This window comes from Pseudodesulfovibrio sp. 5S69 (assembly GCF_037094465.1).
Classification (GTDB): Bacteria; Desulfobacterota; Desulfovibrionia; order Desulfovibrionales; family Desulfovibrionaceae; genus Pseudodesulfovibrio; species Pseudodesulfovibrio methanolicus.
Genome location: NZ_CP146609.1, coordinates 3,762,049 through 3,819,719 on the forward strand (window position 1 = coordinate 3,762,049; position 57,671 = coordinate 3,819,719).

Here is a 57,671-nt window from a genome sequence, read left to right on the forward strand (position 1 = left end):
GGTTCAAGAAGCCCGAGCTGCGCAAGGCCTTCAAGGCCAAGTACGGCTACGAGCTCGGCGTGCCGGTCAACTGGTCCGCCTACGAGGACATCGCCGACTTCTTCACCAACGACGTGCGTGAGATCGACGGCGTGGCCATCTACGGGCACATGGACTACGGCAAGAAGGCCCCGGACCTCGGCTGGCGCTTCACCGACGCCTGGCTGTCCATGGCCGGAGCCGGCGACAAGGGGCTGCCCAACGGCAAGCCCGTGGACGAATGGGGCATCCGCGTGGAAGACTGCCATCCGGTGGGCTCCTCCGTGTCCCGCGGCGGTGCCACCAACGGCCCGGCCGCCAAGTACGCCCTGCGCAAGTACATGGATTGGCTGCGCAAGTACGCCCCTCCGGGCGCGCTGGGCATGGACTTCTACCAGTCCCTGCCGTACCTGGCCAAGGGCAACGTGGCCCAGCAGATCTTCTGGTACACGGCCTTCACCGCCTCCATGGTCGAGAAGGGCACCCCGGTGGTCAACGCCGACGGCACGCCCAAGTGGCGCATGGCTCCGTCCCCGCATGGCCCGTACTGGGAAAAGGGCCAGAAGCTCGGCTACCAGGACTGCGGTTCCTGGACCCTGCTGAAGTCCACCCCGGTCGACCGTCGCCAGGCCGCCTGGCTGTTCGCCCAGTTCTGCGTCTGCAAGACCGTCTCCCTGAAGAAGGCCCACGTCGGCCTGACCCCCATCCGGGATTCGGACATCCGCGACGAGTCCTTCACCAAGCGCGCCCCCATGCTCGGCGGCCTGGTGGAATTCTACCGCTCCCCGGCCCGCGTAGCCTGGACCCCCACCGGCACCAACGTTCCCGACTACCCCAAGCTGGCCCAGCTGTGGTGGCAGAACATCGGTGAGGCCGTGGCCGGCGAGGTCACCGTGGACACCGCCATGGACAACCTGGCGGCCGAGCAGGACAAGATCATGATGCGCCTGGAACGCGCCAACGTGCTCAAGATCTGCGGTCCCAAGCTGAACAAGCCCAGGGAAGAGTCCTACTGGCTGAACCAGCCCGGCGCCCCCAAGGCCAAGCTGGCCAACGAGAAGCCCCAGGGCGAAACCGTGGACTACGACGAGCTGATCAAGGCCTGGAAGCAAGGCAAGGCCATGTAACCCGCATTGAACGCGAAAGAACAGGGGGCGTCCCGGCCGGGACGCCCCCCTTTTCCGTTTCAGGCCGGGAAACGCCGCAACGGACCGAAGGCATCCCGACGCTACAGGTTGTTGATCTTGCAGGCGGCACAGGCCGCGCCGAAGCCGTTGTCTATGTTGACCACGGTCACGCCGCTGGCGCAGGAGGTGAGCATGCCGAGCAGGGCCGAGAGGCCGGAGAAGGACGCGCCGTAGCCGACCGAGGTGGGCACGGCGATGATGGGCTGGGAGACCAGGCCCCCGATGACGCTGGACAGGGCTCCTTCCATGCCCGCGATGACGATGATGACCCGCGCCTTGCGGATGTCGTCGAGGCGGTCCAGCAGCCGGTGGATGCCCGCCACGCCCACGTCCGAGGTGATCCGGGCGCGGCTGCCGAGCATCTCGCAGGTGACGCGGGCCTCCTCGGCTACGCTCAGGTCCGAGGTCCCGGCCGTGACGATGGCGATTTCCCCTTCCCGGTAGACGATGGGCTGCCGGGCCAGGGTCAGGGTCCGGCCCATGGCGTTGTACCCCGCGTCCGGGCAGACGGACAGGACGTGGTCGGCCATCTCCCGCGACACGCGGGTGGCCAGGATGTTGGCCTGATCACCCATGCGCGTGAATATCTCGCCCACCTGTTCCGGGGTCTTCCCCTCGCCGTAGACCACCTCGGGGAAGCCGTTGCGCAGGGAACGGTGCAGGTCGAATTTGGTGTGTCCCAGATCCAGGTACGGGAGGTCGCGCAGCCGCTCGATCCCGTTCTCGACCGAAATCCTGCCGTCGCGAATTTCGGACAGCAGTTCGGTCAAGGCGTCGTTGGTCATATCGTTACTCCTTGCTGCCGGTCGCTTCCGGCTCGTTGAGGCTGCCCATGCGGTAGCCCGCCAGGTCCACGGACACGTAGCGGTAGCCCAGCGCCTTCAGGCGGTCGTCGATCCGCTTCCTGACGCCGCTCTCCAGGCAGGCCGCGATGTCTTCGGGCCGCAGTTCGATGCGGGCCACCTCGCCGTGGCTGCGCAGCCTGACCGCGGCAAAACCGAGGCCTCTCAAAAACGTCTCCCCTTGGTCGATGCGCTCGAATTCCGCCTCTTCCACGGCCACGCCATGGGGCAGACGCGTGAGCAGGCAGGCCCCGGCGGGCTTGTCCCAGGTGGGCAGGTCGTACTCCCTGGAGAGGTCGCGGATGTCCTGCTTGGTCAGTCCGGCGTTGAGCAGCGGGCTGCGCACGCCCAGCTCCCTGGCGGCCCGGATGCCGGGACGATGGTCGCCCAGGTCGTCGAGGTTGCCGCCGTCGAGTATGTGCCGGATGCCCTCCTCCGCGGCGATGCGGACGAGCTCGCCGAACAGGGTGCGCTTGCACAGGTAGCATCGCTCCGGCGGATTGCCGCGGATGTCGTCGGGGACGGGCAACTCGATCAGCTTGTGCCGGACGCCGAGGGCCTCGGCGAACTGTGCGGCGCAGGCCGTCTCCGCCTTGGGGGAATAAGGCATGACAAAGGTCACCGCAAGGACGGACTCGCCCACGGCGCGCTTGGCGGCATGCAGCAACAGGGTGCTGTCCACGCCGCCGGAAAAGGCCACCAGCACGCGCTTCATGCCGTATATCTCGGCCAGCAGCACGGCATATTGTTTTTTCTGCCGTTGGGTGAGGGCCATGGCGCTACGCCTTTTCCAGCCCGGCAATGAGGGCGTAGACCTCGGCCAGGGGAATGTCGTTTCGCCGGGCCATCTCCCGGCATTCCTCGTATTCCGGCTTGGAACGCAGGACCTCGCCGTCGAGCAGCGCCCGCTTCATGGTCACCGGCCCGAGCGGGGTTTCGAGGGTGTCGAACCGCCGCTCCAGTTCCGTCTTTTCCAGCGGGAAGCTCTTCACCCCGAGGGTCGAGGTGTGCCGGAAGAGCAGGTCCTTGAAACGCGCTTCGTCCGCCTCGGCGCAAAGCAGGGAGAGCATGGTCGCCGGGCGGTTCTTCTTCATGATGATGGGCGTGAAGTGCACGTCCATGGCCCCCCGCTCCAGGAGCAGGTCCATGGCGTGGCCGAGCATCTCCCCGGTCATGTCGTCGATGTTGCATTGCAACAGCCGCGCCCGGCTGGTCCGGGAAAGGGAGGACCGGCCCACCTCGGCCAGGTGGACGCGCAGCAGGTTCGGCCGCTGCGACGACTCCCGGTGGCCCACGCCGTAGCCGGTTCTGGTCACGGTCATGGCCGGGGCCGGGGTGAATTCATCGGCCAGCTCGGCGACGATGGCCGCACCCGTGGGCGTGGTGGCCTCCATGTCCGTGCCGCCGCTGACGGTCGGGATGCCGTGGAGGATCTCCACCGTGGCCGGAGCGGGCACCGGGATGACGCCGTGGGCGCAACGGACGAAGCCGCTGCCCAGCTCCACCGGCGAGACCCAAACCGCGTCCACGCCGAGCCGGTGATGGCAGATGGCCGCGCCGACGATGTCCACGATGGAGTCGGTGGCCCCGACCTCGTGGAAATGGACCTCGTCCACGGGCTTGCCGTGCACCCTGGCCTCGGCCTCGGCCACCCGGCGAAAGATGCCCAGGCTGGTCTCCTTGACCTCGTCCGCCAGGGAGCTTCCCATGATGATCTCGCGGATGTCCGCGAAAGTGCGGTGCGGGCCGTGGGCATGCCCCGTACCGGCCGCATCCCCGTGCGCATGAGCATGGCCTTCATGCCCGTCATGAGGGTGCGCGTGGTCGTGGCCATGGTCGTGGTCATGGGCCTCGGCGTCCAGGCGGACGTCAACGCGCGTGCCGCGGATGCCGTTGCGGGCAGCCTCGGTGACGTCCAGCCGGAACTCGTCGCCCAGGCCGAGCTTGTCCAGCTCGGTGCGCAGGTACTCCGGATCCACGCCGAGGTCGATCAGGGCGGCCAGGTTCATGTCGCCGCTGATCCCGGCGAAGCAGTCGTAATAAATTATGTTCATTGCTATTCCATATAATACGTCAGAAGGGAGAACAGGGCGGACGGCACCATTGCGCCGCCCGCCACCTTTCATTCGTACCCGCGGGCGGGAACTTCGGCCCTAACCTTCCAGTTCGGCCGCGACCCGCTTGAGCACCTCGGGAATTTCGATGGACTGGGGACACTTCTCCAGACACTCGCCGCACTCCACGCATTGGGAGGCGAAACCGGGCCGGCGTTGCAGGACCGTGCCTTCGGCAAAGGCGTTGTACATGTGCTTGGCCTCGGCCAGGTTGCCGAACATGTGCAGCTTGTTGAACATGTCGAAGCAAGTCGGAATCTGGACACCCGTCGGGCACGGCATGCAATAGCCGCAGCCCGTGCAACCGACCTGCATGAGCTCGCGGTAGGTATCGGCCGCGCGCTTGACCAGGTCCAACTCGCCGCGGCTCAGGGAACCGGCCTCGGCCACTTCGGCCACGGCCAGATTCTGGCTGATGTGCTCCTCAACGTTCATGCCGGACAAGACCACCGTGACCTCCGGATGGTCCCAGACCCAACGCAGGGCCCACTCCGCCGGAGTCCGGCCGGTCTCGGCCAGGCCCCAGATGTCGGCGATGGCCGGAGGCGGCGTGGGCAACGCCAGGTTGCCGCCGCGCAGGGGTTCCATGATGACCACCCCCAGGCCTTTGGAGGCCGCGTATTCGAGCCCCTTGGTACCGGCCTGGAAATCCGTGTCGAGGTAGTTGTACTGGATCTGGCAGAAGACCCACGGGTAGGCGTCGACGATGGGCTGAAAGTCCTCGGACAGTCCGTGGAAGGAGAACCCCGGATTGACGATGCGCCCGTCCTTGACGGCCTTGTTCAGGAAATCCTTGATCCCCAGGGACTCGATGGTCTCCCAGGACGGCCCGGACAGCGCGTGGATCAGGTAGTAGTCGATATGGTCGATGTCGAGCCTTTCCAACTGGGCGTTCAGGAAGGTGTCCATATCCTCGCGGTTCTTGATCAGCCAGGTCGGCAGCTTGGTGGCGACCTTGACCTTTTCGCGGTAGCCGTCCTTCAGGGCCTTTCCGAGCAGAGGCTCGCTTTTTCCGTCATGGTAGGGCCAGGCGGTGTCCACGTAATTGACCCCGTTGTCGATGGCCGCACGGATCTGGGCGATCGCCCGTTTCTCGTCGATTTCGCCGTCGAGCATCGGCAGCCGCATGCAGCCGAATCCGAGAGCCGAGAGCTTGTCGCCGTTCTTCGGCATGGTTCTGTAATGCACTATAGTCTCCTTTTGCAATCTGTTGGCTGCGTCGCAGACAGCCTGTCATCAAAACTATAGCCGTCCCTCCGGCAAGGCGCATACCCATTCATGGCACATTATTGCCTGATCCTACAAAATATTGAAATATCGGATAGCACGGACAGCGGGGAAGCGGCACACGGCCCCCTCCTCCGCGTCACAGCGAGGGCCGCCCCGGATCAACCGGTCCGCTTCGATCCCCACCTGGCCGTATGCAGGAGGCCGATCCGAGCGCCTCGCCGTGTCCGGGGTCCGGGTGGCGAACTCTTCCATGCGATGCCCACGCGGCGGCCCCGCCTTTCCGGGCGCCTCAGGCCTGCCATGCGGCCGCGCACCGGCTTGCCGCCGACACGGAGGCGTTCATTTTCCGTCCCTGGCCTTCCGAGCCTCGGCTTCCGCGTTGCCGACAGGCCGGAGAGTGCCGTTTATCACCAATTCTTTCATCTGTCCTCTCCTTGGATGCCGCTTCCATCGCGCAATTCGTGCCGGGCCGGAGAACGGGGGGAACGGCTCGACGAGATACGAGTTATCGCCTCCTTTGAGGATCGGGTAGTATGATCCTCTCTCATTATTGCCTTTTTATCGCGATTATGGCGGAAGACGGTTGTGCGCCCCTTCCCGCTCCGGTGGTAGCCCAGGTCGAGCAAGGCCGGAAGCCCCATGTCGGCGGGATGACAACCCGCGGCGATCTCAACTCGCCGACAGGCCCGGCGATTTCTTCACGATTCGCCATGGAATACAGGCAGCTATTTGGCACACTGTCCTGCGAAGCAGCCAGGTTCTGCGTTTGCCGAAATGCCGTCCGCCGTCTGTTGACAGCGTCGGCCGTTCCAATTATTGACCTGTCAACAATTGACACATCAACGAATTGAGGCGGCATGCATCCCGACACCATCACGGCGTTCGACCAGGACTCTCCGGGTCGACGGTTCTCCATTATCCAGCGGCTGAGCCTGATCTACCTGTCCGGGCCGATGTCCGAGACCGGCATCAGCAAGAGCAAGATTCCCTATTTGATGAAGATATTGAGCACTCCGGGGATTGTCCAGGAAGACCTGACAAACTACCTCTGCCTTGACCGGGCCGCGACGGCACGGGCCCTCCAGTCGTTGGAGAACAACGGCTTCGTCTACAGGGAGGAGGATCCGCAGGACCGCCGCCGGAAGAACGTATACCCGACCCCGAAGGCGGAAGGCCTGCAGGGGGAAATGGTCGACATCCTCAAGGCGCACAACGACGTCCTCCTTTCCGGCTTCACCGGGGAGGAGCAAGGCCTGCTCGTGTCGCTGCTCGACAGGGTGGCGGACAACCTGCGCCGCAACCTGGACAAGCCCGATCGCGACGCCGGCATGTAACCCGGCCCAGGCACCTTTTTCCAAACGATTTCAGCAAAGGCCGTATCTTGAAAAAAACATTCAAAAGAGTCCTTGTCGCCATTATCGGACTCGGCTTTATGGCATTCGGCGTGGCATTCTCCGTGAAAGCCAATCTGGGAGTCTCTCCCATTTCGTGCATCCCGTACATCTACAGTCTGAAGTACGATATGACCATCGGCGAACTGACCATCCTGATGAACACCCTGTTCGTCGTGGCCCAGTTCCTCATCCTGCGGAAGAAATACACCCTGCTCCACCTTTCGCAACTGGTCGCGGTGACCGTGTTCGGCTTCTGCATCGACCTGGCCCTGTACGTCATCGGCAACCTCAACGTCTCCGCCTACGTGTGGCAGGTGCTCCTGTGCCTGCTGAGCTGCCTGTTCATCGCTTTCGGCGTCTTCCTCCTGGTCAAGGCCAACCTCACCTACCTCCCCGGCGATGGTTTCGCCGTAGTCGTCTCCGATACCTTCAACAAGCCATTCGGCAAGCTGAAGGTCTCGCTGGACAGCTCGATGGTCGTCATCGGCCTGGTCAGCTCCCTCCTGTTCTTCCACAGGCTGGACGGCATCCGCGAAGGGACCGTCATCGCGGCCCTGCTGGTCGGCTCCCTCGTCAGGTTCTACAACGGCAGGATCTCCTGGCTCGACGCCTGGCTGGGCTACGAAGCGGCCGGACAGGCGGATTCCGGCCTCCTGCCCGAAGGTCCCGGCAGGCATCTCGTGGTCACGATCTCCCGCGAATACGGCAGCGGCGGGCACGGCATCGGCCAGGCTATCGCCAGAAAACTGGGCATCGATTTCTACGACAAGGAACTGATCAACATCACCGCCGAGAAGAGCGGCTTCACCGAGGACTATATCCGGGAGAACGAGCAGAAGCTGGCCGGCACGCTGCTCGACGAACTCTACATGCAGAACTACGCCTACGTGAAAGACGAGCTGCCGCCGTCCGACGTGCTCTTCCTGGTGCAGAGCAAGATCATCCGCGACGTCAGCAGCAGGGGCCCCTGCGTCATCGTGGGACGTTGCGCCAACTTCATCCTCAAGCAGAATCCCCACTGCTTCAACGTCTTCGTCCACGCCAACGATGCGTACCGCCGGTCCAAGATCATCCGCGAGTACGGCGTGGAGTCGCTGATCTCGGGCAAGGAACTCGACAAGCTGGACCGCGAACGGGCCAACTACTGCCTGGAATACACGGGCGAGGACTGGCGGGATTCGGCCAACTACCACATCACCATAGACAGCTCGTTGTACGCCAGCGACGACGAGATCGCCGACAAGATCATCGAGATGATCCCGGAGGACGTGCTGCACCCCCAGCCCGCCCCGGACGCACTCCCCACCGCCGCCTAGAAGCGCCCCGCTTCCGGGCGGCGAAGACGGGAAGTGGGCGGCGCGGACGCCCCTGCGCGGGGCGCAAGCCGTCGACGCCGAGCGTCATCGTGGCGACGAAGCCGTCCTGTTCGGCGGGCACACGCAGCAGCCTTCATGGCGCACGATATCGGCACTACGGCCCGACGGAATTTGCGGATTCGGCTTGACGCCGGTGCATTCGGCAAAATCGCCCCTTGCGGCCTTGTCGCTTTCGATTGCACGATCGGATGAGCCCCGCTGATCATCTCTACCGCCGCCTGTAACGATCGGGACCTTTATCCCAGACCCGGCGACCGGTTTGCCGGGCCGGGAGAGGGGCCGGCGCCGACAACCGGACGGCTGGAGCAGCAGAAACAACATTCATGACTATTCCCTTCCCGGATGCATACGCCCCCCTTCACTCGGTCAGACCGCAGCAGGCACCCCAGGCGGTCAATCCCGACTCCCGCCACGGCATGGGACCGACACTCGGCCAGGATAGAACGATCCTCTTTCATTTTTGCACGATCTTCCAAAAAATGCGCACGACTTCTTGTCCCCATTGTTCATAAGCTGGTAAGGATTGCTCGAAAGGAGGCTTTCAATGAGCAAAAATGAGACGGCCGAAATCAGCGCGGCCCGTAGCGCCCTGGCCAAGCGGATTTACCGCTGGACGGAGGACAGCGACAATCTGGTACCAACGGTGCCCGGCCTGAGGCTGGTCCGGTACGAGGCCCCCACCGAGCCCATGAGCGCCATGTATGAACCGTGCATCTGCCTGGTCGCCCAAGGGGCCAAGCGCGTCCGGCTCGGCGACGAGGAGTACGTGTACGACGAGAACCACATGTTGATCACCTCCGTCGGCCTGCCGGTGATGGCCAACATCGTCCGTGCGAGCAAGGAGACCCCGCTCCTCAGTCTGGTCCTGAAGATCGACCTGCGCATGGCCACCCAGCTCATGGTCGACAGCAACCTGCCGTTGCCCCGCAACCGGCAGCCGGGCCGGGGCATGGCGGTATGCGAGGTCTCCGAGCAACTGATCGACAGTTTCCTGCGCCTGATCGACCTGATGGACACCCCGGAGGATATTCCCATTCTCTCGCCGTTGATCCTCAAGGAAATCCTCTATCGCCTGCTCATGAGCGACCTGGGCCCGCGCCTGCGCCAGATCGCCACGGCAGGCAGCCATGGACAACAGATCGCCCGGGCCGTGAACTGGCTGAAGGGGAACTACACCAAGCAGCTCAAGGTGGAGAGGTTGGCCAGGGAGACCGGGATGAGCATCTCCACCTTCCACCACCATTTCCGGGCCCTGACGGCCATGAGCCCCCTGCAATTCCAAAAGTGGCTCAGGCTGCACGAGGCCAGGCGCCTGATGCTGGTGGAAAGCCAGGACGCCACCACGGCCGCCCTCCAGGTCGGGTATGAGAGCCCGTCGCAATTCAGCCGCGAGTACAAACGCCAGTTCGGCGCCCCGCCGCTACGCGACATCAAGAACCTGCACCAGATGGGACAGACCGAGGTCGTTTCCGGGGTGGCGTAACATACGGCCGCCCCGCCGCGGGCCTTGCGCCGACAAGCGAAAGCGCGTCTGCTCGCGGTGCGCACGGCGTCGTGGGGAAAGCGGACATCGTGCGGACAAGAGAGGGCAAGAGCAAACAGCGCCCTGCCCAACCTCAACGGGCAGCGGACGGCTTCTTTTCCCCAAGCTCCCACCACGGGGAAAACTGCTGCGATTGATCGCCGAGATCGACCACTTCGCCGATCTTAGGGGTCACCAGCCGATACGATTTGCCGCTTCCCGCCGCAACGAAGCGCCTGAAAGGCTCGTCCCAGGAGTGGAAGGCGATATTGAACCTCCCCGCATGGGAAGGCATCGCCGCCCGGGTCCGCAGGTCCTCGGCCGCTTGGGCCGCCTGTTCGGGCATCATGTGGACGTACGGCCATTGCGCGTCGTACTGACCGCTGTCGACCATGACGAAGTCGAACTCCCCGAATCGCTCCCCAATCTCCTTGAAGTGAGAACCGTACCCGCTGTCGCCGCTGTAGAAGACCCGGCGGTCCGGGGTCTCCAATGCGAACGAAGCCCACAGGGTGCGATTGCGATCGAAGAGCCGCCCGGAAAAATGGCGTGCCGTCAGGACATAAACGGTCAGGCCGTCTCCCGCCGGTACCGCCTCGCCCCAGTCCGCTTCCTGAACCATCTCGTCAGGGAACTCCCAGCGGGCGAAATGCGCGCCGACCCCAAGCCCTGTGACCACGTGACGTATCTTGGGCCTGAGGGCCGTGACCGTATCGTAATCAAGATGATCCCAGTGATCATGGGAGATGAGCAGGTAATCGATGACCGGCATATCCTCGGGAGTATAGATGGTGGTTCCATCGAATGCCCGGGTTGAAAAAGAGACAGGGGAGGCATGGTCACTGAGCACCGGGTCGATCAAGATTGCCTTGCCGCCCAAACGGATGAAATAGGAAGAGTGGCCGAGCCAGACGACGGCGTCGGCATTCGGATCCAATGTCTTGAGGTCGGTCTTGACCACCGGCAAAGCCTCCGGGGGCGTCAGGCCTTCCCCGTCGCGCAGGAGAAATTTCAGCCACAACCCGAACCCCCCGCCGCCCTCGACGATCTGCGGGATGGGCTCGCGATTATGGAATATCCCGTCCCGGTAGTTGAGGGATTGGGAAATCCGGTCGAGCCGCTCCCCCTGGGGGAGTCTGCCGAACCTGGCCCGGCCCATGTAGAAACAGCCGGAGACGACGAGCAACGCGATAAGCACGCAAAACAGGATCATGGCCTTTTCAGTGTCCTCATGATTGGTTGTTCCCCTCAGCAGCATTCCCCGCCGTTTCGCGGCGCCTTGCGGCTGTCCCCGCGTTGGCGGGAGGCTACCAACCGGACCGCTCCCCACAGCACGACGAACAAAAAAATGGAGTTTACGGTCACGGAACAAAGCAGTTCCGGCGAAAATACTCCGCCCATGGTCACCGCACAACTCCACGCTGCCCGGGACGACTCCAGTACAGTTTGTAATATATCCACGTTCATGGCTTGCTCCTTGAATTGCCCGCAAGGTGAAATCCTCACCGCATCATAAAGACCACTCTACGTCCTTTCGTCCCGATTGAATTGGCAAGTTCTCCAAAAAAGTTGCCTGATCGTCCAAAATACGGCACGTGTGAGTGAATATCCCCCGCCATTTTTTGGGTTCATCCGGTTCAAGCGTACTTTTGACAAAATGAAAGGACATGGCGTCCACCCGATAATCATACCACTGAGCATCGGGAGGAGTAATCACGGTAATCCCCCCGAAACGGCGACGCAAAGCCGCCCATGAGAAAAAAGCTCCCCAAAAGGAAGCCTTGGTTTCTCGCTGCTTGGCGGCGCAAGCGTCGGCTGATTGTGTCGCCCTCCCCCGCCGGAAGGGTTCGGAAGTACATCTCTTCGGAATTTACGGACGTCGGTCCCACGCCCGGCAGGATGCCTGCCGGGCGTGGCCGGTCTCCTAGGATTTGATCCGATCGGCCATATCCGTAAGGACGATGCGGACTTCCTTCTTGTGGATATCCGTTTGGAACTTGGCCGTTTCCTCAAACTTGCTCTGAAACTTCACGAAGCTCCCCTCATGGACTTCGATGTCCCGGGTCTCGTTCGTGCGGAAGGTTTTCTCGTACACGGTCTTCCCGTCGACCAGTCTGACAACCCTGATATCGCGGTCCCAAGTGTAGGTGTGGGTATCCGTATCGGAAGCGGCCAGGGCGTCGAGTCCCAGAGTCAGGATGCCGCGGATGGCCTCGCTTCCGTTGTGCCCGTCGATTTCCAGGATGGACTTGGCGCCGGGCAGTTTCCGGCGGTTGGAAGTTACGACATAGTAGTCGTACCCGTCCGCGGCGAGCTGTCGTTGAATAACTCCTTCCATGCGCCTCATTTCGGCGTTTATCTGATCCATGTCCGTCATCCCGTTGAACGCATTCCGGTTGACCACGACCAGATCGCCCGCAACCCCCGCGTCTTCGATAGCGTCGGCCAGCATGTACTGAAACTGGTTTTCGAGTTGCGTCGCGGCGAGGACGGACTTGCCGCCTTCACTTTCATTCAGCTTGGAGCCGCTGTTGTTCGTCCGCCCGAGGACGTCCTGGCGGCCGGTGACGATGTAGGGATTGGTCCCGGCCGGTTCCGAGGGTATCTCGGGCGACCAGCGGGCCAGTACGGCGACCCGTTTCCCTTCGAAGCAGGGGACGCTCCCCTGAAAACCCGAATCGGTGGTGTACGTTCGGGCCGTATTCTTCACTCCGCAACCGCAGGCGAGAACGGACATGAGCATCAGGCAGACAAGGGTGACGATCTTTTTCATTGCAGTCTCCTCATTATGTTGGTTTCCGGCCGTCATCACGGCCCTCTGCATGAGAAGTCGGGGCATCACCAAAAAGGTGACACGCACAAAGAAAAATCACGTCAACCGGCTGCTCCCGATCAATCCGTACCGTAATGGACAAAACCGGCCCAATAGAACGGATTGCCTGCTCTCCCCCCAGCTCTTTCAGCGTGCAACCGATCCAGCAAAGCCCCCTGAAACGCCTCACCGACGGAACGTCCATCCTTCAGAAGGCGGCCATACATATCAACCATCATCAACTCCGTTTCCTCATCCGGGACACTCCACATGCTGACCACGAGGTTCCGCGCCCCGGCCTGCCGAAACGAACGCCGCAAGCCATACACGCCATCGGCATCCGCAATAGCCCCCAAACCGGAATCGCACGCCGACAACGTCACGAGTTCCGTCCCGGCCAGGTCCATATCAAGCACTTCCTCCGCAGTCAGGATCCCGGTACCCGACAGCCGACAGCCGCGCCTGGATTCATTCGCTCCGGCCAGCACGAGTCCGGACCGCAGAAGAGGGCCGGCTCCCGGCGACAGCCACGCATCCGCGGACACCGTCGGCCCTTCCTCCATGACGAGGGTCCGGCGTCCCGCCGCCTGCCGTTTGTCTTCGCCGGAAAAGAAGAAACCATGGGTGGCCAGATGCAATACCTTGGGATGCTTCATTCCGAACAGGGCCGACTTGCTCGCCTCTGCGCCGGTGAGCAGGACCCCCTCTTCTCCAACGAGAGATTGAATGGCCCGGCCTTCACGTTCCGTTCCGGGCAGCGGCTTCAGGGAAAGGGAAAGACGCTCTCCGCCGCCATCCCCCGGGGACGTCATGCGGGACTCGACTTGGACGGCTTCTCCGGCTTGCGCGCCGAAGTCGGGGTTGGCAACAATCACGATCTTGCCCGACGAGGCCTCCCGCCTCTCTTTCCCGGCCAATTCCCTGGCCGTCGTAAGATAGGAAACGCGATGCCGCTCCACGAGGTAGGTGCCATCCTCGTTCCGGAGCACTTCGAGAGGCACGGTCTGGACCCGACCGTCAGGAACCACAAGTAGATGGCGGCTGTCACCGACGACCTTTGCCAAGGGATCATAGAGCCAGGAGCGCAACGTCCGGGAAAGGCGGCCCAAAACGGCTACGTCCGCTTCATTCCCTTTGACGATCTCGTCGCGCCAGGCCGCCACGGCCTTATCGATTTTCAACGCGTCGCCAAGGGCGATCAAATGGACGCCGCTTTTCGGGGTCACCACAAAAGCCCGGTAGCTGCCGGGACGCCCCCCCTCAGGCTCGATGTAAACGTAATCCACCAACGCGCTGTGCGCGGGGAGAGAGATGTCCTTCACGGACACGACCGGCTTGTCGCCCCCTCCGGCCAGCCGGTTCAGATCGGCCTTCAGGGAATCGCGCTCGGCCAGCAGTTCTTCCATGATTTGACGACCTGAGGTATTTTCGTCAGGCAGGCTGTAAGCCGCATACGCCAACTGCCGCCGCACGGATGACAACGCGTGGACAAGCCCTTCAACCCGTTCCGATTCCTTGCCTCGAAGCGCCCGCCTGTACCGGACCTGAGAATCGAAGAACGCCCCCTTGCGATTGAGCCAGATACCGTAGAGGACCTCGGCCGACGCTCCCCCTTCATCCCGGCCTAACAACAAACGGATATTCCGCATGGAAGACGCGTAGTAGGCTTTGCGTTGCGCCTCGGAAGGGAGCGACTGGATCATATCGGCCTGCTCCAGCCCGACGCGTTCGGCTTTCAGGAGCGTTGCATCCCCCTTCCGGACCTGTCCCTGCGCTATCTGTGCCTGTCCCAAACAGGACAGGGCGCGGACCGTCAGCAGATTTCCCTCTCCTCCCATATCCTTGCATGCTTGAATGACTTGCCTTGCGCTGTCGGCAGCTTCATCAGGATGCCCGAATGCCAAGACGTCTTCCGCATAGACCATTTCGGCGACCATCTTTTCAGGGTGTCCGGCAGGGATAACCCGATCGGCAATCTCCTTCGATTGCCTCCGCAACATGTACGCCCTATCAAAATCATTATTCGCTGCGGCAATCCGGGCGAGCACCGAATAGGCCTTGGACACGTCGTAAGAGGGTTGCCCTTGGCTTTTGCCTACTCCATCGATAACGGTTCCGGCGAGCTGTTCTGCTCCAGTCACGTCCCCCAACACCGCCAGAACTTTGGCAAGGCGGACCTGAAGGCCCGTCACGCGCATGTCGGTTGGCGGGAAATGCCGACCGGCCATGCCCAGCCCTTTTTCGTACTCGGCTTGCGCGGCCCCGTAGTCGCCCAACTCAAAATAGAAATCACCCAGCAGCGCATGGTATTGATACAGTTTAACGTGCTCCTTGCCATACACGCTCTCCCAGATCGAACGTACCCTTTCCAGGTGCTTCTCCATCCTCGGGAGGTCGCCGCGAATGCGGTACTGGATGGAGAGCAGCAGCCTGATCTCACTCTCGAATCTCAGGTCAATCTGATCCGGCTTTGCCAACAGCCAGGACTCCATCACGGCCACGCGTTTATCCGACAACACCTGCCGTATCCGATAGGCGTTGAAGACCTGACCGAGGAACATCCGGTCTACCTTCCAAAAAACTTGAGACGGCAGGGTGGTCTTCAACTCCTGGAACAACGGTCCCTGGAGAGCCTCCCCGGCCGCCAGATCGCCCGCGAGGAATCTGTCCCGGCAGACATAGATCAAGGCGAAGGAAACCGTCCGCCGTCCCTGGTTGTCGAGTTTTTGCAACAGCCCGACGCTTTGCATTGCCGCCTTGAGGCCTTCATCCGGATCCCCCATGGAAAAGAGCAACTGGCCATATTCAGCCAAGAGAAGGGCCCGAATCTTGGGCGGCATCGTCTTCTCCGCCAACTCGACGCGCTCCTTCATGATCGGAATCGCTTTCTCCCCATCCCAATCGTGGAGCGCCTGGTAATATTGCGCGTACAGCTCGGCATCCCTGGCGGGCAGCCCTTCGGGGGCGATCATGGGAATCTTGGCTTTGACGGCAAAAAAACTCTGGGGGAGCTTTGCCGCGCGGACAGGACAAGAGGCAAGCACCAAGAAGATGCCGAGCAGACAAGCGATCGAATGTCGATATGTATATGGGCCACCAAGCTGCAGCACGACTTCTCCGTTTTTTCTAATAGCTATTCACATTAACACGAGATATTCATTGCATTCTTGACTGACAAACAAGAGTCAAATACCGTTTCGACGCAGTACTATCAAGGCATCTGCCATTGGAAATAATGAGTCGCAGCCTTCGGCAATGCATGACATTAACGCGCGACTTTTGAGACTCGGCATCTCCTGTTGAGGCTCATACGGAAAATGGATTCGACCTGTGGCTCACTTTTGCACTGACTGCCTGACCCGCAGCCCCGGCTGTAGAGACTGCCCCATCGCGCCAAGCGGCCTCACCGAAGCTTTCGGCAAGGCCGTGCGCACCATTGAAATCGACATTACCCGCAAGTATCCCCGTTTCGATTCGCAGGTCCGTGAAGACGTCATCGCCGACGCCGTGGCGGGCGCCATCAAAAATTTCCCTCAATACGAAGGCCGTCGTGGGGCCAAGCTCATTTCCTGGGTCAAATGCATCTACAACAACAAGATGACCGACCTCCTGCGTAAGAACTACGACATCACGCTCGTGGAATATGACGCCGGTGCCGACAACCGAATCGCACAGGACCACGAGGAGGACGACTCCCTGGACGGTCTGGTCGACATACTCAAAGAGATGGCCAACGGGACGAAGAAGAGCTGCGCCAAGCTGTTTCTCTCCCTCCACGAGTATTTTCAGCAAGGCCGGACACAAAAGGAAATGGCAAACGACATGGGTATGAAAGCCAACTCGTTAAACCAAAAGATCAAGCGATGCAGGGAGTGGATAAAGGAACGCGTGGGCAAGGAAGATTTTTAAGTAACCTTGTCACCTTTTTTGAAGCAGCCCGACTCCTGGGTTGAACGCTGCCTTGAAACCAGAAAACGGAGAAATGAATGACAGCCTCCTTTGACATACATAAAGCGGAAGCCGCCCTCATGAAGGAACATGCCTTCTCTTCCGCCTTGTGCCGTTTTCTGGAATTCGGCAGGAGCTGCCTGCTCAACGCCCCCTGCGAGGCGCCGCCCCTGCCGGAAGCAGCGGATTTCGAACCGCTGGCGAAAATGCTGGCGAAAGCAAAAAACGCATACGACAGCGACCTCACCCTCGGCCTGGATGCCGACGACATGGGTCTCATCGCCCCCCTGCTGGCGGCGTTCAATCTCGGCAACTATGCCAGTGAGGCCGCGGACCGCCTCATTGCCCCGGCGGACCATGCTCAAGACATCGCCATGGAAGCCGTCTTCGACCTGTCCGAGGACATAGACAATCTTCCCTTTTGCCGGTTGATCCCCCTCAATGAATTTCGCCGGGAACTGCGGACCCGACTCCCGGAAAAGAACCACTTCCTTTTCCCCTGGCTGAGCGAAGGGCTCGATTTCGACAGCGACAGCCTCGAACGCATTATCCAGGTCTGGGATGAACTCTGGAACAAGACGGCTCCCAAGGAAGAAACCGAAGCACTCGTCCCGGTCCAGACGGCCATCCAGTCCGATACCGCGCTCATGGACCACCTGATGAAAGAAGCCGAATTCCACGCTTCCGTCATGAAAGCCGCAGGCGAGGTGTCACGACAGCAGCACATGGAACGCGCCCGCCGCTCCGCCGAGGAAGGCCCCGGCATCATGGACCGCATCATTTCATGGTTCCGAATGCCCGCCGTGTCCGGTGCGGTCGCTCTGGCGCTTATGGTCGGCATCTACTTCTCCACCCAGATCGGCAAGGACGGCCACCCCATGCCCATCGGCGTGACCATGGAAATGCTGGTTTACCAGGATGGCCTGACGGTCCGGGGCGGCGAGGAAGCCAAGCCGGATGTCCGCAGGCCGGGAGATGCGCCGCCGAAAGCGGGCGACGCCGTTCAACTCCGGTTCATGCTGAAGGAACCTGCCTACATCCATATTTATCACCAGGAATCGTCGGACAGGCGCGAACTGCTCTTCTCCGGCAGGCTGGACAAGGGAATCCACCTCTTCCCGAATGAAGGGAAGCGCATGCGGATCGTGAGAGCGGAAGAGGATGAGGTCATCATTCTGGTTGCTTCGAAAAGGGTGCTGTCGGCATCCGAACTGGATGACGCCATCCGAAATGGAACGTCAGATGGTTCTCAGGATACAGTAACTATATTTTTTCAACTATAACAGGTCCTAAAAGGTATCTCCATGTACAGTCCAACTGCAATCGTCCTGACCGTCGGCGTCATCGGCTACCTTATCTGGGCCAACACGGGTTTCTACTCCTGGTGGGTGAACAAGAAGAAGTTTGAAGACTTCAAGACGAACAACCCCGGTTCCTTCGATGGAAACAAGTTCATCTCCTGCCCGGCATGTGGCGGCGATTACATCTTCGTCCGGAACAAGGGCAAGGTCAGCTCCCATCTCTGCAAGCAGTGCGGCAAGGAACTCTGGCGCTCCAGGACATAGCCGCCGCAAAAAACGGGGATCGATCTCTGCGGTGCGGTTGCGCCTCGAAGGATAACCGTCCTTCCGGGCAGCGCCGGCCAAAAGCCCCTCGGCATGGAAAACCATGGACGGATACGGCTTGGGGAGCTGGTTGTGCGGACGGTACAGGGAAAAGCCGGGCGTTCAAAATTGCAACAGCAAAAGAGAGAGGACAATGCGTAAGGCTCTATTGATATGTATACTCTTCGCCTTCTTCGGCTGCAACACGGCCGGGGGAAAATTGGCGGCAAACAACTCGCCCGAGCAGATGAACGACAAGAATTACCGAATTGTCTTCAAGGCGGAAAGCTCAAAGGATTCCACCAACAGAGGTTTCGAGCCGAAGTTTTATGCCCTTATCGAAAAGAAACAAACATGGAAAGTCGTCGAGATCAGCGCCAACCGCCTATTCCCCCAAAACGAGAATCAGGAAGTGCTCGGCTTTAACGATTCGCTCACGGCGGTCATGCCGGTGTACACCAGCTACGCCAGGAGTCACTCTGAAAAAGGCGTCGTCTGGGCCGCTTGCCGGGAAGACGACGACAGGATTCAGAACCGCTACCATCCCTGCAACAGTGAGTTTTACGAACTGGATATGGCGGGTTCGGCCATCACATCAGCATTCATGCTGCCGTTACAGGTCATGCTGCTCGGATCCAAAGGCATCGGTTCCAAGAGTGTCAGATCGAATGAAGACGCGGTCGTCGAAGCATGCAGGGAATCAAGGCTCATCGAGAAGATAAACGCTTTCGCCAACCAGGCCGATGCAACGGGAAATGCCCTTGCAGCGGTGCGAATCACCCCGGACTTTCAAGACCGCACCGGCCTGTTCAAAGGGGAGTGGGGCCAGTTGGTCTACCCGGAAATGGTCGCCGCCAGCCAGGACGCCCGGTCAGACTACATGGGGACCATATCCCTCAAGGACGTCAAAAACTGCCGTTACGATATCGAAGTCTCCCCCCGCTCGTTCGCCATCGCCCCGGACACCCGGTCCGTCAGGCCCGTTATCACCGTCCTGGCGTATCACCCGAAGCGTTGGCACATTAACCGAACCTTCGCCAATGCGGACATCGCCCTGGATGTCAAAAAGGTTTCGGCCGGGGAGTCCTGGGTGCGTTTCGCCTATGACATCCGAAACGTGTCCAATGATTCCGTCAATGTCCTCTCCAAACGCTTCTACATTGATGACGACGTCGCCAATCACGACTTCCCGATTCAACTGGCGCCCCAAACCCGGTCGGAAGAAGACAGCCTGTGCCGTCAGTCCAACATGCAGTCCGTCATCAATGCACCGGTGGACATAACGAACAAGGACAGGCGATTCCGCATCGCAGTAGCCATAAACTACACGGTGAACGGACAGCAGAAAACCATGTTCGCCGAACAATACCTTCGGTTGGAAGACATGATCTAGCGTAACCCGGCATTTCGGCAACGGTCCGGAATCAATCAACCAGGCACATCGGATGAAAATGAACGCGAACACGGAAAGAAAGCCAGACGCTCCCCTCCTCAAGGGAAAGGTCAAATGGTTCAGCAATGAGAAGGGCTACGGATTCATAACCTGCAACAACGACGACTACTATTTCAACGTAAAGGCCATCCGCGGAGCGGAACTCCCGCCCAACGGAAGCGCCGTATCGTTCACGCCGACCCGGAACAACGCCGGGAAATTGCGCGCGAACAACGTCTCGATTCTCTCGGTTCCCAAGAGCCCGAGAGAGCGGAACGACGACAGGGTCACCTGCACCGGCTGCGGCCGGAAAATGGTGCCGAGGATTGTCTTCCGCAGGAGCTATCTGAAATACGGCAACAGCCAGCCCCACTATTCGATGTGCCCTTTTTGCGGCACAAGATACCAGGACCTGAGCAAATGCTTCATCGCCACCGCCGTCTACGGCGCGGACGCGGATTCCACCAACACGTTGCGCGCCTGGCGGGACAACTACCTCCAGCCGAATCCGGCAGGCGACATCCTGGTGCGAGTCTACTACCGGGTCTCTCCGCCCATAGCCGATTATCTGCGCGATCATCCGGCGTGGGCCCGGCGGATTCGGAAGGTTCTGGACGCGCTCGTCAGCCACTGCGACAAGAAGATCAACAGGGATTACCGCTGAGCCGCGAGCGGCCCGGAAAGGTGCACGGGAAAGGCCTCGCAACGAAAAGACGGAACAAAATGCCGGGAATCGTATAGGACGACGAGTTGCGATTCTCTTCCTGATCGCATTACAGATTGTTCTCAAGAATCTTTTCTTCGGCCGCACCACGGATCAACGGAGGAGGCACTCAGTCAACTCTTTGAGAAATAAAACGTAGTTGTAGACGCCAACCCCGAGGTCAGATATCTCAAATTTTAACAAACCGATGCAAGAAACGGAAATTTCAACCAGTAATCCTGAGGAGGACATATGAAATTTTGCTACACAATACTTCTTATTTGCCTGCTTTGTGCACCGGCATATGCGGAAGATGCGGCCTGTCAACAACTGAAAGAGCAAGGATCGGTCACCAACCTGAAAACCATGCGTGAAATTTCTGAATTCGTAGTAGATGGGGAGCACTCGGCGAATACAATTTGGAATAAGCATGCAATCGACGACCACCCGGTATATTCCGTCATCGTCAATAATTACTCGGACGGGGACCAGATCAATTTTGCGACCGCCGCACCGAACCGGGGCAACAAAGAGGGCTCCAACTATGCATACCTGCGGATCTGGTTCACCAACCAAAGCCCGATGGAACTGAAAAACACCGTATTCAAAGATTGGAAGTACGCGGGATCGCTTGGACGGACCTCTATGCTGAAAACCAACAGCCTGACGGTCTACCTCGTGCCGCAGACATCCGGGACCATCATCGTCAAAACAGAGATGGGCGGCAGCTAGGCCGTTTTCCGCTCGACGCAAACCCGAAACCAGACACCCCTCTAAAAAGGCGCTCGATCAAGCGCCTTTTTTGGGTTCATCCGAATAGAGCGTACTTCGATTCATGGATGCCCATGATCCTGAGTTTGAAGAATTCCGTATCCCGGCAGCCGTAGACCTGTCTGCCGTATTTTGATCTTGTTGTTCGTGCCTTCTGATGGGGCCTGATGAGATGGGGGGATCGTAATAAGCAAGGATGCCGAAGCGATGTGCTGCAAGCGTCCTCGCCATGACCTGCAAGGGTCGGATTTTCAAGGCTTCGGCCCTGGCTATCCAGTCAGCGATAACCTTCTTCCCTGTTGCCTTGTCCGGCTGTGACCAGAGTTTCGGGCAGACTTTCCACGACCGCGCTGATGTAGCCAGCGTTCATATCTGTTGCCACAGCCGCGATCTTGGCTTTGGTTTTCTTGAGACGTTTCCAGAATGGAAAAAGTGTTTCGCGGCTTCGGCCTTCTCCGACAAAGACGGCCGCGCCATTTTCGAGATCCATGACCAGCGTCAGGTATTTCTGTCCTTTGCGGGCGCTGATTCCGTCGATGGCGATGTACTTGAGCTAGTTCAGGTTGGGCTTGGAAAAACGTCGAGAGAGATACCGGTTAAAGATCGATTTGATTGTGTCCCATCCAACACCAAACAAGTCAGCCACATCCTGGATCGTCGTTTTCCTTGCCAAGGCGAGAGCATACCGTTCAAAAGCTTTCGTATACCAGCGCCTCGGTTCGGCGATCTGTATGTCGATCAAACGGACAATGCCGCAATTGCGACATCCTACCCGCCGTACGGGAATGACCAACCAGACTGGCTTAAAGCCGATAGGAACAGTCTGGACCCACCGTTCAGCAAAGCCGTGTCGAATGATGTCTCTGGAACGGCAACAAGGACAACAGATCAGGTCATCCTCGGGCTGCACTTTCATGATGATGTTGCCTGCGATAAAATCCTGTCGACCGTAGTCGTAGCCTCGCAGGCCGAACGCGTGGTAGATGAAACTCGTGGACATGGCGATTACTCCTCCCGATGCTCAGTGGTATGATTATCGGGTGGACGCCATGTCCTTTCATTTTGTCAAAAGTACGCTTGAACCGGATGAACCCGTTTTCCCAAAACGGCAACCAATCCAATGATGACGCCGACAAGCATGGTGACCAGAAGCATTATCGAACGTGATGTTGAAATCGTCCAAAACAAAAATGATATCTGGGTCTGTTCAATGTTTTGCAGAATAAACAACAAGGATAATAATACGAGCGCAATGGAAACGGCCAGGTGGGCCTTTTCCCGAAACGCTGTGAACTTGCTTCCTATCAACGATCTCCTTGGTTGATACGGAGTGGATGCTAAGATTCTTTCTTTATTTTTGGAGAGAATTGGCCACACCAATCAGTTCTTGCCACTCTTGGCCAGATGGCCATGGCCGACTCCGAGACCATAGAGACAGTTGGAGGGGAGAATCTGCATGTTCCATCTTCTTTATAGCCAGTTTGAACCGAGAGATAGTAACGACAGTTTTCACATGTTTTTTCCATCGGATATCTCCTGGTAAAGATGTCGAATTCGGTTACCAACGGTTTCAATCTTGAATTTTCAAATTTCGCCGTCGCGTTATCACGTAACTGCCTACACTGAATATACAAGTCATAATGCTCAGCGCCCTCTCCATATGAGAGTCGCATCCGATGGCATGAAGGAGGCGTCCGGCCCAGCTCCCCTGCTGCCTCACACACCCATGATGCGCTGGGACACCCGGGCAAAATGCAAGCCCTGAATCGCCATTTCAACCACGGCGGAAAGAGCTTTGGGCTTGGTCAACAGTGTTTTTAGCACCAGCTTCCAGTAGAGGATGCGGGCAGGTGAGGCGAACCCGACAGCCCACATGCTTTTCAAGAAAGCCTGAACATCCGTCCGCACCATTTTCCCCCGTGCCGTGGGCGCGTAGGAAGAGAGAAACGTGCTGATCCGCTCATAATATTTCCTTGGAGAGTAAAGCTCACCCACGAGTTTCTTGTATCCATCCAGCAGGGTTTCGCATCCCATGCGGGGATCGAAGTTCAGGCAGGCGTCGGTATTCTCTCCGCTCAATTCGCCAAGCAGTCTCCCTTCGGATTTGAGCCGAGCCCATAATCTCGTATGCGGCATCGCGTTAAGAACCCCGATCATGGCCGTCACGACCCCGATCTCCTGAATGAATCTGAATTGCTGCCCGAAAATCGACGAGGTGTCGTTGTCGAAACCCACGATGAAACCACCCATCACCTGCATGCCGTGTTGGTGAATATTCCTGATCGCCGAGCTGAAATCGGCGGTTACGTTCTGTTTTTTCCCGCACTCAACCAGGCTCTCCGTGGAAGGCGTTTCAATGCCGATGAACACCTTGTGGAAGTTCGCCGCGCTCATCATCTCCAGGAGTTCATTGTCCTGTGCCAGATTCACGCTGGCCTCGGTCATGAGCTTGAAGGGGTAATGGTGCAGCCTCTGCCATTCGGCGAGCCGGGGCAAGAACTCCTTCACCCGGACGATGTTCCCGATGAAGTTGTCGTCCACGATAAAGACGGACTCCCTCCATCCGGCATCATACAGACTTTGAATCTCCCGCATCATTTGATCGGGATTTTTGACGCGAGGGCGGCGTCCGTTCATGGCCACAATGTCGCAAAACTCGCAATCAAAGGGGCAGCCTCTGGAATACTGCACCGACATGGAGATATAATCCTTCATTCTCAACAGGTTCCACGCGGGGATGGGCGTGAGGGCCAAATCGGGGTGTTCGGAGGACGTGTAGTGTTTCTTTGCCATCCCTTGTTGGAAGTCATGCAGGAATTCGGGCATGACGGTTTCCGATTCGCCGATGATGAAATGATCCACTTCAGGAAACTGCTCCAGATGCGACCTGAAGGCCGGGCCTCCCGCGATCACGGTTTTTCCGGCCTCCCTGGCGCGTTTCATGATTTTCCTCGCGCTGGGAAGCTGCACCAACATGGCGCTGACCATGACAACGTCCGCCCATTCAAGGTCGGCGTTTTCCAGAGGGGCGACATTCGTATCAACCAGATGTTTTTCCCATTCCACGGGAAGCATGGCGGCCACAGTGAGCAAACCGAGCGGGGGGAAAGCCGCCTTTTTTGATACAAAGGACAGTATGCTTTTGAAACTCCAGAATGTATCGGGATAGGCAGGGTAGACCAAAAGAGCGTTCATACTTTTCACCTCATATGCATAGTACTCCGATCATGGGAATCCACAATTCAAATCGTGTTTTTTTTTGGCAAACAGAAATGGGTCCACCTTGCTTCTCACCACATGGTAAAGCGTGATAGCTTATAATCCCTTGAACCCGAGTCGATCCCGCCATCCCTCTCGCCGTTGCCTGCGCGGACGACGACGCAAGTAAAGCCGGCGGGGCCAGATCACCCGGTGAAGCCGAGCACCAGAAAAGCTTGGTCTTGTTTTTTGGGCAACGTCGCACGTACGAAATATATCGTCATGATATTCGGTTGACTGGGGATATGGTGGGGCTTTGCCCCCTGGTTTACATTGAAATCCAAGATAACTAAAAACCGCCCCTCATACAGAGGAGCGGTTTATATGGCCTGTTATAGTGGTAGAAAAACTACCAGCGCGGACGTTCCACGCGAGGCTTGGCTTCGTTGACCTTGATGTTTCTGCCACCAAAATCTTTGCCATCCAAATCGCCAATTGCAGCCAATGCATCAGAGTCATTGCTCATCTCGACAAACCCAAACCCTCTGGGACGACCGGTCTCACGGTCTTCAATCAGTTTGACGGAAGTGACTTCTCCGTGGGCTGCGAATGCATCGCGAATTTCAGTTTCAGAGGTGGACCATGCGAGGTTACCGACATAAATGTTCTTGGACATAATAAACTCCTGTGTGTTGTTTGAATTGTGACGTTCGCCTTTGTTTTCTTGGCGCGTCATTATCTGGTTTAAATGATTGATATAGACAACAGTTTCACTCTTCTCCAGCAACTGGATGGGGAGCGTCTTCTTTAATCGTTAGGCCGCAGAAGCCATTGCCCGCCTAGGCTTTCGCCTCCGTCGCCGACCATCTGCCTTCCTGAGGGGATCAACAGCATTTTCAGTCAACTTTCCACGGCTGTTTTCTGGTGCCTCGAAACCGCAAATGGAATTTTGCTCAATTGAGACATCCATAATTCTTTCAATGGCGCGCAACTGCGGGATTTCATCTTGAGTAACCAAACTGATGGCGTTGCCGGATCGCCCGGCCCTGCCAGTTCGGCCTATTCTGTGTGTGTAGGTTTCAACCGTATTGGGCATATCGTAGTTGATGACATGAGTAATGCGGTCGCAATCAATCCCGCGTGCAACAATGTCTGTTGCCACCATGATGGAATATCGTCCTTCGCGAAACCCGGTTAGCGCTTTTTCGCGCTCGCCTTGGCTCATATTGCCTTGCAAAGACGTAGTGTCGTGGCCGCTGTTGGCTAGTTGGCGCGACAAACTCTTGGCCTTGTGCTTCGTGCGAGTGAAAATCAGCATGCTCTGATGCTCTGAGCGGGAAAGGATGTCATCCAACAAGAGGCTCTTCTGACTACTCTGAGTCTTATAGAAGAGATGCTTCACGCTTGAGACCGGTGACGTGGCATTAATCCGAACCATCTGGGGATTGACCAGAATCCGTTTTGCAAATGCGAGAATGGAGTTGGGCATGGTGGCGGAAAAAAGAAGATTCTGGCGCTTGGCGGGGAGCTTGGCGATAATTCGCTTGATGTCCGGCATGAAGCCCATATCAAGCATCCTGTCCGCCTCATCGAGAACCAATGTATCAACGGTTTTCAAGTTGACGGATCCTTTCGCGAGGAGCCGAACAAGTCGCCCCGGGCATGCGACGATGACCTGTGATGAATCAAACGCTTTTATCTGCGGCCCCATCCCGACGCCGCCAATAACAACGTTTGTGCGAATATCGGCATGTCCTGCCAAAGATTCAAAACTGTCATTGATCTGAATTGCCAATTCTCGCGTGGGAGCCAATACGAGCACACGTGGACCTCGTTGTGAGGAATGATCGGAAAGAAGCTTTTGAAGAATGGGCAGAGCAAAAGCGGCAGTCTTGCCAGTGCCCGTCTGTGCCAACCCCATAACGTCATGCCCCTGTAGAATTAACGGGATGGTTTTGTGTTGGATTGGCGTTGGGGTCTCATAGCCACAGGATTTGATGCCAGCGTTAATACGCCGATCAAAAGAAAAATCTGCAAAGGACATAAAAGCCTTGGGAAAAAAGAGAAGATGACGACGGCGCGTAACAGCGGTCGATCCCGGAACACCGGGTGATAATTGGTAGGCTCTGGTACGGAAGAATAAATCTAAAGCTTACGTGGAACGTGAGTTGCCCAAGTGGGGCCAAGAAGTAATCGTGCGTCCAGTCACGCTGAGTTGACTACTTATGAATCATCCTCGATTGAAAGTAAAGACATTTGATATAAAAAAATTATATAAATTTAGTTAACGATTTCGGGCAAATGCCTGCAAGTCGCATTCGGATGTACTTATATTTGAAAGGTAACTCCCCATCTCGAAAAGCATTCCGGCTCATTGACCTGCCTGCTTCATGCAGTTTCCGTTTCTCAGCACCAGGCAAAAAAACCACATCCTCCGAGATGAAGGACAGACGGCAGGCGGTACGGATCTGGATGCGCATCCAGATCCGTTTTCATCTCCGATAAAGACTCTTCTCCCAGAAGCTCGAAAATCCCTTGAGTCGGGGCAGTCCCCACTATCCCTCTAATTGAAGTGGCCTCTGTTTTTCGAACCATTAACTGGTTCGTGAAAGTCGCCCTTGGATTGTCCCAAATCTATTGTGAGGGGGCGATCATTCTACATCCCTTGAGCCGGAGTCGAAACCGCCGTCCCTCTCGCCCTCGCCTGCGTAGATGACGACGCAAGCGAAGTCGTCGGGGCCAGGCCGGACTGCGAAGCGTCCGCCCGAAGGGCTTGGCCTTGCCCTGGCGGCTACCTTCGCATATCCGAACCGGGGATGTCGGCCAATGACTGGGCACACCGGGTCAATGAATACAAGCGGCTCGGCCTGATCCCCGGTTCTGACAATGAAAAAATGGTCGTTTTTGATCAAAAACGACCAGTTCCACGAAATGGGCACGTTTGCCGGAACCGGACCGAAAGCCATGTTTCGGTCCGGTTTGGCCAAATTCGACCGATTTGCGGGGACGGAATGCCCAATGGCCCCAAATGCCCCGGAGTTCGCGACTCCGGGGCATTGCTTCGACATGCTTTTCCCTGATGGGTCAGGGCGTCTCTTAGGGAACAAGAAATCCTGACGGTTGCGAGAACCGATGAACGACCTGGTTCTTCCGAACCATCATCACATCAAAGGCATCCGCACCATTTGTCATATATCCGGACTCAAGACTCATCGTTTTCCCCGATTCAAGAGTAACCAGAACCTCGTAATGCGAATCTCCGGGGATTTCATAGCGGGCTGCACAAAAATCCCCATCAGGAATTTTCGGAAAAACGAGTTCGATTTCCCGAATCCGTATAGTTGCTTCAACAATGTCCTGCCCACTGTCGTTCTCAAGGATGACCACCCCGATATCCGGCGGGAGAAACGAATGAAGCCAAGAGCCAAAAACGATGGCACACATCAAGAGGACTGAACAAGGAATCCATTTTTTCATTATCGGGGTCCGTGCCTTTAGGAGCCAGGTACTCTCCTATCCCGAGAAAACAATTTCCCGGCGAACAAAGCCACAAGAAGTACCGCAACATACAAAATTACATATACAGCGGACCGGAGGAATACGGTCCAATCGTCAAAAGCCATCTTCGGATAGTATGGGTCAAAATAATCAACGATACTGAGCAGCACCGCACCGTAACAACTCAACTTGATCAGCGACAGAAATGAAGACACCGTCAGCCTCCGTTTTCGCAAAAGCCATATCAATGGCAAGAAGGAGAAGACGAGAACGATCCAGTTAACAACACGCGAATCCGCATTGTAGACAGAAACAAGGTAAGCGAAATGGACAACGGTTGGATATAAAACGATAAGTGTGTTCATGACTTCCAAAAAGGGATGCCCTTTTCAGGGCACGCCTAAACAAGACAAGAAATCAAATATAAAACAGGTTACCTTTTAGTGCCCTTCGCTGGATTCAGCACTAGCCTTCACGACAAAGCAAGAAGCTATCCTATTGATAATCAGGCATACAAAAAGCGTTACGAAATACAATCCAGCGAATATGGGAATTGTATGCAAAAGGCTGCTTGCCGGGAACTGACCTATGGAATGATAAGGATCAATGCGCCATGTCAGAAGCATCATTCCTGCCGCCAAGAATGAGATCAGTCCGATTTTGACGAGAACCATTTTCCCTTTGATGCTTTTAACGAAGAGACACAGTGGGATCGTTGCGACAATACAGGCTCCGAACTTGATAACGTCGTTGCTCGTTGCCGCGCTCACATAGAAAAACAATTGAGATACCAATGCAGGCCATAAAACGATGAGGGCAATACTTGTTTTGTTCATATCTCATTTTGGGGAGGCTTCGTTGCAACGAAGCCTCCCCAACCTCGCTATTTTACTTTGATTTTTACAGGCCTTCTTTGTTTTCGCAACAAGGGGAACAAATCCTCATCGCCGCACCCGACATCCACACATCCTGCCGATCCAGGCCGCTTCCCTCCGTGAAGGAAGAATCCAGATCTACCATGCGTGTCTGTCTTGCCGTCAGGGTACATCGGGGCACGATATTTTCCCCAGTCACGCCAATCCAGATGCTCTCTCATCCAACCGACCTTGCTCAGCCTGCGATGGTCCGATATCGACCTTAAAGAGAGCTGCATCACCTTCCACAGAAGCAAAAACGATGTAACCAGGACGCATCGAATCATGCCCCGCACCCGAGATGCCCTTGCCGCCCGATTAAAGCATGTTACCCGGTATAGAGAAAAAAGGGGCGTAAAGGTCAAGGGAAACTTCGTGGTCGGCAACATGAACGGAACGCCGTTCAAGTCGCTCAAGACGGCCTGGAAGGGGCTGTGCAGCGACCACGACTCCGACGACCTGCACTTCCACGACCATCGACACACCTACTGCCCCAACATGCTGAAGGCGGGCTGCACGCTCAAGGAAACCAACGTCATGATCGGGCACAAGACCCTGCGCATGACGGACCGGTTCAGCCACCTTGAAGGCGTGATGGACGATGGCCCGCAAGATCGTCTGGCCACACGCTACACCATGACCGGCACGGACCTGTCGGAAGCGGCGGACACATAGCGGACATATTCCTGAAATCCGCCATCAGGTACGAAAAAAGGACTTCAAGCAATAACTTGAAGTCCTTATTTTTCTTGTGGTGGAGTTGGAGGGAATTGAACCCACGACCTCTTGAATGCCATACCATAGAGGCGTGTTGGCAATGCTTAGATCAACCTTGCACCACCATCAACCACCAAGGTGGTACCCGTGACATATTGATTCGTCATCAAATAGATATAGGCTTCAGCCACTTCGGCAGCCGACGCGACCCTCCCAGAAGGGAACTGGCTGGCATAGTGTTCCACCTCCTGAGGTTTTGGCGCAATGAATCCCGGGCTAACGGCATTAACCCGAATTGGAGCCATCTCTACGGCCAAGGTTCTACAGAGGGTTTCTGTAGCACTATTTAGCACGGCCATGATTGAATTATTTTCATACACCTTTTCGCCGGCAATACCGGTCGTAAGAAGAATGGACCCACCTGGGCGAATACGACCTTGCACCTTCTGAATAAGTCGACATTGGCCCCAAAACCTCGTTTCAAATGCTTTTTGAGCTTGCTCCAAGTCGGTTTCAACAAAAGACGCCGGGGTGATTGTCGGTCGGGTGGTCATAACAAGATGGTCAATTTCTTTGATCTCCTGCAATACATGATCAAAGCCAGTTTCCGAGGTCACATCCAACGAAAAGGTCTCTATTTCAGGACCAACCTTAGCCACCAGCTCTTCATGCTTTTCGGCTGCAGCCCGGGAGGCGATGACAATTTGAGCTCCGCACCCATGCGCCATCGTGGCAACGGCAAGTCCAAGGCCCGCACTTCCCCCCACTAAAAGTATTTTTTTATTTCTCAATTGGTTTGACATCATTCCTCAATGGATAAACGATTGCTAATCAAAATCCAACAAGCAAATTCTACAATTAGAACAGCTGCTTGGAAATGTATATTCTTTTGTATATCCCACGAAAAAAGGCTTAGAAGGAAAACCTTCTAAACCTTTATAATCATTGGTGGAGCTGGAGGGAATTGAACCCACGACCTCTTGAATGCCATTCTTGAGGCTGGCCAACTTGCAAGACAATCTAATACAACAATAATACAGGACTTATTCGCCGCCAAGCCTATTAGAGACACGCTGTCGCTTTGTGTGCAGAAGGCGCGGAATGACGTTGGTTTTGCATGGCGTCGGGGAAAAAGCGGACACATAGCGGACACGAAAAGTCCCAAACTCCTCAACTCGAACGTATGGATAGGGTTGCGGTGTGAAAGGCCGTAAAAACCAGCTGAAAGACTGCTTAATTGCGTTATTTCAGTGAACTGAAAACGCCACATTTGCCACGGAAAGAATAGCCGCCATTTAAAGTGACACCTGATGACGTCGGGCCTGATCCAATTGAATTAGTGCCGAGAAATAGAAGAAAAGAGGCCTCGCTCCTTCGGACCACTGAGCCATGAGTTTGGGGTGGACGTAGTATCGATTTTCGCATCTTCAGCGACCAAAACCGATTTCTGTCCATAGAACGAGTCCAGTTTTCCTAAGTCGATACCGTAAGTGTCGCATCATTTTTTATTTATAGTGTTATTTTTTACCACACATGCTAATATAAAAACAGTTGAAATTATTTTTAATCATAGGGGTATTTCATGATTGGTCTATTTTGGTTCGTATTGATAGGATTGGTTGCAGGCTGGCTGGCCGGGATGCTTATGAAAGGCGGATTCGGTCTCATCGGAGATATCGTCGTCGGTATTTTGGGGGCGGTGATAGGCGGATACGTCTTCGGGCTTCTTGGGATCAACTCGGGCGGACTGCTCGGGGCAATAGTCACTGCGACAGTAGGCGCGGTGATCCTGATTTTCATTTTGCGCCTGTTCAGAAGAGCCTGATCGTCGTACTCCAGGGCACCCGACGTTTAAGTTTCCACAGCCCTCCATACCCGCTTTTGAAATACGCCTAGCCGTTCCGCGCACCCTTGCCGCGCCCACACGACTCCACACTGTAAAATTCGCCTTTGAGATCCTGCTTATATGCGGGTCTTAGGCTGTTCTTGCCCTCATTGGACACCCGGACTCGGCAAATCAGCAGGAGTCAACGGTGGTACGAGGCTGACCGCTTGCGCCCGCTTATGCCTACAATCCTTCGCGACGAGCGAATAATTAGCACAACATCATGTAATAATTAAATAAAACGACATGTCTTTATGGCCGAAAAGGGAATGCCTCATGAAAAGAATACTCATTATTTTAAGCCTGACTGTAGTTATGTCATTCGTGTTGTTGGGCAACGCCAAGCTCCATGCCGCCACGATGGATGACCGTATCGAATCTTCCGCCAAACAAACATACGTGTTCAAAACCTATCTCAAGAACGACGACATCACGGTGAGTTCCAGCGATGGCGAGGTAACACTGACCGGAACGGTTGAAGAAGAGCCGCACTTGTCCCTGGCCGGCGACACCGTCGCCGGACTTCCTGACGTGAAAAGCGTGGATAACAAACTCACAATCCAAGAGAGGACGCATTCTGCCGGTACGGATGCATGGCTCATAACCAAGGTGAAGCTCGCCCTTCTCTTCCATAAGAACGTGAATGCGGCCGCGACAAGCGTCTCCGCTGAAGAAGGCGTCATCACGCTGCGTGGCGAAGCCTCCAGCATCGCCCAGAAGGACCTGACCGGCGAGTATGCCGGGGATGTCGAAGGTGTCAGAAGCGTCAACAACATGATGTCGGTACCCGCCTCCGCACAGGACAAATCCATGATCGGCATGAAGGCGGAGGCCCTCGGAGAAGCCGTTGACGATGCGTCCATCACCGCCATGGTCAAGGGAACCCTGCTCTATCATCGCTCGACAAGTGCCCTGAACACCAATGTCGTGACGGAAAAGGGCGTCGTCACCCTGAAGGGCAAAGCCGGGAACGATGCCGAGAAGGCCTTGGCCGGGAAGCTCGCCAATGATGTTCACGGCGTAAAGAAGGTGGTCAACGACATGACCACCGATTGAAATGCTTCGCAGAGTAATGCGGGAAAGGCTGGCGGGAACAAACAAGAAGACAACTCCCCGGCATCGGACAAGACCTTTTGGGTATTGATACTAAAGGCAGTCAACGGTTCATTCGGTAGAGGAGGGTAATGACAACGGCAAGCCACGAACGCTCTACACTCCGTTTTCATTATCTTATTAAACTATTAACGTCGGAGAAATACAATGCCTCTTGCCATGATCATACTGATTGTTGTGGCGCTTTTGCTTCTGGGAGTCATTCCCGTCTGGCCGCACAGCCGCGCGTGGGGCTATGCGCCCGGCAGCACGCTTGGAGTTATTATAATCATAATCATGGTCCTGTTTCTGACTGGCCGAATATAATCGACAAAAAGCCAATAAACAGGACCAGAAAAAGAAGACGGCACGGTCTTCTCGCGGGACAATAGATGTCTGACAGGATATGAGACGGCGAGGAAGGAAAATACATGACAAAGAAAAAAGACACACCCGCCTCTAAGCCGCAAAAGGATTCTCTCGTATCGACCGAAAAGGCCGCTCCCGTTCCGGGGCGGCGTTCCGGGCCAGCCTTCCCCATCGTGGGCATTGGCGCCTCGGCCGGAGGTCTGGCGGCTTTCGAAGCGTTCTTCTCCGGCATGCCCGCCGATGCCGATCCGGGGATGGCCTTTATTCTGGTCCAGCATCTGGCGCCGGATCACAAGAGCCTGCTGACCGAACTCATCCGACGCTGCACCCGCATGGAGGTCTTCGAGGTGGAAGACGGTATGGAAGTTCGGCCTAACTGCACCTACATCATTCCGCCCAACCACGACATGACCCTTCTGCACGGCAGGTTGCAATTGATCGACCCCATCGCCCCGAGGGGGCAGCGGCTGCCCATTGACTATTTTTTCCGTTCCCTGGCTCAGAGTCTGCATGAATCTGTGATCGGCGTCGTGCTCTCGGGCACGGGCAGCGACGGCACCCTCGGCGTGCGGGCCATCAAGGGCGAAGGGGGCATGGTCATTGCTCAGACGCCCGAATCCTGCGAGTACGACGGTATGCCGCGCAGCGCCATTGCCACCGGCCTGGTGGATTACGAATTGCCGCCGTCGGAGATGCCCGCCCGGATCATCACCTATGCTGCCCATGCCTATGGCCCGCCTCTCCATACGGAGGCCGCCCCCACGTCCCGGACCGAAAATGCGCTACGTAAAATATGCATCCTTCTGCGCATCCATACCGGACACGATTTTTCCCAATACAAACCGAGCACCATCCATCGCCGCATCGAACGCCGAATGGCCGTGAATCAAATCGACACGCTGGATGCGTATATTCAATACATGCAGCAAGCCCCGCAGGAGGTGGAGGCGCTATTTCGGGACCTGCTCATCGGCGTGACCCGTTTTTTTCGCGATACCGAAGTATTCAAGGAGTTCGAGGAAGAGGTTGTCCCCAAACTCTTTGCTGGAAAGTCACCTGGGTCCTCAATCCGAATCTGGTCGACGGGATGCTCCACCGGAGAGGAGGCTTACTCGATCGCCATCCTCCTGCAGGAGTACATGGAAAAGACCCGGACAAGGATCAAGGTGCAGATCTTTGCCACCGACATAGACAGTCGGGCCATAAGCACTGCCCGAAGCGGATTGTACCCGGCCAGCATAGCCGCCGATGTCACGCCCGAACGGCTGGCGCGATTTTTCACGGTTGAGTCCAATGGTGGCGCCTACCGCATCCACAAAACACTCCGCGACATCCTGATTTTTTCGGAACAGGACGTAATCAAGGATCCCCCCTTTTCCAAGCTCGACTGCGTCGTATGCCGCAACCTGCTCATCTACATGGGCGGAGAGTTGCAGAAAAAACTCATGCCGCTCTTCCATTACGCTTTGCGCCCTGGCGGATTCCTCTTTTTGGGCACATCGGAAACAGTGGGCGATTTCGGTGACCTGTTCACCGCCGTGCACCGCAAATCGAAACTGTATCTGTGCAAGGAAGCACAGCTTGGCAAACGCTCCACAGCCATGAGCCGTTTCATTCCGCCCCTGTCGGCCCTTGACTCGTCACTCCTCCGGCCGACAACCGTCAAGGAGGCCGCCTCCGCCAAGCTGCCGTTGCGTGATTTGACCGAACAGACGCTGTTGCAACGGTTCGTCCCCGTGGGAGTGCTCGTCAACGCGCAGGGTGACATCCTTTACCTCCACGGGCGCACCGGCCAGTACCTGGAACCCGCGCAAGGCGAAGCAGGTACCAACAACATCCTCAAGATGGCGCGGGAGGGACTGCGCCGCGGATTGAACACGGCCCTGCACAAGGCGCGTTCATCCGGCGGAACCGCGCGCAGCCAGTCTTTGTGGGTCAAGACCAACGGGTCCTTCACCTCGGTAGACCTGACGGTCTGCCCGGTAGCTGCCGACCATGTGGATTTTTCTGACCCCCTCTATCTGGTCATCCTGGAACCCTCGCCGCAGATCAACCACGAGTCTGTGCAAACACCCGCCCCCCCAGCCGTCGGGGGCGGGGTAGAGGAATCAGATGGGGAAAAGGACAATCTCGTCAAGACGCTGCGGCAAGAGCTGTTGGCCAACGAAGAATATCTCCAAAGCACCATTGAGGAACTCGAAACATCCAACGAGGAACTCAACTCGTCCAACGAGGAAATGCAGTCCATAAACGAAGAATTGCAATCCTCGAACGAGGAACTCGAGACCTCCAAAGAGGAACTACAATCCGTCAATGAGGAATTGTCCACCGTCAATACCGAGCTGCAGAACAAGCTGACCGATCTGTCGCAGGCCAACAACGACATGAGCAACCTGCTCTCCGGAACGGGCATCGCCACGATATTCGTGGACCACCATCTGTGCATCATGCGCTTCACCCCGGCCGCCACCCAGATCATCAACCTGATTCCAGTCGATATCGGGCGACATGTCGGTCACATCGTTTCCAAGCTTGTGGGCTACGACAGCCTGGTCGAGGATGTGGAGTCCGTACTGGAAACGCTGCTCCCCAAGGATCTGGAGGTACAGGCGGAGGATGGGAAATGGTACACAATGCGCATCCAGCCGTATCGCACCCTGGATAACGTGATCGAGGGCGCCGTGATCACCTTTGTCGACATAACCGAGATGAAGAAATCCGACGAGTTGTTGCAGGAGGCCCATGGCCAAATCCGCCTCGCAGTGGTTGCGCGGGACTCGCAGGATGCCATTACCGTGTTGGACATGAAGGGAGATATCCTATCCTGGAATCCTTCGGCACAAAGGCTTCTCGGGTGGAGTGAAAAGGAAGCACTGTCCATGAACATTCAGGATATGCTCCCAAAGGATTTGCAGGCGGAGGAACTGGAGAACCTTCGACTGGCTGCGGTGGGCGATTTGCCGGTGCCCTATGAGACACGCCGTATACACAAAGATGGACAGGCATTGCAGGTGTGGCTCACGGCCAGCCTGCTGGTGGACGATACAGGCTCTGCCTATGGTATGACGACCACACAACGGATAGTCCAGGAGGCCGACAGCCCATGAAAGACCAGCTCAGACTTCAAGCGGAAGCATTGGCCCAATCGAGAGATTCTGAGGACAAACAGTCTCTTTCTCCCGAGGAAATGAGACAAGCGCTCCACGAGTTGCGCGTCCATCAGATCGAGCTGGAGCTGCAAAACGAGGAGTTGCGCCGGTCACAGGCGGAACTGGACGCCATTCGGGCGCGCTACTTCGATCTCTATGACATGGCTCCGGTCGGTTATTGCACGATCAGCGAAAAGGGGATGACCCTCGAGGCCAATCTCACCGCCGCGACACTGCTCGGCATGCACCGCAGCGATATGGTCGGACAGCCCTGGACCGCCTTCATCTATAGGGAGGACCAGGATATATACTACCGTCACCGCAAGGAGCTCCTCGGCAACCATTCGCCGGAAGCGACGGCGGAATGCGAATTACGTCTGAAGAAAAAAGACGGGAGCGAGTTCTGGGCGCTTTTGACCAGCTCCGTGGTCCCGGACGACGAAGGGACTCCCGTCTGCCGCATCGTGATACACGACATCGCCGGGCGCAAGCAGGAAGAACAGTTTCGGGAGGACGTGGAACGCATCATCCATCACGACATCAAGGGGCCGCTTGCAACCCTCTTCTCCCTGACGCAGATGGTTCTTGAAGAAGGCGAGAGTGACGCCTTGATGAACGCCTTTCCGCAAGTCATGGTCGGTATTCAGCAAGTAATCCAACTCATCGACGCTGCCGAGCCTTTGCGGGAAATGGAGAAAGGCGTATTTACTCCAGCCAAAACCCCGGTTGAACTCCCTCAAGTCCTTGAAACAATGAAGCTATCCCTGGCGGTGCTTGCCTCGCAGTTCAAGGTGACCATTTCGATCCAAGCCGAAGCGGATTGCTTTTCTGAAAGCGCGAGAGTGTTCGGAGAGGCCTTCCTCTTTGAGGACATGTTCATGAACCTGGGGAAGAATGCCATTGAGGCTCTCCCGAAGGGAGGGGACGTCACTATCACCTGCCGGACGGACCCGGACACGGTGTACATCGCCATCCATAATGCCGGCGCGGTGCCTGAATCAATCCGAAACCGGTTCTTCGAGAAATACGTCACCGAGGGCAAGCGATTCGGCACGGGGCTGGGAACTTACAGTGCCCGCCTTATCGCCGAGGCGCATGGCGGCCACATCGAGCTCGCCACATCCGAGCCCGACGGGACCACGATCACCACCTCGTTCCCCCGCTGCGACATCCGGTAGCGTTTCTTCCGCTCGGCCCGCCGAAAGCCTTCGTATCTGAAATAGGAATGTCCTCTGCCCCAAGGTCAAAGCACCATGGCGGCATCTTCAAGCCGGACCGAAAGGCATGTTGGGCTCGGTTCCAACTCTCGTATCGGGTATCCCAACCATTGGAGTAAGGAGGGGGGATGACGTCTGCCCATCTGGAGCGGGGCTCCCCACGCTGCCAGGGGGAGGACCCCCTTGATCATCGACATGAAACAATCCACATTGGATGGGATTGACAAGTCGCCAATTACTCAAGGCAAGTCTGATTGCTTTTATTTCTACTCCGCATAAATGATTTATTGAAAATATACAGTGACAATCCCAAGCTATATAGTACTATGTAAATACTCACTGGCGTCTTGATTCAGATGTTTAACATGGCATTGTTCCAATTCATAATATCACAAATGCACATGCCTGAATGTAATGGATGTATTGTAAATAAGATGCTGTGGCAGGAGCCCAAACTATGGATATCAAGACATTCGAATCACCCGCACCCGAGGTCTGCGCCAGCAAGATCTTCGAGGCCTGCGGCGCGAAGTTCGATAAGGATGTTGTTACCGATCTCTGGCAAAAAATCAGGCGACATCAGTGGGTACTGTCCGAAAAATTGAACCGGGATGTCGGATTCAAGATCGCCTGCAACGATTTTGTCGATAATATCGGGACGGATAAGGAACTCGCCACGCACAACCAGGAAAAACTGCTGGTGCAAATGGGCGCACAGGCCATCACCCGAGACATATGGGACACCATCTCCGACACCCAGCCACCCAAGAAGCTGATACAAAAGAAGATCATTCTCCCTCTGGTTGAGGAGGAACTCTCTCGGAAACATGGCGTCATTCCACCCAAAACCATCATTTTCTTCGGCCCTCCCGGCACGGGCAAAACCCATTTCGTCAAGGCCATGGCCGGAAGGCTGGCGTGGTGGTACGTGGAAATCATGCCGAGCATGCTCATGGTCGACGGAGTGGACAAAATCGGCGCCCACCTGCGCAGTGTGATGGAGAAGGCGCGAGACCTGGAAGAAGTCGTCATATTCATAGACGAATTCGAAGAACTTGCAGGCAATCGGGATAGAGCCAATCGCGTAGACAGGTCCATCACCAATGAGTTTCTCAAGCAGGTCCCGCTTATCAAAAGCCATACCAGCAAGTTGCTGCTCGTCTGCGCGACCAACTACATCCGCCAACTGGACGCCGCCCTGCTGCGGCCTGGGCGATTTGATTGCATCATCCCGGTCGGGACTCTCGACGAGAGCGGAAGAGAAACCATTCTGAAATATTTCTTGTCCAAGATGAACGTAGGCGCCATCGATTTGGCGCGTATCATCGCCTTGACGGGAAAATACACCCCGGCCGACATCGAATACCTCTTTCAGACCATAGCCCAGCACGCCTTTGAAGAAGAATGCGAAAGCGGGAGCAACGTTCCGGTGACAACGGACGCCATCGTCCAGGCCATTGCAACCTTCACCCCCTCACTGACGGAGGGCGTGATCGAGGAGTTCAAAGAAGACATCATCAAATACTCACGCGCTTGATCCGCGCGGGTTCCCGCGAGCAGATTCCGCCATCACTCCGGCCGCCGGACTTCGGCAAAATGTCAACGCAACAAGGAGAGCATATGAGCACTCAATTATCATTCACCAAGCAGGAGCAGGGAGCCCGTAGTCGGTTCCGCGAGTTGCTGACCCAGGCCGAATCAACGGAAGACGTGAAGAAGTTCTTCTATCAGACGGTGCGGGATCTACTCGTGGACGTCTGCGACTCGCTACCCGTTTTCAACATTCCAGATGTGCAACTCGACTTGAGTCGGGGCGAGGGCTACTCGCTCTCGGACCGCCTGATGGACGAGGCGGACCTGAGCAACCTGATGCACGGTTCCGACCTGGATGACATCCTGAGGCGCTTGTCGAAAAACGCATGGAACCGTTACCACCAATTGGAAAAGAATCCGGCCAGGAGCGAGCAGAAGATCTTCCCCATTCCGGGCAGTTGATCCGTCCATCCCCAGGGGGCATCCGTGCCTCCCGGGGAGGTGCCGTACCGCTTTTTCCCTTGTGATTCGGCTTGTCTACTCTTTGGCCATTCGTGTGTGAGCTCCATCTGGCAATCGCCCTCGACGGGCCGAAGGAGGAGTCCGGTCCTGCCCCCCCTGCTGCCTCACACACCCATGATGCGCTGGGACACCCGTGCAAAATGCAAGCCCTGAATCGCCATTTCAACCACGGCGGAGAGGGCTTTCGGCTTGGTCAAAAGTGTTTTCAGCACCAGCTTCCAGTAGAGGATGCGGGCGGGTGAGGCAATGCCGACAGCCCACATGCTTTTCAAGAAGGCCTGAACATCCGTCCGGACCATTTTTCCCCGTGCCGTGGGTGCGTAGGAAGAGAGAAACGTGCTGATCCGGTCATAATATTTCCTTGGAGAGTACAGCTCTCCCACAAGTTTCTTGTATCCATCCAGCAGGGCTTCACATCCCATGCGGGGATCGAAGTTCACGCAGGCGTCGGTATTCTCTCCGCTCAATTCGCCAAGCAGTCTCCCTTCGGATTTGAGCCGAGTCCATAATCTCGTATGCGGCATCGCGTTAAGAACCCCGATCATGGCCGTCACGACCCCGATCTCCTGAATGAATCTGAATTGCTGCCCGAAAATCGACGAGGTGTCGTTATCGAAACCCACGATGAAGCCACCCATCACCTGCATGCCGTGTTGGTGAATATGACGGATCGCCGAGCTGAAATCGGTGGTGACGTTCTGCTTTTTCCCGCATTCGACCAGGCTTTCCGTGGATGGCGTTTCAATGCCGATGAAAACCTTGTGGAAGTTCGCCGCGCTCATCATCTCCATAAGTTCATCGTCCTGCGCCAGATTCACGCTGGCCTCGGTCATGAGCTTGAAGGGGTAGTGGTGCAGCCTCTGCCATTCGGCGAGCCTCGGCAAGAACTCCTTCACCCGGACGATGTTCCCGATGAAGTTGTCGTCCACGATAAAGACGGACTCCCTCCATCCGGCATCATACAGACTTTGGATCTCCCGCATCATTTGATCGGGATTTTTGACGCGAGGGCGGCGTCCGTTCATGGCCACAATGTCGCAAAACTCGCAATCAAAGGGGCAGCCTCTGGAATACTGCACCGACATGGAGATATAATCCTTCATTCTCAACAGGTTCCACGCGGGGATGGGCGTGAGGGCCAAATCGGGGTGTTCGGAGGACGTGTAGTGTTTCTTTGCCACGCCTCGTTGGAAGTCATGCAGGAATTCGGGCATGACGGTTTCCGATTCGCCGATGATGAAATGATCCACTTCGGGAAACTGCTCCAGATGCGACCTGAAGGCCGGGCCTCCCGCGATCACGGTTTTTCCGGCCTCCCTGGCGCGTTTCATGATTTTTCTCGCGCTGGGAAGCTGCACCAACATGGCGCTGACCATGACAACGTCCGCCCATTCGAGGTCGGCGTTTTCCAGAGGGGCGACATTCGTGTCAACCAGATGTTTTTCCCATTCCACGGGAAGCATGGCGGCCACGGTGAGCAAGCCGAGCGGAGGGAAGGCCGCCTTTTTTGACACAAAAGACAGTATGCTTTTGAAACTCCAGAATGTATCCGGATAGGCAGGGTAGACAAGAAGAGCGTTCATAATTTTCACCTCATACTTACAATACCCCTTTCAGCGTAATTCACAATCATATTTATATTATTCTTTGGCATCGAGATTATATTTGTGAACATACTGAAATTTTACGAATCAATACTTGCCGTTGCATCATTTTTTGAGTCAAATGAAGATATTTGCAATAGTTGTACTATCTGCGGCCGAAAATTTGCGCTATTAATTATAGTGCTCGGACACTCGCGCCTTCCCGGACGTATTTTATCGTCATGCCGTCCTGGCCGGTAGGAATTCCTTCCATGTCCGTATCAAACCTTCACCCAAAATTTGCATCAGGCTCCGAAAGTGGTTTCGCTGGTCCTTCCCATCGGCCAGCCCTGTTTCAATCCGCACGAACCCCGCCACTGTTTCGGCAGCAGGAGATATTGATATGGGCATGGGCTACAAGAACATGGGCGACAGGCTTTCCGAAGTCTGGTCCCGTCTGCGAGGAGCAGTCCGGGGCGCGAAGAGCGCGAAAGAGGAACCGTCCCTGCGCTCCACACTGTTCAGTTCTGATCAGATGGAGCAGCACGGCAAGATTCTTGCGAATTCACACAAGCTGATGACAAGGCGTTCCAAAGACCGCCTGCTTGGGCGGCTGGCAGAAAACCAGACCGTGCTGTTCGATGTGCATACGCAACTCACCGATGACGTGAAGAGGGGACGCCGGATTTCCCCAGCCGGGGAATGGTTGCTGGACAACTTTTATGTGATCGAGGAACAAATCCGCACTGCCGAGCTTCACCTCCCGAAGGGCTACAGCCAGGAGCTTCCGTGCTTGGCAGCCGGCGCCTCGGCCGGTTTCCCGAGGGTGTACGACCTCGCCCTGGAAAGCATTTCCCACAGTGACGGACAGGTTGCCCCGGAGAGCCTGAAAAGTATCGTGGTGGCGTATCAGTCCGTGGTCCCTCTGAACTTGGGCGAACTCTGGGCCATTCCGATCATGCTGCGCCTGGCGCTCATCGAGAATTTGCGCCGGGTGGCCGTCCGTATCGCCCGTCACAGAGCTGACCGCAACCGCGCCGAAACCTGGGCCGACCGGATGACAGGAGTTGCCGTCAAACGGCCGCAGGATCTGATCCTGACCATTGCCGACATGACTCGTTCCAACCCGCCCCTGGTGAGTTCATTCGTGGCCGAACTTTCGCGCCGTCTGCAAGGCAAGGGACCGGCACTGGCCCTGCCGTTGACCTGGATCGAGCAGCAGTTGTCCGAAACCGGCCTGACCATCGAGCAACTGGTGTATCTGGAGAACCAGCAACAATCCGCCGACCAGGCCTCCACGAGCAACAGCATAGGCAGCCTGCGCTTCCTCGGCGTTATGGACTGGAGCGAATTCGTCGAGTCCACGAGTCTCGTCGAGAAAGTCCTGGGCGAGGACCCTGTCAAAGTTTACGGCATCATGGATTTTGCCACGCGTGATCGCTACCGCCACGTGGTGGAGCAAACGGCCAGGAGGAGCCCCTTCTCGGAGGTTGAGGTCGCGGGCCGGGCCATCGGCTTGGCCCGGGAGGGCGCGGCCCTGAATGGCGAAGAGTCCCTCACAGCCCATGTCGGATACTATCTAATAGACAATGGCTTGGGCCAACTTAATACATCGGCAAAAGTGCGCAACTCGACGGTTGAATTCCAGTCCTCACCGGGCAGTCGGCTTCCACTGCTGCTCTATGGCGGCGGGATCCTGTTCTTGTCGGTACTCTTCGCCGGAGGCTTGGCTGTCAGGGCGCAGACCGATGGCTTGCACGGGTATGGACTGGCTCTGATGAGCCTGCTCTTGCTTGTCTGCACCAGCCACTTGGCGGTGGCCCTGGCAAACTGGGTGGCAACCCTGCTGACCGCGCCGCACGCCCTGCCGCGTCTGGATTTCTCCAAGGGTATTCCAAACGACCGGCGTACCCTGGTCGTCATCCCGACCATGCTTGCCAGCGTCCCGGCCATCGAAGGTCTGGCCAAGGACCTGGAAGTCCGTTTTTTGGCCAACAGGGACAAACACCTGCATTTCGGTCTGCTGACGGATTTTCGCGATGCAGCCGAGGAGATACTGCCCGACGACGCTTCCCTGCTGCTTTTGGCCCGACAACGCATAGAGGGGCTGAACAGACGATACCCCAGCGCGACGGGCGACATTTTCTTCCTGTTCCACCGGCCGCGCAGCTTCAACTCCCAAGAGCGAACCTGGATGGGCTATGAGCGCAAACGCGGCAAGCTGGCGAGCCTGAACGGCCTGTTGCGTGACGGTTTGTCAGCGCCCTTTTCCCTCATTGTCGGCGATGCAAGCGTCCTGCGCGGAACGAAATACGTCATCACCCTGGACACCGACACGCAGTTGCCCCGTGATAGCGCCCGGCAATTGGTGGGCGCCATGGCGCATCCGCTGAACCGTCCCCGCTACGACGAACATGCCCGGCGGGTGATCGGCGGCTACGGGATTCTCCAACCGCGTGTGACCGCCAGCCTCTCCGGAACCAACCGGTCTCGCTATGCGCGCATGTGCGCCAGCGAGATCGGCATTGATCCATACACACGGACGGTATCCGACGTGTACCAGGACCTGTTCGGTGAAGGGTCGTTTATCGGCAAAGGTATCTACGAGGTCGAGGCCTTCGAGCGGATCCTTGGCGGATGTTTTCCGGAAAACCGTATTTTGAGCCATGATTTGTTGGAAGGTTGCTATGCCCGGGCCGGACTCCTGAGCGACGTGCAGTTGTTCGAGAATTACCCCTCCAGCTACGGCGAAGATGTGAAACGGAGAAAACGTTGGATTCGCGGCGATTGGCAAATCGCACGATGGCTGTTGCCCGGCGTCCCCGGTGCCGACGGCTGTCGGCGGAAAAACCCTCTCTCGCTCCTGTCGCGGTGGAAGATCCTGGACAACCTGCGGCGCAGCCTGACCGCTCCTGCACTGGTCCTGCTTCTGTTGGTGGGGTGGACTGTTCCGGCTTCCGCATGGTTCTGGACCCTGGCCGTGTGCGGCATCATTCTGCTGCCTTCGGTCATCGCTGCGGTGCTGAATGTGTTGCAAAAACCCATGAACCTGTCCCTAAGGCAGCACCTCGTCGCTGTAATGGAACTGCTGCCCAAACATTTCGCCCAAGCGGTATTCGCCCTGGTCTGCCTGCCCCATGAGGCATTCTACAGCCTGAATGCAGTGACAAAGACCACCTGGCGGACACTTGTCACGCACCGGGGACTCTTGGAATGGGAGCCTTCGGGCGAAGAGACGGGGAAAGACCGTATGGACCTCGTTGGCTCGTACCAAACCATGTGGTTTGGACCATTCCTTGCCGTGGCCACCGCACTCGCCACTGCTGCGGTCACCCCGTCCGTATTGCTCAAAACCTGGCCGGTATTGGGCCTCTGGTTTCTCTCCCCGGCCCTGGCATGGTGGCTCGGTCAGCCGCTCACCCGCCGTACGGAGCGGCTCACGGAAGCCCAGACCCTGTTCCTGCGCAGGATAGCCCGCAAGACCTGGCGCTTCTTCGAAACCTTCGTCGGCCCTGAGGACAACTACCTGCCGCCAGACAACTTCCAGGAACAGCCGGAAGCCGTCATTGCACACCGCACCTCGCCCACGAATATGGGCCTGGCCCTACTGGCCAATCTTTCCGCGTTCGACTTCGGCTTCCTCTCTTGCGGACAGATGATGGACCGCACCTCGCGGGCTCTGAAAAGTATGAAGCGGATGGATCGGTACGAGGGGCACTTCTTCAACTGGTACGACACCCGAACCTTGCAACCACTTATGCCACGCTATGTATCCTCAGTCGACTCGGGTAATCTGGCCGGACACCTCCTGACTCTGCGGGCAGGTCTATTGGCCCTGACCGAAGAGAGGATTCTCTCTCCCCGGCTGTTCGAGAGCCTGAACGACGCTCTGGGTATAGCCCTGCGGGAACTCCCCGGCGACCTGCCAGCCACTGCTACGTTCCGTATGGACTCGTTGCGTCGGGATGTGGCCGAAATCGCGATCAACCCGCCCGACACCCTGACTGCCACGCGACAGTGCCTTGATAGGCTGATGGCATCGGTGGCGGCAGTAGCCGATAGCCGGGATTTCCAGACCACTGACCCTGACAATCCGCTACAGTGGTGGCTCCAGGCCTTTATCGGGCAATGCCGGGATGCTCTCGGCGAACTGGACCTGCTGACCCCTTGGGCGGCGTCTACCCAGGAATTCCCCGAAGAATTGTCTTTTCTGGACAAAATTCCGACGTTGGGTGGGCTCGCCGCATTGGAAGCCCGATTCGGGAACGTCGTAACGACGACGCAGGCAATAGAAATGAGGGATATGATCAGTGCGGCCTGCCGACATGCCAAATCCAGAATGGGACGTCTAAACGCACTCGCCCAAGAATGTGACGCGCTGGCCCGGATGGAATACGGGTTCCTGTACGACGAGACGCGGCACCTGATGGCCATTGGCTACAATGTGGATGAACGCCGCAGAGACCAGAGCTTCTACGACCTGCTAGCCTCGGAGGCGCGGTTCGCCACCTTTGTAGCCATCGCCCAGGGGCAGTTGCCGCAGGAGAGCTGGTTCGCCTTCGGGCGGTTGCTCACCTCCGCCGGAGGAGAGCCGATTCTGCTCTCCTGGAGCGGCTCCATGTTCGAATACATGATGCCCAACCTGGTCATGCCCAGCTATGCGAACACTCTGCTCGACGAGACCTGCAAGGCAGCAGTGGCCCGCCAGATCGACTACGGCCGGGAAAACGGTGTACCCTGGGGAATTTCGGAATGTGGCTACAACTCCATCGACGCGCACCGGAACTACCAATACCGCGCTTTCGGGGTGCCCGGCTTGGGGCTCAAGCGCGGCCTGACCGAAGATCTGGTCATCGCGCCTTATGCCACGGCTCTGGCGCTTCAGGTTGCCCCTCATGAGGCCTGCAACAACCTTGAGCGTCTGGCAAAAGAAGGTCTCGAAGCCTGTTATGGCATGTTCGAGGCAGTTGACTACACGCCGTCGCGCCTGCCGCGTGGCCAGAAAAGCGCCGTGGTCCGGTCCTTTATGGCCCACCACCAAGGCATGACCCTCCTGGCCCTGGCCGAAAAACTGCTTGGACGCCCGATGCAACGGCGTTTTCAGTCGGACGTACGTTTTCTGGCCACACTTCCACTGCTTCAAGAACGTATTCCCCAATCGGCGCCTTTCTTCGCCCACACCACGGAACTTGCCGAGCGTCACCAGCCAGTCGGAGCCACGACCGCGTCCATGCGAAACTACAATACTGCTGACACGCCGAGCCCTGAGGTGCAGTTGCTCTCCAACGGCCGTTATCATGTCATGGTCACCAACGCAGGCGGCGGTTACAGCCGCTGGGGTGACATCGCCGTGACCCGCTGGCGCGAAGACCCCACCCGCGACAACTGGGGGACATTCTGCTACCTGCGCGACGTGGACAGTCGTAAGTACTGGGCCACCACCCATCAACCGACGATCAAGCATTCGAAGCATTTCGAAACGATATTCTCGGAAGGCAAGGCCGAATTCCTGTGCCGCGAACAGAACTATGACGCGCATACCGATATCGCCGTCTCGCCCGAGGATGACATTGAACTGCGCCGTCTGCGCATCACCAACCGCGCCCACACACGCAGAACACTCGATATAACCAGCTACACGGAAGTGGTCCTGGCACCGCAGGCGGCGGACGCTCTGCATCCGGCCTTCAGCAATCTCTTCGTACAGACTGAGATCCTCCCCGGTAACCGAGCCATCCTCTGTACCCGCAGGCCCCGCTCGCAGGACGAAAATCCGCCGTTTATGCTCCACATGATGGCCGTACGCAAGTCCGTGGGCACGGACGCGTCCTGCGAGACAGACCGTATGCGCTTCATCGGCCGGGGCAACACCCCCGCCGCCCCCCTGGCGCTGCATGTACACAGCGACAGGCTCTCGAACAGCGAAGGGACTGTACTCGACCCCATAGCCGCCATCCGTCAACGCGTCCCTCTTGATCCGGGAGAGTCCGTGGTCGTCGACATGATCTTCGGCATCTCGGAAACCCGCAAAGGGGCCCTTGGCCTGATGGATAAATACCAGACCCGGCGCATGACCGATCGCGTCTTCGACCTGGCCTGGACCCACAGCCAGGTCCAACTGCGCCAGTTGAACGCCTCGGAGGCCGAGGCGCAGCTCTATGCGAGATTGGCCGGTTCAATCCTCTACGCCAATCCCGCGCTCCGGGCCGAAGCGAGCGTCCTCATTAAAAATGCCCGTGGGCAATCCGGGCTCTGGGGCTATTCCATTTCCGGCGATCTGCCCATCGTGCTGTTACAGATCGAGGATGCGGCCAACATCGATTTGGTGCGCCAACTGGTTCAGGCTCACGCCTATTGGCAGCTCAAAGGGTTGGCGGTGGATCTGGTGATCTGGAATGAGGACCACGCCGGATACAGGCAGATTCTCCATGACCAGATCATGGCGCTCATCGCCGGCGGCCCCACGGCAAACCAGACGGACCGCCCCGGAGGAATATTCGTCCGGCCTGCAGACCGCATCGCTGAAGAGGACCGTACCTTGTTCAAGGCCGTGGCCAGCGCCGTCATTTCCGACGCACGGGGAACCTTGGCGGAACAAATCGGAGGTCACAGCCTCGTGAGGACAACTACACCTCGGCTCATTCCGACACGCCCCTTGCGTGCAGCCCCCCCCGCCGTTGTCCCGCTGCCACGAGAAGATCTGAGCTTCTCCAACGGCTTGGGCGGCTTTACCCCGGACGGCAGGGAATATGTCATTACTACGGCCCAGGGACAACGGACGCCCACCCCCTGGATCAATGTGCTGGCCAACCCGGACTTCGGTTCTGTTATCTCCGAAAGCGGCATGGGCTGCACATGGAGTGAGAATGCCCATGAATTTCGCTTGACTCCTTGGAACAACGATCCGGTCAGCGATTCACAGGGCGAAGCCTTTTATATTCGCGACGAGGAGCGAGGCCATTTCTGGTCGCCCACGCCTTTGCCCTGTCGCGGGACCACTCCTTATGTTACCCGTCACGGTTTCGGATACAGTGTCTTTGAGCACGTCGAGCGAGGCGTCGCCAGTGAGCTGTGGGTCTACGTGGCCCTTGATGACGCCGTCAAATTCGCGGTGCTGAAAGTCCGCAATGAATCGGGTCGGGTACGCAGGCTTTCGGCCACAGGCTATGCCGAATGGGTGCTGGGAGATTTGCGCGGCAAGACCGCCAAGCACATTGTCACTAAAATCGATCTGAACAGTGGTGCGCTTTTGGCCCGCAATTCATACAATACCGAGTTCAGCGGCCGGACGGCTTTCTTCGATGTAGACGAAACCACGCGCACCGTGAGCGGTGACCGTGCGGAATTCATCGGCCGGGGAGGTACGCTGGAGGCACCGGCCGCCATGGCGCGCACCCGGCTTTCCGGCAGGGTGGGGGCCGCCCTTGATCCCTGTGCGGCCATTCAAGTGGCTTTTGACCTGGAGGCCGGGCAGGAGCGAGAAATCGTCTTTCGGCTCGGCATGGGGCGCGACGTTGCTGACGCCAGGCGCCTGATCGAGCGTCACCAGGGACCGAGCGCCGCTCGCATGGCCCTGGACAAGGTCTGGCAGCACTGGACGCACACCTTGGGGGCAGTGCATGTTGAGACGCCGGACCATGCATTCAATGTACTGGCCAACGGGTGGATTCTGTATCAGACCCTGTCCTGTCGCCTCTGGGCGCGTTGCGCCACCTACCAATCCGGCGGCGCATTCGGTTTTCGCGACCAGTTGCAGGACTCCATGGCCCTCATTCACGCCCGGCCGGAGCTCGTGCGCAACCATTTGCTGCTCAGCGCCAGCCATCAGTTCGAGGAAGGCGACGTGCAACATTGGTGGCATCCCCCGACGGGCCGGGGCGTGCGCACCAAGTGCTCCGACGACTATCTCTGGCTGCCGTACGCCGTGACCCGCTATGTGCGCGCCACCGGAGATACCGGTGTGCTGGATGAACCTGTGGGTTTTCTGCAGGGCCGAAAGCTGAAGGAGGACGAAGATTCCTATTATGACCTGCCGGAAAGGTCCGAAGAAATGTCCACCCTATACGGACACTGCACACGAGCTATCGAACACGGCCTCCGCTATGGCGCGAACGGCCTACCACTGATGGGATCAGGTGATTGGAACGACGGTATGGACCTTGTGGGCCGGGACGGCAAGGGCGAGAGCGTGTGGCTGGGCTTCTTCCTTTTTGACGTACTCAACGAGTTTGCCGCAATTGCCGACTCCCATGGCGACGCCTCCTTCGCCGAGCGATGCAGCTCCGAGGCTGCGGCACTTCGCGGCAGTATCGAGGCCAATGGATGGGACGGCGAGTGGTATCGCCGCGCCTATTTCGACGATGGCACGCCGCTCGGGTCCTCGTTGAATCCGGAGTGCCGGATTGACGCCATTGCCCAAAGCTGGTCCGTGCTCTCCGGGGCCGGAAAGTTAGAACGTTCACGTCAGGCCATGGAGGCTGTGGATCAGCACCTGGTCCGCCGCGAGCAAGGACTGGTGCAGTTGCTGGATCCTCCTTTCGACACCTCCCCGCTCAATCCCGGGTACATCAAAGGCTATGCTCCGGGGTTGCGGGAAAATGGCGGCCAGTACACGCACGCAGCGGTCTGGGCGGCCATGGCCTTTGCTCGGCTCGGCGACACTCGTCGTGCGTGGGAACTTTTCGGCATCATCAATCCCATAAACCATGGACTCACGGCCGAGCAAGTTTCAACTTACAAGGTTGAACCCTACGTCATGGCAGCGGATGTCTACGCGGTATCCCCCCATGCAGGCCGGGGCGGTTGGACTTGGTACACCGGCTCTGCAGCCTGGATGTATCGTTTGATGTTGGAATCGCTTCTGGGCCTCAGACTTGAGGTGGACCGACTGCATTTTTCACCCTGTCTGCCGTCCGAATGGGAAGGTTTCACCATACATTATCGCTATCGGGAAACGGTATTTCACATCCAGGTCGTACAGGTCTCCGAAGAAGAGGGAGAATTGAGCGTGACCCTGGACCGCACCCCGCAGCGGGACGGCTGCATTCCCCTGACGGATGATCGAAAGGAGCACTGGGCCGAAGTGCTGGTGCCAATTTCAAAGGCAAGCCCCCGGGCGGCAGAGTCTTTCATGAACGGGAACACCCCGGAAAAACCGCCGAATGCAGCCCTGTAGCCAGAGGAGTAGCTCCCACTGTATTGGATCGCTGATCGGGCTCCCTAACGCCTGGCGGGCCAAGCCAACGGAACTCCTTCTCTAGAGAGCCGTCCGGCTTTTCAACGATCGATTTTATCAATTTATTAATACCATGATACACCTAACCACCGGTATATTATTTTGTTGTCCCGTGGAGTCTGATTAAACCTCATTGAATGAAGCTTCTCACCACACAGTGCAGATTCAATGGTTCAAAATCCCTTGAGCCGGAGTCGAACCCGCCATCCCTCTCGCCGTCGCCTGCGTGGATCACGACGCAAGCAAAGTTGCCGGGGCAAGGCCGTCCGGCGAAGACGGACGCCCGAAGGGCTTGGCCTTGCCCCGGCGGCTGCTTGCGTCACGCTCGCGAAAAAACGGCGGGGGGGTAGGAAGATATCCTACCGCCGGAGCTTGCGCGAAGGTTTTGCGACGTCATATGGTTGGGCATATCCATCGGATAATTCTGTAACCAGAAGGAGGTAAAACGTATTGACGCGCGTCATAAGTTCGTGACGAAGTCCGAACTGATGACGCATGAAGAAGCCTTGTGCTTCAACGATCCACGCGCCGTTTTCCAAACAAACGGCCATTTCCAAATCCAAACACGCAGGCTGTAACGCAGCACCCGCCGATGGTGGAATGGCAAGTATCTACGCTTGTCATTGCCGCACTTCCCCTACGGCTGCCATCCAATCCGCAAGACGTACGCGCTTGCGGGGCAGCACCCCTTATTGACTGGGTCTTTCGGAATCTTCTTCCAATGGGAAACGGGCATTCATTCTTCCCTTAGCTGGTGATGCGTGGCGGGTTTACCGCCACAGGCAGGTCTTTCCCGGATAACGGGAAAAGTCCGATCTGCTTGGCCCCGGGGCGCTGCCCCGAACCTTTAACGGAAGGAGAATCCCAATGGGAAAATCCGGCAGCCTCAAGTATGGGATCAACCGGGCAACCTTGTCCGGCCCGAAATCGAAACAACACCGGATTCGCCAGACGGCCCACCACTTCGTCAAGGTCTTGCGCCAGGCGAACATGGGAGCCCAAAAGTGGACCAAGGTGACAAACAAACATTTCCAGCGGGTGGCGGATGCCATGCGCGCGGACGGCGTGGGTGACGGCAGGATTGCCGAAGTCTTCAGCGCCGCACGCCACATCTGCCGTGCATACGGAAATAACCACATCAGCAAGAACAACGCGATCTTCGGGGTCAGACGCGGGTCCATCGCCAATGCGACATCCCGTGCAGTGAGCCCGGAAGTCATCCAAGACACCCTGACCCGCATGCGGAACGACACGTCGTATCCGCAGGCGGGTCGGGCAGCGGCACAAATCGAGCTAATGTATGAGCTCGGGCTGCGTCGGGAAGAATCGGCCAAGCTGGACTTGCCCAATGACTGGAATCGCGACGAGCACAGTCTGCTCGTCCAGTACGGGACCAAAGGCGGCAGACCAAGAGCCTTGCTCAACCTGTCGCCCATGCAAGAAGCAGCCCTTGAACGGGCGCAGGAATATGTGTCCCCTTCAGACAGGAAAGGCGTCAACAACCTCATGCCCGAGCATATGGGCGACAACTGGCTGCATCGGTTGGACTATGCGGCCAGAAAACACGGTCTGACCGGCAAAGACGCAGGGGGAACCCTGCACGATCTCCGTCACGAGCGCTTCCACCAAATGTACGTGGAGCATACTGGCTTTGAACCGCCCAACCAGCACGACGACGTTCAGGTATTTCAAGCAGCAGCATACGATGCCGCCGGGGAAAAATGGCCCCGGCTCGACAATGAAGCACGTGATGAGATCGAAGACACGGCAGGACATTCTGCCGGAAGACGTGACGTATCGAACGCCTATCTTGGCAGTTCCTATTAGCAGAAGCCCCGCCTTTTAGTGCGGGGCTTCACTTTTTTCATTCTTTTCTCTCCGAGCCCCCTTCCGACGTTTGACTTTTATTTCTCCTACGGTGTCAAACTGGACTGTTGGCTGAGTTTTGACGAGCAACTTCAACCGAAGGGGAAGTGGAAACGGGTACGCTACGGCGGTAGGAGGCTTTACGTTCCGTTCCTATGAGAACCACACCATGTCCGATGCATCGACTCTTTTGACCATCAGGGAAGTCGCCTGCCTTTTGCGGGTCCACCGTGCCACCGTTTCGCGCCTGATCGGGGCTGGCGCCTTGGGTCATATCGCGATAGGATCACGAAAGCTGGTTCTGAAAACAGACCTGCAAGCGTTCATTGAAAATCGAAGAAGCTTGGCGGCGAACAGTCCGAAGGGAGAATAGCTTATGGCTACTGTCACCATCGCGACCCGTTCGCTGAAAAAGGGAAAAGCGTACGTCATTCACTTCAACAACCCGGAAACGGGCAGGAAGGAATACCACAAGACGCTAAGACGGAAAGACCTGGCCCAGGAAGAAGCCAACCGGCTTCGCACCCTGCTCGACAGTGGCAGATTGCCGACCAAGGAAACTCGGCAACCGAAGCAGCAGTCCCTGCCCACTTTTGGGCAAGCTGCCCTGCTGTGTCGGGACGAATGGGACCGAAAGCTCGGGGAAGGAAAGATATCCCAGGCGAGCCATGCCGGGTACGGCTACCTGCTGGCCCCGGTCCTGAAGGGATGGAAGCACACCCTGCTCCATGACCTCAAGGAGGAGACCATTCGAGATTACCGCATCGGCATCGCCGAACAGACCAAGGCGAAGCTTGTGGCCAAGGGCGAAAAAGGCAAGAACTGCAACGTATTGGCGAACCGCCGATTGTTTGTCATCAAGCAAGTGTTCGCACAGGCCGCGAAGCAGGGTTTGATCGAAAAAGACATTGCGCGGGACATCCCATACTTGTCGGAGAAGGCCAGTGAGCGCAAGAAGGCCCAGAAGCCCCTCGAAATCGAGAAGCTGCTGGCAGCGGCCCATCAGCGCAGGGCGAAGCACTACTTGCCCCTGGCGATCCTGCTGGCGGTCGAGCACGGGTGCAGCACCCAGGAAGTCCTCAGCCTCAAGTGGGCCAATGTCGACCTTGCGGAAAACCACATCACGTTCCACCGCACCAAAAACGGGGTGACCCGAACCCACCGGATTATGCCCCGCACCCGCAAAGCACTCAAAGCTCGTTTGGAGCATGTGACCCGACACCGAGAAAAACGGGGCGTGGCGACCAAGGGCGATTTCGTGATCGGCAACATGGACGGCACCCCGTTCAGGTCCATCAAGGCCGCGTGGGAAGGGCTGTGCAAAGACCACGACTTCGACGACCTGCACTTCCACGATCACCGCCACACCTATTGCACGAACATGCTGAAGGCAGGCTGCACGCTCAAGGAGACCAACGTCATGATCGGGCACAAGACCCTGCGCATGACGGACCGGTACAGCCACCTTGAAGGCGTGTTGGAAGACGGTCCGCAAGATCGTCTGGCCGCGCGCTACGCCATGACCGGCACCGAAAACAGTCGGTCGGAAGCGGCGGACACATAGCGGACATATTCCTGAAATCCGCCATCAGGCACGAAAAAGGGTTCCAAGTATTCACTTGAAACCCTTAACTTTCTTGTGGTGGAGCTGGAGGGAATCGAACCCACGACCTCTTGAATGCCATTCAAGCGCTCTCCCAACTGAGCTACAGCCCCACGTCGTTGGGTGGAGGGTAATTATCCAAGGGGCGCGCGGATGTCAACTGAAAAAATGGGCGGGTGGCCTTGTGGATTGATTCGGGGGCGGTCTTGCAGTAAGAAATGAGGACTGTTGGAATCATTAGGAGAATCAATGGGCCAGGTCCTCAAGAAAATTCTGATTAAGCTGTTGTGGGTGGGCGTGGTCTTTCTGGGGATCACGGTCATCAGCTTCTGGGTCATCCACCTGGCCCCCGGTTCGCCCACGGACCTGCAGACCACGCTCAATCCCGAGGCGGGCGTGGAGGCGCGCCTCCAGCTCGAAAAGCTCTACGGCCTGGACCAGCCCCTGCACGTGCAGTACGCGGGCTGGCTGAAGCGCCTAGTGCATCTCGATTTCGGCCAGTCCATGTCCGGCGACCACCGGCCTGTCTGGGACAAGATCAAGGAGCGGCTGCCCCTGACCTTCGGCATGAACGTGGCCTCCCTGATCCTGACCCTGCTCATCGCCGTGCCCATCGGCGTGGCCGCGGCCTGGTGGCGCGGCGGGGCCTTCGACAAGATATCCACGGTCATCGTGTTCATCGGCTTCGCCATGCCCGGCTTCTGGCTGGCCCTGCTGCTCATGCTCTGGCTCGGCATCAGTTGGCCCATCCTGCCCATCTCCGGCCTGACCTCCATGGGATTCTCGGCCATGTCCGGGCCCGAGCAGTGGTGGGATGTGACCAAGCACCTGATCCTGCCCATCTTCATCTACACCTCGGGCTCCTGGGCGGGCATGTCCCGGTTCATGCGCTCGTCCATGCTCGAGGTCCTGCGCCAGGACTACATCATGACCGCACGGGCCAAAGGGCTGTCCAGCCGGGTGGTCCTGTTCAAGCATGCCCTGCGCAATGCGCTCATGCCGGTCATCACCATCCTCGGCCTGTCCGTCCCGGCGCTCATCGGCGGCTCGGTGATCATCGAGTCCATCTTCGCCCTGCCCGGCCTGGGCCAACTCTTCTACCAGGCGGTCATGGCCCGGGACTACCCGCTGATCATGGGCTCGCTGGTGCTGGGCGCGGTCCTGACCCTGGCGGGCAACCTGCTGGCCGACGTGGGGTACGGCCTGGCCGACCCGCGCATCCGCGTGGGCCGGGGGAGGGGCCGATGAAACGCCGTCCGCTCAAGCGCGTCTCCCCATGGACACGGCACGCCCTGCTGGTCCTGGGCGCACTCATCGTCGGGGTCATGTCCTTCGGGGCCGTGTTCGCCCCGCTCCTCGCGCCCTACGACCCGAACTTCATCAACGTGGACGCCCTGCTCCTGCCGCCTTCCGCGGCCCACCTCATGGGCACGGACGCGCTCGGCCGCGACGTGTTCTCGCGCATCCTCTACGGCGGGCGCGTCTCCCTGTGGGTCGGGTTCGTGGCCGTGGGCATCGCCACCTCCATCGGCGTGGTCTTGGGGCTCATCTCCGGCTATTTCGGGCGGATAGTGGACGAGATCATCATGCGCGGAGTGGACGTCATGCTCTGCTTCCCGTCGTTCTTCCTGATCCTGGCGGTCATCGCCTTCCTGGAGCCGAGCCTGACCAACATCATGATCGTCATCGGCCTGACCGGCTGGATGGGTGTGGCCCGGCTGGTCCGCGCCGAGACGCTGTCCATCCGCGAGCGGGACTATGTTTTGGCCGCCCGCGCCGCCGGGGCCGGGTCCAGGCGGATCATCTTCCGCCACATCATGCCCAACGCCATGGGCCCGGTGCTGGTGTCCGCCACGCTCGGCGTGGCCGGGGCCATCCTGACCGAGTCCTCGCTCTCCTTCCTCGGCCTGGGCGTGCAGCCGCCCGACGCCTCCTGGGGCAACATCCTGATGGAGGGCAAGGAAGTCCTCGGCATCGCCTGGTGGCTGTCCGTGTTCCCCGGCCTGGCCATCCTGGTGACCGTGCTCGGCTACAACCTGCTCGGCGAATCCCTGCGCGACCTGCTCGACCCGAGGCTCAAGCAATGATCACCATCCGCCCGGCCTCGGCCCGGGACGAAGCGTGCATCGCGGGGATCATCCGCGCCTCCATGCTGGCCAGCTATGCGCATTTTCTGCCCGCGCACCAATTTCAGAAGATCCTCGACATGGACCGGCCCGCCCAGGTGGCCCGCGAGAACGGACCGCGCTTCAGCGTGGCCGAGGTCGACGGCGTCCCGGCCGGCGCCATGCTCCTCAAGGAAGACTACGTGGACCATCTGTGGGTTCGCCCGGAGTTCATGGGGCAGGGGGTGGGCTCCGCCCTGCTCGACCACGCCGTGGAGCGCGCCCGCGAAGCCGGGTTCGGCCGCCTGACCCTGGACTGCCTCGAAAAGAACGTGAAGGCGCTGGCCTTCTACCGGGCCAAGGGGTTCACCGTGGAGCGGGCCTACGTCGCCGACAACTACCTGGTGGGCGAGGACGTCCGCCTCCTGGCCAAGCCGCTCTAGGCGGACGGGCCGTCCCCCTTCGCCCCGGCCAGGAGCCGGTTCATGACCCCGGTCAGCCGATCCAGGTCCACGGGCTTGGGCAGATAGTCGTCGGCCCCGGCATCAAGAAATATCTCCCGGTCCCCGGACATGGCGAAGGCGGTCAGGGCCACGATGGGTATGTCTGCGTTCCGCGTTCCGGCCCGACCCTCGCGGATGGCCCGGATGGCCTCCACCCCGTCCATGACCGGCATCTGGATGTCCATAAGCACCAGCCCGAAATCTCCCTCTTCGAGTACGCGCAGGGCCTCGGCACCGTTCTCCACGCCCACGGCCGCGAAGCCTATCTTTTCCAGGTACGCCCTGACCGCCATGCGGTTGACCGGCTCGTCCTCGGCCAGAAGCACGGCGCATTCGGCGCCCGTCCGGCAGACCGGGGCCGGCCGGTCCATGACTACCGCCGCGTCGCGGCCCAGCAGCCCGAACGGCAGGCAGAAGTGGAAGGCCGTGCCCAGGCCGAGGCGGCCGGCCCCGTCCACGCTCCCGCCCATGAGGTCCACCAGGCGGCGGACGATGGACAGGCCGAGCCCCGCGCCCTGAAACCGCCTGCCGTAGCCGATGTCCGCCTGCATGAACGGTTCGAAGAGTTCGTCCATATCCGCCTCGTCCATACCGATGCCCGTGTCGGACACGGCGAAGAGCACCCGGCAGGCGGCCGGGTCCGGGACCGGCAGGGGATAGGCCTCGACCTCCACGGTCCCCGCGTCCGTAAACTTGACCGCGTTGCCCACCAGGTTGTTGACCACCTGCTGGAAGCGCACCGCGTCGCCCACCACCACGTCGGGCACGGCGGAGTCCACGTGGATGTCCAGGGTAATGCCCTTGTCCTGGCAGGAGGGGGCGAAGAGCTGGCCCGCGCAGGCCAGTGTTTCGCGCAGGCGAAACGGTCCCTCGCTCAGGACCATCTTGCCGGACTCGATGCGGGTCAGGTCGAGGATGTCCCCGAGAAGGTCGGTCAGCCTGGACACGGACTGCACGGCCAGGTCCACGTACTCGGCCTGCTCCGCGTCGAGGTCGGTGCCCTGGAGCAGCCGGTGCATGCCCACGATGCCGTTCAGCGGCGTGCGCAGCTCATGGCTCATGTTGGCCAGAAAAAACGTCTTGGCATTGTTGGCGGCCTCGGCCCGTTCCTTCTGCTCGGCCAGCTCGGCCTTCCGGTGCAGCAGGTCGGACCTGGCCAGATTGAGCTTCTCGACCATGCGGTTGTAGGCCTCGCCCAGCTCCAGAAACTCGGAGGGCAGCCCGTCCATGCCCACCCAGGAGTCGGAGCGGCCCAGACCCAGATTGTCGAAGGCGTGGCGGAACTGCTCCTTGGCCGTGTCCAGGAGGTCGTCCCGGCACAGGACCGTGACGCACAGCCAGTCCATGCAGTGCAGGTCCGCCCAGCAGACGTGATAGTCGTCGCCCCCGGTTCCCACGGCCCTGCTCCCCTGGCGCCGTTCCAGGAGTTCCCGGAGGTCGAGCCCGGCAAAGGCGGGGTGCAGGTCGCCGAAGGAGACCACGGACCGCTCGCCCTTGGCCATGTCGTCCACCACCACGCCCCGGCTGGCCGCGATGACCATGCCGTCGCCGCCGACTACGCAGGTCAACTGCGAAGGGTAGGCCGGGGCCAGGACCGAGGCGCGGACCAGGTTGTCCACGCGCAGGTCGATGGACCACAGGCCGATGAACTCGTCGTTCTCGTAGATGGGGATGGACGCGGCGATGATCAGCCCCTGCCCGGCGTAGTCGATGTGCGGCGGGGACCAGC

44 protein-coding genes and 1 tRNA gene (2 of these 45 only partly in view) are annotated in these 57,671 nt (G+C 58.1%); 25 read left to right on the plus strand and 20 right to left on the minus strand.

Annotated elements, in window-relative coordinates; all coding sequences use genetic code 11:
• Nucleotides 1–1,145, plus strand: partial view of an ABC transporter substrate-binding protein gene (locus V8V93_RS17600; RefSeq protein WP_338667946.1) — the 3' portion only. Its footprint begins 553 nt before the window's first position; the window shows 1,145 of its 1,698 coding nt (coding positions 554–1,698); its start codon lies off the left edge, out of view; the stop codon is at nucleotides 1,143–1,145.
• A 101-nt stretch (nucleotides 1,146–1,246) separates the two neighbouring features.
• Here the strand turns inward: V8V93_RS17600 and larB are convergent, their stop codons facing one another.
• From larB to V8V93_RS17620, 4 genes are all read right to left on the minus strand, one after another.
• Nucleotides 1,247–1,990 (minus strand): nickel pincer cofactor biosynthesis protein LarB, encoded by a 744-nt coding sequence (gene larB, locus V8V93_RS17605; RefSeq protein WP_338667947.1) that lies wholly within the window; start codon nucleotides 1,988–1,990, stop codon nucleotides 1,247–1,249.
• A 4-nt stretch (nucleotides 1,991–1,994) separates the two neighbouring features.
• Nucleotides 1,995–2,822 (minus strand): ATP-dependent sacrificial sulfur transferase LarE, encoded by an 828-nt coding sequence (gene larE, locus V8V93_RS17610; protein ID WP_338667948.1) that lies wholly within the window; start codon nucleotides 2,820–2,822, stop codon nucleotides 1,995–1,997.
• A 4-nt stretch (nucleotides 2,823–2,826) separates the two neighbouring features.
• Nucleotides 2,827–4,101 (minus strand): nickel pincer cofactor biosynthesis protein LarC, encoded by a 1,275-nt coding sequence (gene larC / locus V8V93_RS17615; RefSeq protein WP_338667949.1) that lies wholly within the window; start codon nucleotides 4,099–4,101, stop codon nucleotides 2,827–2,829.
• Nucleotides 4,102–4,200: 99 nt separating this feature from the next.
• Nucleotides 4,201–5,349 (minus strand): aldo/keto reductase, encoded by a 1,149-nt coding sequence (locus V8V93_RS17620; protein WP_338667950.1) that lies wholly within the window; start codon nucleotides 5,347–5,349, stop codon nucleotides 4,201–4,203.
• Between the two features lie 899 nt (nucleotides 5,350–6,248).
• Between V8V93_RS17620 and V8V93_RS17625 the strand changes: the two genes are divergently transcribed.
• From V8V93_RS17625 to V8V93_RS17635, 3 genes are all read left to right on the plus strand, one after another.
• Nucleotides 6,249–6,725 (plus strand): MarR family winged helix-turn-helix transcriptional regulator, encoded by a 477-nt coding sequence (locus V8V93_RS17625; protein ID WP_338667951.1) that lies wholly within the window; start codon nucleotides 6,249–6,251, stop codon nucleotides 6,723–6,725.
• A gap of 122 nt (nucleotides 6,726–6,847) precedes the next feature.
• Nucleotides 6,848–8,101 carry a cytidylate kinase family protein gene (locus V8V93_RS17630; RefSeq protein ID WP_338667952.1) on the plus strand — a complete coding sequence of 418 codons (1,254 nt, stop codon included), beginning with the start codon at nucleotides 6,848–6,850 and terminating at the stop codon, nucleotides 8,099–8,101.
• A gap of 604 nt (nucleotides 8,102–8,705) precedes the next feature.
• The gene (locus V8V93_RS17635; RefSeq protein WP_338667953.1) at nucleotides 8,706–9,644 is read left to right on the plus strand and encodes an AraC family transcriptional regulator; all 939 of its coding nucleotides are present in this window, start codon (nucleotides 8,706–8,708) and stop codon (nucleotides 9,642–9,644) included.
• Between the two features lie 133 nt (nucleotides 9,645–9,777).
• On the opposite strand, the gene V8V93_RS17640 is transcribed toward V8V93_RS17635, so the two are convergent.
• From V8V93_RS17640 to V8V93_RS17650, 3 genes are all read right to left on the minus strand, one after another.
• On the minus strand, nucleotides 9,778–10,941 hold the full coding sequence (locus tag V8V93_RS17640) for an MBL fold metallo-hydrolase (protein ID WP_338667954.1): 1,164 nt from the start codon (nucleotides 10,939–10,941) through the stop codon (nucleotides 9,778–9,780).
• 666 nt (nucleotides 10,942–11,607) lie between these two features.
• Nucleotides 11,608–12,456: a hypothetical protein gene (locus V8V93_RS17645; RefSeq protein ID WP_338667955.1), complete on the minus strand. Its 849-nt coding sequence runs from the start codon at nucleotides 12,454–12,456 to the stop codon at nucleotides 11,608–11,610.
• Nucleotides 12,457–12,575: 119 nt separating this feature from the next.
• Complete coding sequence (locus V8V93_RS17650) at nucleotides 12,576–15,605, minus strand: CHAT domain-containing protein (RefSeq protein ID WP_338667956.1); 3,030 nt, start codon at nucleotides 15,603–15,605, stop codon at nucleotides 12,576–12,578.
• Between the two features lie 220 nt (nucleotides 15,606–15,825).
• Here V8V93_RS17650 and V8V93_RS17655 point away from each other — a divergent pair, with 220 nt between their 5' ends.
• From V8V93_RS17655 to V8V93_RS17680, 6 genes are all read left to right on the plus strand, one after another.
• Complete coding sequence (locus V8V93_RS17655; RefSeq protein WP_338667957.1) at nucleotides 15,826–16,404, plus strand: type III-E CRISPR-associated RpoE-like sigma factor; 579 nt, start codon at nucleotides 15,826–15,828, stop codon at nucleotides 16,402–16,404.
• A 77-nt stretch (nucleotides 16,405–16,481) separates the two neighbouring features.
• Nucleotides 16,482–17,726: a hypothetical protein gene (locus V8V93_RS17660; protein ID WP_338667958.1), complete on the plus strand. Its 1,245-nt coding sequence runs from the start codon at nucleotides 16,482–16,484 to the stop codon at nucleotides 17,724–17,726.
• 21 nt (nucleotides 17,727–17,747) lie between these two features.
• Complete coding sequence (locus V8V93_RS17665; protein ID WP_338667959.1) at nucleotides 17,748–18,008, plus strand: hypothetical protein; 261 nt, start codon at nucleotides 17,748–17,750, stop codon at nucleotides 18,006–18,008.
• 193 nt (nucleotides 18,009–18,201) lie between these two features.
• A complete protein-coding gene (locus V8V93_RS17670) occupies nucleotides 18,202–19,440 on the plus strand; it encodes a hypothetical protein (protein ID WP_338667960.1) in 1,239 nt (412 codons plus the stop codon).
• Between the two features lie 58 nt (nucleotides 19,441–19,498).
• Complete coding sequence (locus V8V93_RS17675) at nucleotides 19,499–20,143, plus strand: cold shock domain-containing protein (protein ID WP_338667961.1); 645 nt, start codon at nucleotides 19,499–19,501, stop codon at nucleotides 20,141–20,143.
• 291 nt (nucleotides 20,144–20,434) lie between these two features.
• Complete coding sequence (locus V8V93_RS17680; protein ID WP_338667962.1) at nucleotides 20,435–20,914, plus strand: hypothetical protein; 480 nt, start codon at nucleotides 20,435–20,437, stop codon at nucleotides 20,912–20,914.
• Between the two features lie 57 nt (nucleotides 20,915–20,971).
• On the opposite strand, the gene V8V93_RS17685 is transcribed toward V8V93_RS17680, so the two are convergent.
• From V8V93_RS17685 to V8V93_RS17720, 9 genes are all read right to left on the minus strand, one after another.
• On the minus strand, nucleotides 20,972–21,316 hold the full coding sequence (locus V8V93_RS17685) for a transposase (protein WP_422394426.1): 345 nt from the start codon (nucleotides 21,314–21,316) through the stop codon (nucleotides 20,972–20,974).
• On the minus strand, nucleotides 21,231–21,443 hold the full coding sequence (locus V8V93_RS17690; protein ID WP_338667964.1) for a transposase: 213 nt from the start codon (nucleotides 21,441–21,443) through the stop codon (nucleotides 21,231–21,233). The genes V8V93_RS17685 and V8V93_RS17690 overlap by 86 nt, the downstream gene beginning before the upstream one ends.
• A gap of 63 nt (nucleotides 21,444–21,506) precedes the next feature.
• A complete protein-coding gene (locus V8V93_RS17695) occupies nucleotides 21,507–21,953 on the minus strand; it encodes a helix-turn-helix domain-containing protein (protein ID WP_338667965.1) in 447 nt (148 codons plus the stop codon).
• Between the two features lie 65 nt (nucleotides 21,954–22,018).
• Nucleotides 22,019–22,330 carry a LapA family protein gene (locus tag V8V93_RS19525; RefSeq protein WP_422394379.1) on the minus strand — a complete coding sequence of 104 codons (312 nt, stop codon included), beginning with the start codon at nucleotides 22,328–22,330 and terminating at the stop codon, nucleotides 22,019–22,021.
• A 339-nt stretch (nucleotides 22,331–22,669) separates the two neighbouring features.
• Nucleotides 22,670–24,148, minus strand: coding sequence for a B12-binding domain-containing radical SAM protein (locus tag V8V93_RS17700; RefSeq protein ID WP_338667967.1), 1,479 nt, complete (start codon nucleotides 24,146–24,148; stop codon nucleotides 22,670–22,672).
• Nucleotides 24,149–24,560: 412 nt separating this feature from the next.
• Nucleotides 24,561–24,827: an RNA recognition motif domain-containing protein gene (locus V8V93_RS17705; protein ID WP_338667968.1), complete on the minus strand. Its 267-nt coding sequence runs from the start codon at nucleotides 24,825–24,827 to the stop codon at nucleotides 24,561–24,563.
• 138 nt (nucleotides 24,828–24,965) lie between these two features.
• Nucleotides 24,966–26,195, minus strand: a complete 1,230-nt coding sequence (locus V8V93_RS17710) for a DEAD/DEAH box helicase (RefSeq protein ID WP_338667969.1) — start codon at nucleotides 26,193–26,195, stop codon at nucleotides 24,966–24,968.
• 1,052 nt (nucleotides 26,196–27,247) lie between these two features.
• Nucleotides 27,248–27,628, minus strand: coding sequence for a hypothetical protein (locus V8V93_RS17715; RefSeq protein WP_338667970.1), 381 nt, complete (start codon nucleotides 27,626–27,628; stop codon nucleotides 27,248–27,250).
• A 461-nt stretch (nucleotides 27,629–28,089) separates the two neighbouring features.
• Complete coding sequence (locus tag V8V93_RS17720; protein WP_338667971.1) at nucleotides 28,090–28,485, minus strand: hypothetical protein; 396 nt, start codon at nucleotides 28,483–28,485, stop codon at nucleotides 28,090–28,092.
• Nucleotides 28,486–28,671: 186 nt separating this feature from the next.
• Here V8V93_RS17720 and V8V93_RS17725 point away from each other — a divergent pair, with 186 nt between their 5' ends.
• Nucleotides 28,672–29,238 (plus strand): site-specific integrase, encoded by a 567-nt coding sequence (locus V8V93_RS17725; RefSeq protein ID WP_338667972.1) that lies wholly within the window; start codon nucleotides 28,672–28,674, stop codon nucleotides 29,236–29,238.
• A gap of 146 nt (nucleotides 29,239–29,384) precedes the next feature.
• Here the strand turns inward: V8V93_RS17725 and V8V93_RS17730 are convergent, their stop codons facing one another.
• Nucleotides 29,385–30,083, minus strand: coding sequence for an SDR family oxidoreductase (locus tag V8V93_RS17730; protein ID WP_338667974.1), 699 nt, complete (start codon nucleotides 30,081–30,083; stop codon nucleotides 29,385–29,387).
• 779 nt (nucleotides 30,084–30,862) lie between these two features.
• On the opposite strand from V8V93_RS17730, the gene V8V93_RS17735 reads away from it, so the two are divergent.
• The 7 genes from V8V93_RS17735 (at nucleotide 30,863) to V8V93_RS17765 (ending at nucleotide 38,987) form a co-directional block, all read left to right on the plus strand.
• Nucleotides 30,863–31,105, plus strand: coding sequence for a GlsB/YeaQ/YmgE family stress response membrane protein (locus tag V8V93_RS17735; protein ID WP_338667975.1), 243 nt, complete (start codon nucleotides 30,863–30,865; stop codon nucleotides 31,103–31,105).
• 336 nt (nucleotides 31,106–31,441) lie between these two features.
• Nucleotides 31,442–32,221, plus strand: coding sequence for a BON domain-containing protein (locus tag V8V93_RS17740; protein ID WP_338667976.1), 780 nt, complete (start codon nucleotides 31,442–31,444; stop codon nucleotides 32,219–32,221).
• Nucleotides 32,222–32,437: 216 nt separating this feature from the next.
• Nucleotides 32,438–32,584, plus strand: a complete 147-nt coding sequence (locus V8V93_RS17745) for a DUF3309 family protein (RefSeq protein ID WP_338670203.1) — start codon at nucleotides 32,438–32,440, stop codon at nucleotides 32,582–32,584.
• Nucleotides 32,585–32,688: 104 nt separating this feature from the next.
• On the plus strand, nucleotides 32,689–35,733 hold the full coding sequence (locus V8V93_RS17750; protein WP_338667977.1) for a chemotaxis protein CheB: 3,045 nt from the start codon (nucleotides 32,689–32,691) through the stop codon (nucleotides 35,731–35,733).
• Entirely contained in the window at nucleotides 35,730–36,953 is a 1,224-nt protein-coding gene (locus tag V8V93_RS17755) for a PAS domain-containing sensor histidine kinase (protein WP_338667978.1), read from the plus strand. The genes V8V93_RS17750 and V8V93_RS17755 overlap by 4 nt, the downstream gene beginning before the upstream one ends.
• A gap of 496 nt (nucleotides 36,954–37,449) precedes the next feature.
• A complete protein-coding gene (locus tag V8V93_RS17760) occupies nucleotides 37,450–38,529 on the plus strand; it encodes an ATP-binding protein (RefSeq protein ID WP_338667979.1) in 1,080 nt (359 codons plus the stop codon).
• Nucleotides 38,530–38,612: 83 nt separating this feature from the next.
• Complete coding sequence (locus tag V8V93_RS17765; RefSeq protein ID WP_338667980.1) at nucleotides 38,613–38,987, plus strand: hypothetical protein; 375 nt, start codon at nucleotides 38,613–38,615, stop codon at nucleotides 38,985–38,987.
• Nucleotides 38,988–39,151: 164 nt separating this feature from the next.
• Here the strand turns inward: V8V93_RS17765 and V8V93_RS17770 are convergent, their stop codons facing one another.
• Nucleotides 39,152–40,630, minus strand: coding sequence for a B12-binding domain-containing radical SAM protein (locus V8V93_RS17770; RefSeq protein WP_338667981.1), 1,479 nt, complete (start codon nucleotides 40,628–40,630; stop codon nucleotides 39,152–39,154).
• Nucleotides 40,631–41,033: 403 nt separating this feature from the next.
• Between V8V93_RS17770 and V8V93_RS17775 the strand changes: the two genes are divergently transcribed.
• From V8V93_RS17775 to V8V93_RS17785, 4 genes are all read left to right on the plus strand, one after another.
• Entirely contained in the window at nucleotides 41,034–49,805 is an 8,772-nt protein-coding gene (locus V8V93_RS17775) for a GH36-type glycosyl hydrolase domain-containing protein (RefSeq protein WP_338667982.1), read from the plus strand.
• A 927-nt stretch (nucleotides 49,806–50,732) separates the two neighbouring features.
• The gene (locus V8V93_RS17780; RefSeq protein WP_338667983.1) at nucleotides 50,733–51,692 is read left to right on the plus strand and encodes a site-specific integrase; all 960 of its coding nucleotides are present in this window, start codon (nucleotides 50,733–50,735) and stop codon (nucleotides 51,690–51,692) included.
• Nucleotides 51,693–51,900: 208 nt separating this feature from the next.
• Nucleotides 51,901–52,104: a helix-turn-helix domain-containing protein gene (locus V8V93_RS19530; protein ID WP_422394380.1), complete on the plus strand. Its 204-nt coding sequence runs from the start codon at nucleotides 51,901–51,903 to the stop codon at nucleotides 52,102–52,104.
• Nucleotides 52,105–52,107: 3 nt separating this feature from the next.
• Complete coding sequence (locus tag V8V93_RS17785) at nucleotides 52,108–53,295, plus strand: integrase (RefSeq protein ID WP_338667984.1); 1,188 nt, start codon at nucleotides 52,108–52,110, stop codon at nucleotides 53,293–53,295.
• 76 nt (nucleotides 53,296–53,371) lie between these two features.
• Here the strand turns inward: V8V93_RS17785 and V8V93_RS17790 are convergent.
• Nucleotides 53,372–53,447, minus strand: a tRNA-Ala gene (locus V8V93_RS17790).
• A gap of 136 nt (nucleotides 53,448–53,583) precedes the next feature.
• Here V8V93_RS17790 and V8V93_RS17795 point away from each other — a divergent pair.
• Genes V8V93_RS17795 through V8V93_RS17805 form a run of 3 tightly spaced genes read left to right on the plus strand, consistent with a single transcriptional unit; the run spans nucleotide 53,584 to nucleotide 55,882 of the window.
• Nucleotides 53,584–54,582: an ABC transporter permease gene (locus tag V8V93_RS17795; RefSeq protein WP_338667985.1), complete on the plus strand. Its 999-nt coding sequence runs from the start codon at nucleotides 53,584–53,586 to the stop codon at nucleotides 54,580–54,582.
• The gene (locus V8V93_RS17800; protein ID WP_338667986.1) at nucleotides 54,579–55,421 is read left to right on the plus strand and encodes an ABC transporter permease; all 843 of its coding nucleotides are present in this window, start codon (nucleotides 54,579–54,581) and stop codon (nucleotides 55,419–55,421) included. Before V8V93_RS17795 ends, V8V93_RS17800 begins: the two co-directional genes overlap by 4 nt.
• Complete coding sequence (locus V8V93_RS17805; RefSeq protein ID WP_338667987.1) at nucleotides 55,418–55,882, plus strand: GNAT family N-acetyltransferase; 465 nt, start codon at nucleotides 55,418–55,420, stop codon at nucleotides 55,880–55,882. The genes V8V93_RS17800 and V8V93_RS17805 overlap by 4 nt, the downstream gene beginning before the upstream one ends.
• Here the strand turns inward: V8V93_RS17805 and V8V93_RS17810 are convergent.
• A protein-coding gene (locus V8V93_RS17810) for a response regulator (protein ID WP_338667988.1) crosses the window boundary here: on the minus strand, nucleotides 55,879–57,671 show its 3' portion. The gene runs 520 nt beyond the window's last position; the window shows 1,793 of its 2,313 coding nt (coding positions 521–2,313); its start codon lies off the right edge, out of view; the stop codon is at nucleotides 55,879–55,881. The genes V8V93_RS17805 and V8V93_RS17810 overlap by 4 nt on opposite strands.

Bases quoted from the DNA above. Each gene is read 5' to 3' on its own strand.
- V8V93_RS17635 (WP_338667953.1), top strand. From the start codon at position 8,706: ATGAGCAAAAATGAGACGGCCGAAATCAGCGCGGCCCGTAGCGCCCTG.
- V8V93_RS17795 (WP_338667985.1), top strand. From the start codon at position 53,584: ATGGGCCAGGTCCTCAAGAAAATTCTGATTAAGCTGTTGTGGGTGGGC.
- V8V93_RS17740 (WP_338667976.1), top strand. From the start codon at position 31,442: ATGAAAAGAATACTCATTATTTTAAGCCTGACTGTAGTTATGTCATTC.
- V8V93_RS17645 (WP_338667955.1), bottom strand. From the start codon at position 12,456: ATGAAAAAGATCGTCACCCTTGTCTGCCTGATGCTCATGTCCGTTCTC.
- V8V93_RS17750 (WP_338667977.1), top strand. From the start codon at position 32,689: ATGACAAAGAAAAAAGACACACCCGCCTCTAAGCCGCAAAAGGATTCT.
- V8V93_RS17665 (WP_338667959.1), top strand. From the start codon at position 17,748: ATGTACAGTCCAACTGCAATCGTCCTGACCGTCGGCGTCATCGGCTAC.
- V8V93_RS17735 (WP_338667975.1), top strand. From the start codon at position 30,863: ATGATTGGTCTATTTTGGTTCGTATTGATAGGATTGGTTGCAGGCTGG.
- V8V93_RS17680 (WP_338667962.1), top strand. From the start codon at position 20,435: ATGAAATTTTGCTACACAATACTTCTTATTTGCCTGCTTTGTGCACCG.
- V8V93_RS17730 (WP_338667974.1), bottom strand. From the start codon at position 30,083: ATGTCAAACCAATTGAGAAATAAAAAAATACTTTTAGTGGGGGGAAGT.
- V8V93_RS17625 (WP_338667951.1), top strand. From the start codon at position 6,249: ATGCATCCCGACACCATCACGGCGTTCGACCAGGACTCTCCGGGTCGA.
- V8V93_RS17720 (WP_338667971.1), bottom strand. From the start codon at position 28,485: ATGAACAAAACAAGTATTGCCCTCATCGTTTTATGGCCTGCATTGGTA.
- V8V93_RS17785 (WP_338667984.1), top strand. From the start codon at position 52,108: ATGGCTACTGTCACCATCGCGACCCGTTCGCTGAAAAAGGGAAAAGCG.
- V8V93_RS17640 (WP_338667954.1), bottom strand. From the start codon at position 10,941: ATGCTGCTGAGGGGAACAACCAATCATGAGGACACTGAAAAGGCCATG.
- V8V93_RS17745 (WP_338670203.1), top strand. From the start codon at position 32,438: ATGATCATACTGATTGTTGTGGCGCTTTTGCTTCTGGGAGTCATTCCC.
- V8V93_RS17670 (WP_338667960.1), top strand. From the start codon at position 18,202: ATGCGTAAGGCTCTATTGATATGTATACTCTTCGCCTTCTTCGGCTGC.
- V8V93_RS17690 (WP_338667964.1), bottom strand. From the start codon at position 21,443: ATGGATCTCGAAAATGGCGCGGCCGTCTTTGTCGGAGAAGGCCGAAGC.
- larE (WP_338667948.1), bottom strand. From the start codon at position 2,822: ATGGCCCTCACCCAACGGCAGAAAAAACAATATGCCGTGCTGCTGGCC.
- larC (WP_338667949.1), bottom strand. From the start codon at position 4,101: ATGAACATAATTTATTACGACTGCTTCGCCGGGATCAGCGGCGACATG.
- V8V93_RS19530 (WP_422394380.1), top strand. From the start codon at position 51,901: ATGTCCGATGCATCGACTCTTTTGACCATCAGGGAAGTCGCCTGCCTT.
- V8V93_RS17775 (WP_338667982.1), top strand. From the start codon at position 41,034: ATGGGCATGGGCTACAAGAACATGGGCGACAGGCTTTCCGAAGTCTGG.
- V8V93_RS17760 (WP_338667979.1), top strand. From the start codon at position 37,450: ATGGATATCAAGACATTCGAATCACCCGCACCCGAGGTCTGCGCCAGC.
- V8V93_RS17700 (WP_338667967.1), bottom strand. From the start codon at position 24,148: ATGAACGCTCTTTTGGTCTACCCTGCCTATCCCGATACATTCTGGAGT.
- V8V93_RS17715 (WP_338667970.1), bottom strand. From the start codon at position 27,628: ATGAAAAAATGGATTCCTTGTTCAGTCCTCTTGATGTGTGCCATCGTT.
- V8V93_RS17705 (WP_338667968.1), bottom strand. From the start codon at position 24,827: ATGTCCAAGAACATTTATGTCGGTAACCTCGCATGGTCCACCTCTGAA.
- V8V93_RS17770 (WP_338667981.1), bottom strand. From the start codon at position 40,630: ATGAACGCTCTTCTTGTCTACCCTGCCTATCCGGATACATTCTGGAGT.
- V8V93_RS17800 (WP_338667986.1), top strand. From the start codon at position 54,579: ATGAAACGCCGTCCGCTCAAGCGCGTCTCCCCATGGACACGGCACGCC.
- larB (WP_338667947.1), bottom strand. From the start codon at position 1,990: ATGACCAACGACGCCTTGACCGAACTGCTGTCCGAAATTCGCGACGGC.
- V8V93_RS17755 (WP_338667978.1), top strand. From the start codon at position 35,730: ATGAAAGACCAGCTCAGACTTCAAGCGGAAGCATTGGCCCAATCGAGA.
- V8V93_RS17660 (WP_338667958.1), top strand. From the start codon at position 16,482: ATGACAGCCTCCTTTGACATACATAAAGCGGAAGCCGCCCTCATGAAG.
- V8V93_RS17765 (WP_338667980.1), top strand. From the start codon at position 38,613: ATGAGCACTCAATTATCATTCACCAAGCAGGAGCAGGGAGCCCGTAGT.
- V8V93_RS17695 (WP_338667965.1), bottom strand. From the start codon at position 21,953: ATGTCCACGAGTTTCATCTACCACGCGTTCGGCCTGCGAGGCTACGAC.
- V8V93_RS17805 (WP_338667987.1), top strand. From the start codon at position 55,418: ATGATCACCATCCGCCCGGCCTCGGCCCGGGACGAAGCGTGCATCGCG.
- V8V93_RS17710 (WP_338667969.1), bottom strand. From the start codon at position 26,195: ATGTCCTTTGCAGATTTTTCTTTTGATCGGCGTATTAACGCTGGCATC.
- V8V93_RS17675 (WP_338667961.1), top strand. From the start codon at position 19,499: ATGAACGCGAACACGGAAAGAAAGCCAGACGCTCCCCTCCTCAAGGGA.
- V8V93_RS17780 (WP_338667983.1), top strand. From the start codon at position 50,733: ATGGGAAAATCCGGCAGCCTCAAGTATGGGATCAACCGGGCAACCTTG.